This window comes from Sphingobium sp. RC1, from assembly GCF_059738765.1.
Window position 1 is genome coordinate 57,672 of record NZ_AP027306.1, and the last position, 55,064, is coordinate 112,735.

Annotated in this window: 58 protein-coding genes (2 of these 58 cut by a window edge); 20 read left to right on the top strand and 38 right to left on the bottom strand. The window is 63.9% G+C overall.

Features of this window, described 5'->3' with window-relative positions:
* Window positions 1–34, top strand: partial view of a DMT family transporter gene (locus tag AC6JBC_RS00280; protein WP_498024737.1) — the end only. Its footprint begins 869 nt before the window's first position; 34 of the gene's 903 nt are visible here — the last part of the coding sequence; the start codon falls outside the window, past its left edge; the stop codon is at window positions 32–34.
* Between the two features lie 128 nt (window positions 35–162).
* On the opposite strand, the gene AC6JBC_RS00285 is transcribed toward AC6JBC_RS00280, so the two are convergent.
* The 12 genes from AC6JBC_RS00285 to AC6JBC_RS00340 all read right to left on the bottom strand — a co-directional run bounded on the left by AC6JBC_RS00285 (window position 163) and on the right by AC6JBC_RS00340 (window position 8,815).
* Window positions 163–318 (bottom strand): hypothetical protein, encoded by a 156-nt coding sequence (locus AC6JBC_RS00285; protein ID WP_498024738.1) that lies wholly within the window; start codon window positions 316–318, stop codon window positions 163–165.
* An 82-nt stretch (window positions 319–400) separates the two neighbouring features.
* Window positions 401–1,207 carry a Rossmann-fold NAD(P)-binding domain-containing protein gene (locus AC6JBC_RS00290; protein ID WP_498025966.1) on the bottom strand — a complete coding sequence of 269 codons (807 nt, stop codon included), beginning with the start codon at window positions 1,205–1,207 and terminating at the stop codon, window positions 401–403.
* 18 nt (window positions 1,208–1,225) lie between these two features.
* Window positions 1,226–1,588 (bottom strand): HesB/IscA family protein, encoded by a 363-nt coding sequence (locus AC6JBC_RS00295; RefSeq protein ID WP_196225027.1) that lies wholly within the window; start codon window positions 1,586–1,588, stop codon window positions 1,226–1,228.
* Window positions 1,589–1,696: 108 nt separating this feature from the next.
* Window positions 1,697–2,176: an SUF system Fe-S cluster assembly protein gene (locus AC6JBC_RS00300; protein ID WP_498024740.1), complete on the bottom strand. Its 480-nt coding sequence runs from the start codon at window positions 2,174–2,176 to the stop codon at window positions 1,697–1,699.
* Window positions 2,169–3,401, bottom strand: coding sequence for a cysteine desulfurase (locus AC6JBC_RS00305; protein ID WP_498024741.1), 1,233 nt, complete (start codon window positions 3,399–3,401; stop codon window positions 2,169–2,171). Before AC6JBC_RS00305 ends, AC6JBC_RS00300 begins: the two co-directional genes overlap by 8 nt.
* Entirely contained in the window at window positions 3,398–4,150 is a 753-nt protein-coding gene (locus AC6JBC_RS00310) for a SufD family Fe-S cluster assembly protein (protein ID WP_498024742.1), read from the bottom strand. The genes AC6JBC_RS00305 and AC6JBC_RS00310 overlap by 4 nt, the downstream gene beginning before the upstream one ends.
* Window positions 4,147–4,893, bottom strand: a complete 747-nt coding sequence (sufC, locus tag AC6JBC_RS00315; RefSeq protein ID WP_196225023.1) for a Fe-S cluster assembly ATPase SufC — start codon at window positions 4,891–4,893, stop codon at window positions 4,147–4,149. Before sufC ends, AC6JBC_RS00310 begins: the two co-directional genes overlap by 4 nt.
* Window positions 4,894–4,896: 3 nt before the next feature.
* Window positions 4,897–5,352, bottom strand: coding sequence for a hypothetical protein (locus tag AC6JBC_RS00320; RefSeq protein WP_498024743.1), 456 nt, complete (start codon window positions 5,350–5,352; stop codon window positions 4,897–4,899).
* Window positions 5,349–5,729 carry an endonuclease domain-containing protein gene (locus AC6JBC_RS00325; protein ID WP_498024744.1) on the bottom strand — a complete coding sequence of 127 codons (381 nt, stop codon included), beginning with the start codon at window positions 5,727–5,729 and terminating at the stop codon, window positions 5,349–5,351. Before AC6JBC_RS00325 ends, AC6JBC_RS00320 begins: the two co-directional genes overlap by 4 nt.
* Before the next feature lie 119 nt (window positions 5,730–5,848).
* Window positions 5,849–7,333: a Fe-S cluster assembly protein SufB gene (sufB, locus tag AC6JBC_RS00330; RefSeq protein WP_498024745.1), complete on the bottom strand. Its 1,485-nt coding sequence runs from the start codon at window positions 7,331–7,333 to the stop codon at window positions 5,849–5,851.
* A 13-nt stretch (window positions 7,334–7,346) separates the two neighbouring features.
* Window positions 7,347–7,757, bottom strand: coding sequence for an RrF2 family transcriptional regulator (locus tag AC6JBC_RS00335; protein WP_449470695.1), 411 nt, complete (start codon window positions 7,755–7,757; stop codon window positions 7,347–7,349).
* Window positions 7,758–7,870: 113 nt separating this feature from the next.
* Window positions 7,871–8,815, bottom strand: a complete 945-nt coding sequence (locus AC6JBC_RS00340) for a helix-turn-helix domain-containing protein (protein WP_498024746.1) — start codon at window positions 8,813–8,815, stop codon at window positions 7,871–7,873.
* 342 nt (window positions 8,816–9,157) lie between these two features.
* On the opposite strand from AC6JBC_RS00340, the gene AC6JBC_RS00345 reads away from it, so the two are divergent.
* Together AC6JBC_RS00345 and ggt are read left to right on the top strand one after the other, a co-directional pair.
* A complete protein-coding gene (locus AC6JBC_RS00345) occupies window positions 9,158–10,207 on the top strand; it encodes a quinone-dependent dihydroorotate dehydrogenase (protein WP_498024748.1) in 1,050 nt (349 codons plus the stop codon).
* 45 nt (window positions 10,208–10,252) lie between these two features.
* Window positions 10,253–11,953 carry a gamma-glutamyltransferase gene (gene ggt / locus AC6JBC_RS00350; RefSeq protein WP_498024749.1) on the top strand — a complete coding sequence of 567 codons (1,701 nt, stop codon included), beginning with the start codon at window positions 10,253–10,255 and terminating at the stop codon, window positions 11,951–11,953.
* Between the two features lie 112 nt (window positions 11,954–12,065).
* On the opposite strand, the gene AC6JBC_RS00355 is transcribed toward ggt, so the two are convergent.
* The 7 genes from AC6JBC_RS00355 to pspA all read right to left on the bottom strand — a co-directional run bounded on the left by AC6JBC_RS00355 (window position 12,066) and on the right by pspA (window position 14,952).
* Complete coding sequence (locus AC6JBC_RS00355) at window positions 12,066–12,560, bottom strand: hypothetical protein (RefSeq protein ID WP_498024750.1); 495 nt, start codon at window positions 12,558–12,560, stop codon at window positions 12,066–12,068.
* 67 nt (window positions 12,561–12,627) lie between these two features.
* Window positions 12,628–13,050 carry a SufE family protein gene (locus AC6JBC_RS00360; protein ID WP_498024751.1) on the bottom strand — a complete coding sequence of 141 codons (423 nt, stop codon included), beginning with the start codon at window positions 13,048–13,050 and terminating at the stop codon, window positions 12,628–12,630.
* Window positions 13,051–13,086: 36 nt separating this feature from the next.
* Window positions 13,087–13,314, bottom strand: a complete 228-nt coding sequence (locus AC6JBC_RS00365; RefSeq protein WP_498024752.1) for a hypothetical protein — start codon at window positions 13,312–13,314, stop codon at window positions 13,087–13,089.
* 11 nt (window positions 13,315–13,325) lie between these two features.
* Entirely contained in the window at window positions 13,326–13,577 is a 252-nt protein-coding gene (locus AC6JBC_RS00370; RefSeq protein WP_498024754.1) for a hypothetical protein, read from the bottom strand.
* A gap of 24 nt (window positions 13,578–13,601) precedes the next feature.
* Entirely contained in the window at window positions 13,602–13,982 is a 381-nt protein-coding gene (gene pspC / locus AC6JBC_RS00375) for an envelope stress response membrane protein PspC (protein ID WP_498024755.1), read from the bottom strand.
* 1 nt (window position 13,983) lies between these two features.
* Window positions 13,984–14,280, bottom strand: a complete 297-nt coding sequence (gene pspB, locus AC6JBC_RS00380) for an envelope stress response membrane protein PspB (RefSeq protein WP_498024756.1) — start codon at window positions 14,278–14,280, stop codon at window positions 13,984–13,986.
* 3 nt (window positions 14,281–14,283) lie between these two features.
* A complete protein-coding gene (gene pspA / locus AC6JBC_RS00385; protein WP_498024758.1) occupies window positions 14,284–14,952 on the bottom strand; it encodes a phage shock protein PspA in 669 nt (222 codons plus the stop codon).
* Window positions 14,953–15,099: 147 nt separating this feature from the next.
* Here pspA and pspF point away from each other — a divergent pair, with 147 nt between their 5' ends.
* Window positions 15,100–16,104 (top strand): phage shock protein operon transcriptional activator, encoded by a 1,005-nt coding sequence (gene pspF / locus AC6JBC_RS00390; protein WP_498024759.1) that lies wholly within the window; start codon window positions 15,100–15,102, stop codon window positions 16,102–16,104.
* Between the two features lie 3 nt (window positions 16,105–16,107).
* On the opposite strand, the gene AC6JBC_RS00395 is transcribed toward pspF, so the two are convergent.
* The gene (locus tag AC6JBC_RS00395; protein WP_498024761.1) at window positions 16,108–16,986 is read right to left on the bottom strand and encodes a 3-hydroxybutyryl-CoA dehydrogenase; all 879 of its coding nucleotides are present in this window, start codon (window positions 16,984–16,986) and stop codon (window positions 16,108–16,110) included.
* Window positions 16,987–17,079: 93 nt separating this feature from the next.
* Window positions 17,080–17,247 carry a hypothetical protein gene (locus tag AC6JBC_RS00400; protein WP_498026084.1) on the bottom strand — a complete coding sequence of 56 codons (168 nt, stop codon included), beginning with the start codon at window positions 17,245–17,247 and terminating at the stop codon, window positions 17,080–17,082.
* Between AC6JBC_RS00400 and AC6JBC_RS00405 the strand changes: the two genes are divergently transcribed.
* The 6 genes from AC6JBC_RS00405 (at window position 17,201) to pal (ending at window position 21,827) form a co-directional block, all read left to right on the top strand.
* Window positions 17,201–17,671, top strand: a complete 471-nt coding sequence (locus AC6JBC_RS00405; RefSeq protein ID WP_498024762.1) for a YbgC/FadM family acyl-CoA thioesterase — start codon at window positions 17,201–17,203, stop codon at window positions 17,669–17,671. The two genes, AC6JBC_RS00400 and AC6JBC_RS00405, sit on opposite strands and share 47 nt — an antisense overlap.
* The gene (gene tolQ, locus AC6JBC_RS00410) at window positions 17,668–18,390 is read left to right on the top strand and encodes a protein TolQ (protein WP_449470678.1); all 723 of its coding nucleotides are present in this window, start codon (window positions 17,668–17,670) and stop codon (window positions 18,388–18,390) included. Before AC6JBC_RS00405 ends, tolQ begins: the two co-directional genes overlap by 4 nt.
* Window positions 18,391–18,518: 128 nt before the next feature.
* Entirely contained in the window at window positions 18,519–18,995 is a 477-nt protein-coding gene (gene tolR / locus AC6JBC_RS00415; RefSeq protein WP_498024763.1) for a protein TolR, read from the top strand.
* An 18-nt stretch (window positions 18,996–19,013) separates the two neighbouring features.
* Entirely contained in the window at window positions 19,014–19,934 is a 921-nt protein-coding gene (gene tolA / locus AC6JBC_RS00420) for a cell envelope integrity protein TolA (protein ID WP_498024764.1), read from the top strand.
* On the top strand, window positions 19,931–21,253 hold the full coding sequence (gene tolB / locus AC6JBC_RS00425; RefSeq protein ID WP_498024765.1) for a Tol-Pal system beta propeller repeat protein TolB: 1,323 nt from the start codon (window positions 19,931–19,933) through the stop codon (window positions 21,251–21,253). The genes tolA and tolB overlap by 4 nt, the downstream gene beginning before the upstream one ends.
* Before the next feature lie 58 nt (window positions 21,254–21,311).
* Window positions 21,312–21,827 (top strand): peptidoglycan-associated lipoprotein Pal, encoded by a 516-nt coding sequence (pal, locus tag AC6JBC_RS00430; protein ID WP_498024767.1) that lies wholly within the window; start codon window positions 21,312–21,314, stop codon window positions 21,825–21,827.
* Between the two features lie 170 nt (window positions 21,828–21,997).
* On the opposite strand, the gene AC6JBC_RS00435 is transcribed toward pal, so the two are convergent.
* Genes AC6JBC_RS00435 through AC6JBC_RS00445 form a run of 3 tightly spaced genes read right to left on the bottom strand, consistent with a single transcriptional unit; the run spans window position 21,998 to window position 25,698 of the window.
* Complete coding sequence (locus AC6JBC_RS00435; protein WP_464787848.1) at window positions 21,998–22,447, bottom strand: MarR family winged helix-turn-helix transcriptional regulator; 450 nt, start codon at window positions 22,445–22,447, stop codon at window positions 21,998–22,000.
* A 48-nt stretch (window positions 22,448–22,495) separates the two neighbouring features.
* Window positions 22,496–22,798, bottom strand: a complete 303-nt coding sequence (locus AC6JBC_RS00440; protein WP_464787847.1) for a hypothetical protein — start codon at window positions 22,796–22,798, stop codon at window positions 22,496–22,498.
* Window positions 22,799–22,821: 23 nt separating this feature from the next.
* Window positions 22,822–25,698 carry a M16 family metallopeptidase gene (locus tag AC6JBC_RS00445; protein WP_498024769.1) on the bottom strand — a complete coding sequence of 959 codons (2,877 nt, stop codon included), beginning with the start codon at window positions 25,696–25,698 and terminating at the stop codon, window positions 22,822–22,824.
* A 246-nt stretch (window positions 25,699–25,944) separates the two neighbouring features.
* Between AC6JBC_RS00445 and clpB the strand changes: the two genes are divergently transcribed.
* The gene (gene clpB, locus AC6JBC_RS00450) at window positions 25,945–28,524 is read left to right on the top strand and encodes an ATP-dependent chaperone ClpB (protein WP_498024771.1); all 2,580 of its coding nucleotides are present in this window, start codon (window positions 25,945–25,947) and stop codon (window positions 28,522–28,524) included.
* Between the two features lie 51 nt (window positions 28,525–28,575).
* Here clpB and AC6JBC_RS00455 read toward each other — a convergent pair whose 3' ends face one another.
* From AC6JBC_RS00455 to xseA, 4 genes are all read right to left on the bottom strand, one after another.
* Window positions 28,576–31,545, bottom strand: coding sequence for a TonB-dependent receptor (locus AC6JBC_RS00455; protein WP_498024772.1), 2,970 nt, complete (start codon window positions 31,543–31,545; stop codon window positions 28,576–28,578).
* A 314-nt stretch (window positions 31,546–31,859) separates the two neighbouring features.
* Window positions 31,860–32,702, bottom strand: coding sequence for a M23 family metallopeptidase (locus AC6JBC_RS00460; protein ID WP_498024774.1), 843 nt, complete (start codon window positions 32,700–32,702; stop codon window positions 31,860–31,862).
* On the bottom strand, window positions 32,699–32,911 hold the full coding sequence (locus AC6JBC_RS00465; RefSeq protein ID WP_449470660.1) for a DUF2093 domain-containing protein: 213 nt from the start codon (window positions 32,909–32,911) through the stop codon (window positions 32,699–32,701). The genes AC6JBC_RS00460 and AC6JBC_RS00465 overlap by 4 nt, the downstream gene beginning before the upstream one ends.
* A gap of 33 nt (window positions 32,912–32,944) precedes the next feature.
* Complete coding sequence (xseA, locus tag AC6JBC_RS00470) at window positions 32,945–34,450, bottom strand: exodeoxyribonuclease VII large subunit (RefSeq protein ID WP_498024775.1); 1,506 nt, start codon at window positions 34,448–34,450, stop codon at window positions 32,945–32,947.
* Window positions 34,451–34,457: 7 nt separating this feature from the next.
* Here xseA and purD point away from each other — a divergent pair, with 7 nt between their 5' ends.
* Window positions 34,458–35,735 carry a phosphoribosylamine--glycine ligase gene (gene purD / locus AC6JBC_RS00475; protein ID WP_498024776.1) on the top strand — a complete coding sequence of 426 codons (1,278 nt, stop codon included), beginning with the start codon at window positions 34,458–34,460 and terminating at the stop codon, window positions 35,733–35,735.
* 76 nt (window positions 35,736–35,811) lie between these two features.
* Complete coding sequence (locus AC6JBC_RS00480; protein WP_498024777.1) at window positions 35,812–36,324, top strand: helix-hairpin-helix domain-containing protein; 513 nt, start codon at window positions 35,812–35,814, stop codon at window positions 36,322–36,324.
* On the opposite strand, the gene AC6JBC_RS00485 is transcribed toward AC6JBC_RS00480, so the two are convergent.
* On the bottom strand, window positions 36,321–37,280 hold the full coding sequence (locus tag AC6JBC_RS00485) for an acyltransferase family protein (protein ID WP_498024779.1): 960 nt from the start codon (window positions 37,278–37,280) through the stop codon (window positions 36,321–36,323). The genes AC6JBC_RS00480 and AC6JBC_RS00485 overlap by 4 nt on opposite strands.
* A gap of 120 nt (window positions 37,281–37,400) precedes the next feature.
* Here AC6JBC_RS00485 and AC6JBC_RS00490 point away from each other — a divergent pair, with 120 nt between their 5' ends.
* Complete coding sequence (locus tag AC6JBC_RS00490) at window positions 37,401–38,120, top strand: GDSL-type esterase/lipase family protein (protein ID WP_498024780.1); 720 nt, start codon at window positions 37,401–37,403, stop codon at window positions 38,118–38,120.
* A 47-nt stretch (window positions 38,121–38,167) separates the two neighbouring features.
* Here AC6JBC_RS00490 and AC6JBC_RS00495 read toward each other — a convergent pair whose 3' ends face one another.
* From AC6JBC_RS00495 to mutY, 4 genes are read right to left on the bottom strand one after another with little or no spacing between them, the layout of a single operon-like run.
* Window positions 38,168–38,977, bottom strand: coding sequence for an inositol monophosphatase family protein (locus AC6JBC_RS00495; RefSeq protein ID WP_498024782.1), 810 nt, complete (start codon window positions 38,975–38,977; stop codon window positions 38,168–38,170).
* A complete protein-coding gene (locus AC6JBC_RS00500) occupies window positions 38,964–40,310 on the bottom strand; it encodes a TldD/PmbA family protein (RefSeq protein WP_498024783.1) in 1,347 nt (448 codons plus the stop codon). Before AC6JBC_RS00500 ends, AC6JBC_RS00495 begins: the two co-directional genes overlap by 14 nt.
* Window positions 40,311–40,357: 47 nt before the next feature.
* Window positions 40,358–41,260 carry an NAD(+) diphosphatase gene (nudC, locus tag AC6JBC_RS00505; protein ID WP_498024784.1) on the bottom strand — a complete coding sequence of 301 codons (903 nt, stop codon included), beginning with the start codon at window positions 41,258–41,260 and terminating at the stop codon, window positions 40,358–40,360.
* Window positions 41,250–42,317 carry an A/G-specific adenine glycosylase gene (mutY, locus tag AC6JBC_RS00510; protein WP_498024786.1) on the bottom strand — a complete coding sequence of 356 codons (1,068 nt, stop codon included), beginning with the start codon at window positions 42,315–42,317 and terminating at the stop codon, window positions 41,250–41,252. The genes nudC and mutY overlap by 11 nt, the downstream gene beginning before the upstream one ends.
* A gap of 26 nt (window positions 42,318–42,343) precedes the next feature.
* Between mutY and AC6JBC_RS00515 the strand changes: the two genes are divergently transcribed.
* From AC6JBC_RS00515 to smc, 4 genes are all read left to right on the top strand, one after another.
* On the top strand, window positions 42,344–42,886 hold the full coding sequence (locus AC6JBC_RS00515; protein ID WP_498024787.1) for a DUF721 domain-containing protein: 543 nt from the start codon (window positions 42,344–42,346) through the stop codon (window positions 42,884–42,886).
* A gap of 45 nt (window positions 42,887–42,931) precedes the next feature.
* Complete coding sequence (locus tag AC6JBC_RS00520) at window positions 42,932–43,612, top strand: thioredoxin domain-containing protein (protein WP_498024789.1); 681 nt, start codon at window positions 42,932–42,934, stop codon at window positions 43,610–43,612.
* A 45-nt stretch (window positions 43,613–43,657) separates the two neighbouring features.
* Complete coding sequence (locus tag AC6JBC_RS00525) at window positions 43,658–44,392, top strand: thioredoxin domain-containing protein (protein ID WP_498024791.1); 735 nt, start codon at window positions 43,658–43,660, stop codon at window positions 44,390–44,392.
* Between the two features lie 92 nt (window positions 44,393–44,484).
* Window positions 44,485–47,925: a chromosome segregation protein SMC gene (gene smc / locus AC6JBC_RS00530; RefSeq protein ID WP_498025967.1), complete on the top strand. Its 3,441-nt coding sequence runs from the start codon at window positions 44,485–44,487 to the stop codon at window positions 47,923–47,925.
* Between the two features lie 4 nt (window positions 47,926–47,929).
* Here the strand turns inward: smc and AC6JBC_RS00535 are convergent, their stop codons facing one another.
* Window positions 47,930–49,378, bottom strand: a complete 1,449-nt coding sequence (locus AC6JBC_RS00535) for a phospholipase D-like domain-containing protein (protein ID WP_498024792.1) — start codon at window positions 49,376–49,378, stop codon at window positions 47,930–47,932.
* Window positions 49,375–50,277, bottom strand: a complete 903-nt coding sequence (ubiA, locus tag AC6JBC_RS00540) for a 4-hydroxybenzoate octaprenyltransferase (RefSeq protein WP_498025968.1) — start codon at window positions 50,275–50,277, stop codon at window positions 49,375–49,377. Before ubiA ends, AC6JBC_RS00535 begins: the two co-directional genes overlap by 4 nt.
* Window positions 50,278–50,364: 87 nt before the next feature.
* Here ubiA and AC6JBC_RS00545 point away from each other — a divergent pair, with 87 nt between their 5' ends.
* Both AC6JBC_RS00545 and AC6JBC_RS00550 read left to right on the top strand, forming a co-directional pair.
* Entirely contained in the window at window positions 50,365–51,111 is a 747-nt protein-coding gene (locus AC6JBC_RS00545; protein WP_498024793.1) for a 16S rRNA (uracil(1498)-N(3))-methyltransferase, read from the top strand.
* Window positions 51,112–51,223: 112 nt separating this feature from the next.
* Window positions 51,224–52,597 carry a glutamate--cysteine ligase gene (locus tag AC6JBC_RS00550; protein ID WP_498024795.1) on the top strand — a complete coding sequence of 458 codons (1,374 nt, stop codon included), beginning with the start codon at window positions 51,224–51,226 and terminating at the stop codon, window positions 52,595–52,597.
* Between the two features lies 1 nt (window position 52,598).
* On the opposite strand, the gene AC6JBC_RS00555 is transcribed toward AC6JBC_RS00550, so the two are convergent.
* The 3 genes in view from AC6JBC_RS00555 to AC6JBC_RS00565 are tightly spaced (at most 44 nt apart) and all read right to left on the bottom strand, a layout consistent with a single transcriptional unit that may run on beyond the window.
* Entirely contained in the window at window positions 52,599–53,900 is a 1,302-nt protein-coding gene (locus AC6JBC_RS00555) for a methyltransferase family protein (RefSeq protein ID WP_498024796.1), read from the bottom strand.
* 44 nt (window positions 53,901–53,944) lie between these two features.
* Window positions 53,945–54,583 (bottom strand): DUF1345 domain-containing protein, encoded by a 639-nt coding sequence (locus tag AC6JBC_RS00560; protein WP_464789219.1) that lies wholly within the window; start codon window positions 54,581–54,583, stop codon window positions 53,945–53,947.
* Window positions 54,584–54,623: 40 nt separating this feature from the next.
* Window positions 54,624–55,064: the 3' portion of a peptidase S14 gene (locus tag AC6JBC_RS00565; protein WP_498024798.1), read on the bottom strand. Its footprint extends 135 nt past the window's final position; only the last 441 of its 576 coding nucleotides appear in the window; its start codon lies beyond the right edge, outside the window — the gene reads right to left on this strand; its stop codon occupies window positions 54,624–54,626.

Sequence of the window (55,064 nt, forward strand, 5' to 3'; positions counted from 1 at the left end):
CATGGTGATCGCGCTGCGGGCGAAGACGGCGTAGGGCCGTTTTATCATCCCAACCGTTCGGGCTGAGCCTGTAGAAGCCCCTCCCTTCTCCAAGAACAAGTGGAACCCTTCGACAGGCTCAGGGGGAATGGGAGGGAAGCGACTTGCTTCCCGATCGACGCCTTACCGGCGAACCCCCGGCTCATAATGACGCTTCGCGGCATTTACACGGTCGATCAGGCTGGCGAGCGATTGAGGCGCGGAATTGGCGGTTTCGGGCATCGCCAAGCGGCTCATGCGCTGGCTGAGCGCGGCGAAGTTGCGGTCGATCCGTTCCATGGGGAGAAGTCCTTGGCGTAAACTGTCGGACCATCCATGGGGCGCTTTGGTTAACGCCGCGTAAGCGATGCGGCGACCTGAGTCATTCCGCAGCGGCGAGGCAGGCGGCAAGGCCCTCGCGATAGGTGGGGTAGCGTGGCGCCCAGCCCAGCAGGCGCTTGGCTCGGCCGTTCGCCACCCGCCGATTTTCCGCATAGAAGGACAGCGCCATGGGCGACAGTTGCGCCTCCTCCAGCGTCAGCAGCGGCGGCAGCGGTGCGCCCAGCATGGCGCAGGCCGCCTCGATCAAGCGATTTTGCGCGCAGGGCAGGTCGTCGGCCAGATTATAGGTGCCCGGCGGCCCGTCGAAGGAGGCGATGATGCCGCTTACGATGTCATCGACATGGGCGCGGCTGAAAATCTGATCGGGCAGGTTGATCCGGTGCGCCTTGCCTTCGCGCACACGCTCTATCGCGGAACGGCCGGGACCGTAAATGCCGGGCAGGCGGAAACAGCGCATATCCTGGCGAAGCGCGCGCCAGTCGCTGTCCGCCTGAACCCGCGCGGCGCGGCGGCCCGAGCCGATGGGGCTCGCTTCGTCCACCCATGCTCCTGCAGCGTCCCCGTAAACGCCGGTCGAGGAGAGATAGCCGATCCAGAGCGCCGGGGCGGCAGCGATCGCCGCGCCATAGCGGGTGAGGACCGGGTCGGCCTCGCCTTCCGGAGGGACGGAGGAGAGGATGTGGGTTGCCTGGGCGATGCTGGCGCGCACGGCATCGTCGTTATCGAAGGCTATTGCCTCGGCATCAGAAACCCGGCGCACGCCTGTCACCTCCCATCCCTCGCCGCGCAGTCGGGCGGCGAGGCGGGATGCGGTGTAGCCCATGCCAAGGATCAGCATGTGGGGGATGGCGGAGTCCCTCCCGAACTAGACCGTGAAGCTTTCGCCGCAGCCGCAGCTGCCCTTGGCATTGGGATTGTTGAAGACGAACCCAGCCGTGAAGTCATCCTCCACCCAGTCCATCGTCGATCCGACGAGATAGAGAACCGACGCGCCGTCAATGTAGAAGGTGCCGCCCGGCGTTTCGATCTTTTCGTCGAACTTCGCTTCCTCGGTCACATAATCGACCGAATAGGCAAGGCCCGAGCAGCCCCGGCGAGGCGTGGACAGCTTGACGCCGATAGCTCCCTCGGGCGCCTGGCGCATCAGGTCGGCGATGCGCGCTTCCGCATTCGGCGTCAGGATGACAGCGGCGGGCCGGGCACGGGTCTTGGTGGTCGTCTCGGTCATTCTTCGTTCTCCTCCCCTCCCGCTGGCGGGAGGGTCAGGGTTCCGCGCGAAGCTCGCTGCGCTCGCGCCCACCCCTTGGTCCCCTCCCGCTTGCGGGAGGGGAGATGGTTAGAGCATCCCTAGTTCGAGCTTGGCCTCGTCGCTCATCTTCTGCGGGTCCCATGGCGGGTCCCAAACCAGATTGACCTGCGCATCACCGACGCCCGGCACAGCGCCGACACGCAGTTCGACTTCACCCGGCATGGATTCGGCCACCGGGCAATGCGGCGTGGTGAGCGTCATCGTGACGACGACATGGCCGTCCTCGGTAACGTCAACGCCGTAGATCAGGCCGAGGTCATAGATGTTCACCGGGATTTCCGGGTCGTAAATCTCCTTCAGCGCGTCGATGACACCATCATAGAGGCTGCCGCCCGGCTCACCGAGAGGCGTCTGCGCAGGCTTCTGTGCGAGGAAGCCGTCAAGATAGTCGCGCTGGCGCGGAGCGGCATCCGCCGCTGCCTCCTCCACGCGCGCCTTGGGCAGTGCGTCCACAGCGTCCACCTCTTCCACCAGAATTTGCCGTTCTCCGGAATTTGCCTCAGTCATTGGCGAAGATCTTCCTCACTCGCTCCAAGCCTTTGACAAGGGCATCGACATCGCCCTCATCGCTATAGATGCCAAAACTGGCCCGCGCCGTCGCTTCGACGCCCAGATGGCGCATCAGCGGCTGGGCACAATGATGCCCGGCGCGGATCGCAACACCCGTTTCATCCAATATGGTGCCGACATCATGCGGATGCACCCCCTCGACTTCGAAGGAGAGGATGCCCGCGCTGTCCTCCGGGCCAAAAACGCGCACGCTGTTCAGGCTCTCCAGCGCCGCCCGCGCCTTGGCCACCAGCATGCATTCATGGGCGTGGATCGCGTCCAGCCCGATTGCCTGCACATAGTCGATCGCGGCGGACAGGCCGACAACACCGGTGATGTGCGGCGTCCCCGCCTCGAACCGGGTTGGCGCGGGGGCGTAGGTGGTCTTTTCGAAGGTCACCTTGTCGATCATCGACCCACCACCCTGATAGGGCGGCATGGCGTCGAGCAACTCCTTGCGGCCCCACAGCACGCCGATGCCGGTCGGGCCGTAAAGCTTATGCGCGGAAAAGACGTAGAAATCACAACCGAGCGCCTGCACCTCCACGGCAAGGCGGGGTACGGCCTGACAGCCGTCGATCAGGATTTTGGCGCCAACGCTGTGCGCGATGTCAACCGCGCGGCGAACGTCAAGCACGCTGCCCAACACGTTAGACACATGGGCCAGCGCGACCATCTTGTGCGCGGGCGTGATCATCGCCTGCATGGCGTCCAGATCGATCTGGCCGTCGGCGGTGAGCGGCACGACGTCGATGTGCGCGCCCACGCGTTCGGCCACGATCTGCCAGGGGACGATGTTGCTATGATGCTCTAGCATCGACAGCAGGATACGATCGCCCGCCTTCAGCTGCGTTCCGGCCCAGCTGTGCGCGACGAGGTTGATGCCCTCGGTCGCGCCACGGACGTAGACGATTTCGCTATCGGATGCCGCGCCGATGAATTGAGCCACCTTGCGGCGGGCGGCTTCATAGGCGAGCGTCATGTTGGCGGAGCGTTCATAGACGCCGCGATGGACGGTCGCATAATCGGGGCCATAGGCGCGCGCGATGGCGTCGATGACAGCGTTGGGCTTCTGCGCGGTGGCGGCGCTGTCGAGATAATGCCAGCTGCCGACACCGGGGAAGTCGTCCCGCAACTGCAAACCTCCGCTCGCTTCAAGCGGCTGTTGGGCCTGGTCGGTCATACCAGCGTCTCCAGCTTGGCGAGCGCGGCGGCTTCGAGGCTGTCCTTAACTGCCTCATCTGCCACATCATCGAATACCCCGGCGACGAAGGCTTTCAGCAGCAGCGTCTTGGCGGTCGCCGGGTCCATGCCCCGGCTCGCCATGTAGAAGAGCGCCTGGCGGTCCAGTTCACCCACGGTCGCACCATGGGCGCATTTCACGTCGTCGGCGTAGATTTCGAGCTCCGGCTTGGCATTGGCCGTGGCGGTGCGGTCGAGCAGCATCGCCTTTATCGACTGGAAAGCGTCCGTCCGCTGCGCATCACGCGCGACATTGATGGAGCCGAGATAGCTGCCCGTTGCGCGCTGGCCAAGGATCGAGCGGATCGTCTGCCCGCTGGTCGCGTCCGGCTCGGCATGGGTGACTTTGGTGATGATCTCCAGCACCTGATCCCCGCCGCCGATGATCGCGCCGTTGAGTTCAAAATGGCTCCCCTTGCCCAGCGTGACCGCTAAGGTCACGCGGCCCAGCTTGCCGCCGATGTTCAGCACATGGAAGTCGCAGCGCGCGCCGTCCGCGATGGTGATGACATAATCATGCACCGCCGCCGCGCCCTCGCCCGCATCCTGCAACAGATGGTGGCGCGACGTTTGTCCGGCCGCGACATCGATCCGCGTCGGCGCGGGCGTCGGCCAGACGGTCGCGAGCGCCTCAAGGTCGCTGTAACGCCATTCTTCCGCCTTGCGCGTGGGAAGGGTGAGCGTCGTCACGCCGCAACCACCTCCGCATAGCCTTCGCGCTCCAGTTCCAGCGCGAGTTCGGGGCCGCCCGACTTCACGATCCGGCCGCCAGCCAACACATGGACATAGTCCGGCTTCACATAATCGAGCAGGCGCTGATAGTGGGTGATCAGCAACACCGCCTTGTCAGGCTTGCGCATGATGGCGTTGATACCCGCGCCAACGATCTTGAGCGCGTCGATATCCAGGCCGGAGTCGGTCTCGTCCAAGATCGCCAGCTTAGGATCGAGGATGCCCATCTGCACCATTTCGGCGCGCTTCTTCTCGCCGCCCGAAAAGCCGACATTCACTGGACGCTTCAGCATCTCCATATCGAGGCCGAGCAGCGCCGCCTTTTCCTTGGCGAGCTTGATGAACTCGCCGCCGTTCAGTTCCTTCTCTCCGCGCGCGCGGCGCTGCGAATTGAGGCTTTCGCGCAGGAACTGCAGATTGGACACGCCGGGGATTTCGACCGGGTACTGGAAGCCCAGGAACAGGCCGGCAGCGGCGCGCTCATGCGGGTCCATGCTGAACAAGTTCACACCGTCCAGAGAGGCCGTGCCGCCAGTGACTTCATAGTTCGGACGGCCTCCGAGCGTGTAGGCCAGCGTGGATTTGCCCGCGCCATTCGGCCCCATGATCGCATGAATTTCCCCCGCCTTGATGGAAAGCGAGAGGCCTTTCAGGATCGCCTTGCCGTCGATTTCGTTGGTCAGGTTCTCAATCGTCAGCATTGGTTATCCCTTATGCGCGCGCTGAAGCGTCCGCGCGGTCCAGAAGGCCATGTCGCGCACGTCCCCCGGCGCGGGAAACAGCGTGTCGATATGGCGCTTGATCGGCATATAGGGCCACCAGTCAGCGCCAGGCTCGGGCGATCCCTTTTCCAGCAGGCCGGTCACGAACTCCGTCACCGGTCCCATGCGGGCGAGGTTGGGCGCCTTCGCCTTGTGGAAAGCCTTGTCGGTCCTCAGCTTCTCGGTGAAGGCAACGTCGCCCTTCTCCAGCGCGGCGCGGCATTCGGCCTGATAGGCGTCGAGGTCGCCGAAATCCTTGGCGGCGCGGGTTTGAAGCTCGCCCTCTTCCAGCTCATAATCCTCGGTCAGGATGCGGATCGCAGCGGTCCATGACTGGCCGTTGGTCACATCCTCCGCGAAATCAGCGAGGGCATCCTGGATATCGTCTTCGTCGCTCAACTTGTTTGTCCTTGAGAGTGGGAAAGCCCCTCCCCTTCAGGGGAGGAGTTGGGGTGGGGGCTGGCCCAACGATCCGGCGCTTGTTCGAGCGCGCGAAGGATCGTTTCGCAAACCCCGTCGATATTACGCATCACGTCTTGATTGGTGATGTGGATGATCCGGTAACCCATTTCCCGGAGGGCTGCGTCGCGTCGATCGTCGGAATTTGCGACATGGGTATCGCCATCAACCTCAACAACCAGCGCCTTTTGCGGGCAGAGAAAATCAACAATGAACGGCCCAATCACGGACTGGCGACGGAATTTATATCCGCCGAGTTTCGAGCGCGAGAGCTTTCCCCACAGGCGCTTCTCCGGCTCGGTCGGCTCACGGCGCATCTCACGCGCGAACCCCGCCAACTGATCAAGGGGCCCAGCCGATAGCCCCCACCCCCGGCCCCTCCCCTGAAGGGGAGGGGAGTTGAGGCGTGCGGCTTGGTCGAGAGGCGTCAAATTCCTCAACCGACGCTGCCCTCCAGCGAAATCCCCAACAACTTCTGCGCCTCGACGGCGAACTCCATCGGCAGCTGTTGCAGCACTTCCTTGGCGAACCCATTCACGATCAGCGACACGGCGCTTTCCTGATCCAGCCCGCGCTGCATCGCGTAGAATAGCTGGTCGTCGCTGATCTTGCTGGTCGTCGCCTCATGTTCGATCTGCGCGCTCGGGTTGCGCACCTCGATATAGGGCACGGTATGCGCGCCGCATTGATCGCCCAGCAGCAGGCTGTCGCACTGGGTGAAGTTGCGCACGCCCTCCGCGCCCGGCGCCACGCGCACAAGGCCGCGATAAGTATTGTTCGAACGACCTGCGCTGATCCCCTTCGACACGATGGTCGATCGCGACCCCTTGCCATTGTGGATCATCTTGGTGCCGGTGTCGGCCTGCTGCAAATTGTTGGTCAGCGCGACCGAGTAGAACTCGCCCACGCTATTCTCGCCGTTCAGCACGCAGCTGGGATATTTCCACGTGATCGCGGAGCCGGTTTCGACCTGCGTCCAACTGACCTTGCTGTTCCGCCCCTGACAGAGCGCCCGCTTGGTCACGAAATTATAGATACCGCCCTTGCCGTTCTCATCGCCGGGATACCAGTTCTGGACGGTCGAATATTTGATCTCCGCATCATCCAGCGCAACCAGCTCGACCACGGCCGCGTGCAGCTGATTCTCGTCGCGCATCGGCGCGGTGCAGCCTTCGAGATAGGAGACATAGCTCCCCTCATCCGCCACGATCAGGGTGCGTTCGAACTGCCCGGTATTTTCCGCGTTGATGCGAAAATAGGTGGAAAGCTCCATCGGGCAGCGCACGCCCTTGGGGATGTAGACGAACGTCCCATCCGAAAAGACCGCGCAATTGAGTGTGGCGAAATAATTGTCATGCATCGGCACGACTTTGCCCAGCCACTTCTTCACCAGCTCTGGATACTCACGCACCGCCTCGCTGATGGAACGGAAGATGACGCCCGCTTCCTCCAGTTCCTTGCGGAAGGTGGTGGCGACCGACACGGAATCGAACACCGCGTCGACAGCGACCTTGCGGCTGCCCTTTACCCCGGCCAGCATCTCCTGCTCGGCGATGGGGATGCCCAGCTTCTGATAGGTGGCGAGGATTTCGGGATCGACTTCATCCAGCGACTCCAGCTCCGCCTTCTTCTTGGGCTCGGCGTAATAATAGGCGTCCTGATAGTCGATCGGCGGGATGTTGAGCTTGGCCCAATCGGGCGATTCCATCTTCTGCCACATGGCAAAGGCCTTCAGCCGCCACTCCAGCAGCCATTCCGGCTCCTTCTTCTTGGCGGAAATGAAGCGTACCGTATCTTCGTTCAGGCCTTTGGGTGCAAAATCCTGCTCGATGGCGGAAGACCAGCCATGCTCATAGGCAGAGGCGCGCTCGGCGGCCTCATGCGCTTCCTGATTGCGGACGGTGGTAGCTTCTTCGGTCATGCCATTTCTCGTGTCAGGCCAATTCTCGGGTCAAACTGGCGATCGTCACCCCGGCCAAAGCCGACCGGATCGCATTGTTCGCGACATTCATGTGCGGGCGCACGCGGCAGCCATGTTCCAGCGTGCAATCATGGGCGCCCTGTTCGGCACAGGCGGTCATGGCGATCGGCCCTTCCACCGCTTCCACGACATCCACCAAGGTGATGGCCGCCGCAGGTCGCGCGAGCCGCACGCCGCCGCCCGTTCCGCGGCTCGATTCCAGCAGCCCCGCAGCCGAGAGACGGCTCACCAGCTTTTGCGCGGTGGGCAGCGGGATACCGGTTTCGCTGGCAAGCGTGGTCGCGTTCATCTTTGCCGCTCCGCAATGACGCGCAGCGGCCGACATCAGCACCACGGCATAATCTGCGAAACTAGAAAGCCTCATTCTGGCCAAGCGTCCCGGTTGCGAACCATTCTCAAATCGGATCGAATCAATCCGATTGCGCATGTGGTCGCGCGGGCGCGTGGAATCAAGCCATTTCTATAAGGCTGCTCGTCTCAGCTGAAACGGTTCAGCACCGCCACGTCCCCACCCAGCGAGCGCCGTAGCAGGGTAAGCTGTGCCACGGCCGTCGGTTCCGTCTGCAACTGGTGCGGGGTCAATCCGATGAAATGCTTGATCTCACGAATGAAGTGCGACTGGTCGTAGAAGCGGCCATCCTCGCACAATTCCTGCCAGCTATGCTGGTCCAGCGCGATCCGCGCACTGCATCGCAGCGCCCGATATTTCCGCGCCAGCAGCTTGGGCGGGCAGCCATAATAGCGGTTGGTGAGCCGGGCGAGCTGGCGCGGTGACAAGCCGGTTCGCTCCACCAACGCTTCGATCCGGGGCGATCCTTCCCCCATCAGCCATGCGTCTATGGATTCCAGCAATTGCCAGGTCGAAATAGGCAAGGGTTTCACCAATTGTCCCAGAACCGACCAGCAGTGGGCAGCTATGGCCTCCGGGTCATGCATGGTGGCCAGGCTGGCCTGAAGCGCGGCCATCGCTCCCTTTTTCTCAGGGGCCATGTCTCGTACACGATCGGCAAGCGCGCTGGCGTCGCCACCGTCCAGACTGACCCACCCGGCCGGGAGCAACGACACGCCGACGACGCAGGCAGGTCCATCCAGTTCAAACCGCGTCGCGCCGAGGGTCGGGCCTAGCAGGCATATATCCGGCGTGGCCTCCACCGTTCCATCATGGAAATGATAGCTGCCCGTGCCTTGCGCCATGAACCGTAACTGGGGAACATCGGCACGCGTCACGTCGAGATAACGGTCAACGCTTTGGGTGAAGAGGTAAACTGACCCGAAATAGGCGCGCAGATGTTCAGGGGGCGCGAAATAGCTTAGATGAACCGGACCCTGAGCCGCTTCCACCATATAGGAAAGCGACGGCTCTGCGTCCTTTTCCTTTTTATCTGGCACCCCCCCGGGTGCGCTGTCGCGATGCGGCCCCATATTCACCCCACCAGTGCAGTATGAAGCTTCTTTGCGCCTGCGCAAGAGCGATACTAAGGAAACAAACGATTTTTCCGAAACGCTTCGAAAAAAAATGACCCGGCGGTTTTACTCGCCGGGCCAGTAAAAGGTCTCGTCAGCCAATATTGGCCAAGAGCCTTCGGGTCGCAGGACTTTCATAAGTCCGAATCGGACTCTGTTGATTGGATGAATCGGACATCTCGCGGCTCGAATCGGGACTAATATGAATGATTTTGCAGCAGAAATTATCGTTATCGATCAACTGTTGCGCTATTATCACAGCGACTCGACGGCGGCCGACGGCAATGGCATAGGCGCCCCATGTCTTACCGCCTTGTCCGCCCGCTTTTCTTCGCGCTCGATGCAGAACGCGCGCATCATCTTTCGGTCATGCTTCTCCGCTTGATGCCCGCTTCCCCCCCACCCGCACCGGACGCCGCACTGGCACAGACGGTAGCGGGCATCCGCTTTCCCAATCCTATCGGATTGGCTGCCGGCTATGACAAGGAAGGACTCGTTGCGCATAAGATGCATGGCCTCGGCTTTGGGTTTACCGAACTGGGAACGCTCACCCCAATGCCGCAGGCGGGTAATCCAAAGCCTCGCCTGTTCCGTCTTGTCGAAGATCGCGCCGTCATCAACCGCATGGGTTTCAACAATGGCGGCCTCGCCGCGGCCGCCGAACGCATCGCCAAGCGCCGCCGTCCTGCTGGCGATGGGGCTGCGCCGATCGTCGGCATTAATATCGGCGCGAACAAGGACGCGGCCGACCGCATCGCCGACTATGTGACGGGCGTGACCTGCATGGCGCCGCTTGCCGATTATCTGACGGTCAACATCTCCTCCCCCAACACGCCAGGACTGCGCGCCTTGCAGGACAGGGCAGCGCTGGACCAGTTGCTGGGCGCCGTCATGACCGCGCGCGGGACAGATTCCACGCCCATCTTTCTGAAGGTCGCGCCCGATCTGGAGCCCGTCGACGTCGATGATATCGCCGCCGCCTGCCTCGACCATGGCGTCGATGCGCTGATCGTCTCCAACACGACCATCTCCCGGCCGCCGCTCCGATCGGCCCACGCCAGTGAAAGCGGCGGCCTGTCAGGCGCGCCGCTCACCGATCTTTCGCTTCAGCGGCTGCGCGATTTCCGCCGGATATTGGGCACGCGCCTGCCGCTGATCGGCGTTGGCGGCATCGGCTCCGCCGAACAGGCCTATGCCCGGCTGCGCGCCGGGGCCAGCCTCATCCAGCTCTACAGCGCGCTCGTCTATGAAGGTCCGTATCTCGCCAAGCGGATCAACGCGGGATTGAAAAGGCTGATGGCCCGCGACGGCTTCACCCATATCGGCCAGGTGATCGGCATCGACGCCTGATCTGGAGGGCTTGCGGCGGCGGGGGCGCACGATAGGGTAGGCCGCATGATGCCCCGCCTTGCCGGCCTGCTGGCCCCCGTCCTCCTCGCCTTCCTGCCTGCCGCCCCCCTCGCGGCGCGCGAGCCCGTTGCGCTCAATGCCACCGTTTCCGCCGCCGATCCGCGCGCTGCGGCCGCAGGGCAGGAAATCCTGCGTCAGGGCGGCAGCGCGACCGACGCCGCGATCGCCATGATGCTCGCCCTCAACGTGGTCGAACCGCATAATAGCGGAATCGGCGGCGGCGGCTTCCTGATGCATCATGATGGCGAGACGGGGGTGCTGGAGTCGATCGACGGGCGCGAGACCGCCCCGGCAGCGGCACGGCCCGACCGGTTCATCGGATCGGACGGCCAGCCCCTTGCCTTCCGCTCCGCCTGGCCCGGCGGCTATTCCGTCGGCGTCCCCGGCAACCTCCGCCTCGCATGGGAAGCGCATCGCAAATGGGGCAAGCTGCCATGGGCGGCGCTGTTCGCGCCCGCGATCCGGCTGGCCGAGGATGGCTTTGAGGTGCGTCAGCGGCTCGACACCGCCATGAAGGCGGTCGCCCCCATCTGGCCCGAATTCCCCGAGATCCAGAAATATTTCTGGGTGAACGGTGCCCCCGCGCCGATCGGCACGACCCTTAAAAATCCTCCGCTCGCCGCCCTGTTCCGGCGGATTGCGGCGGAAGGGCCGGACGCCTTTTACAAGGGCGAGACCGCACGGGCGATCGCCAGCACAGTCACCAACGCGCCCAAAAATCCCGTGCCGATGACGGAGGCCGATATCGCCTCCTATCAGGTGAAGGCGCGCAAGCCGGTCTGCGGCCCGTATCGCGGCTACAGCATCTGCGGCATGGGTCCGGTTTCGTCAGGCGGCATCACCGTCCTGCAAATCCTGGGCATGGTCGAACGCTTCCCGCTGGCGCAATGGGGCAAGGATGATCCGCGTTCCTGGCATGTCATCGGTGAAGCCATGCGCCTCGCCTATGCCGACCGCGACACCTGGCTAGGCGACCCCGAATTCGTGTCCGTGCCGATCGCGGGCCTGATCGACCCGGCCTATCTCAAGAAGCGATCGGCGCTCATCGCGCTTGGCCGCACCCTCAAAGACTATAGCCGGGGCAGCCCGCCGGGTGCCGAGTCCCGGACTACGGCGCTGCCCCAGCCGGAAAGCGGCACCAGCCATTTCGTGGCAATCGACCGGGGTGGCGATATCGCGGCATGGACGTCTACCATCGAAAGCTTCTTTGGCAGTCAGTTGATCGCCGATGGCGTCATCCTCAACAATGAACTGACCGATTTCAGCTTTACGCCCGAAAGGAACGGCGCGCCCGTGGCAAACAGGGTGGAACCGGGCAAGCGGCCGCTCTCCTCCATGTCCCCGACGATCGTCTATGACAGGAAAGGAACGCCGGTCTTCACCGTTGGCGCGGCGGGCGGGCGGACGATTATCATGCAGGTGACGAAGGCGCTGATCGCTCATTTGGACTGGGGCCTGTCCGCACAGGATTCCATCGCGCTGGGCCTTGAATTTTTCGACGCCAACGGCCTCGTGCTGGAACAGGGCACCACGCTAGAAGCCATGAAGGCCTCGCTCGAATCCTGGGGCCATAAGGTCACAGTCGCCCCCATGGGCCTCAAAGCCAACGCCGCCGAACGCACCCCCGACGGCCATTGGCTTGGCGCGGCCGACCCGAGAAGCCCGGGCGTCTCGCTGCAGGAGTAACAGTCCCCTAAATACCGTCACCCCAGCGACCGCTGGGGTCTCAGGCCAAATTGCGCGCCCTCTCCCGAGATCCCAGCTTCCGCTGGGATGACAGCAGTGTTTTGCACTCACCTCACTTCTTCAAGTCCAACCCCGCCACCCGAAATTCAAACGGAAATGTCTTCTCCTTCGGCCCCACCACCAGATTGACTTTCACCACCTTGCTCCGCTTGATCGCCTCATCGGCCTTCGCGGCAGGCAGCACCTCTATCCCGTCCTTATTCTCGGTCATCCGCCCACGCCAATCATGGCTCTTGCCATCATCGGTCATCGCCGTGACGCGGCAGTCGGACAGGTCGCAGCTGAAGGGCGCGCCGACCAGCTTCACGGTCACGTCCGTGCCGCCTTCCGGCATCGGCTGCACCAGCAGCACCGAAAATGTGTCCTCGGCCGTCATGGTCTGCACGCTGTTCGCGCTGCCAATATAGGCGACCTTGGGCTTCCCGCCCTCGCCGCCTTCATATTTCCACTGCTGACCGATCTGCTCGCGCTGGGTCGGACCTTCCTTATCGCCGCCCGAGCAGCCCGCCAGCAGGCTGACCGCCGCCAGCGCCCATAGGCTCCGCATCGCGCTTCTCCTCTTCGTCCGTTTCGCTCTCGCAAGGAGAACGCGCGGATGTCAGCAGGTTTCCCGCTTAGCTATAGCGCTCCGCCGTCTGCCGGATGAGCGCGATCATGTTGGGAATGCCCTGTGTCCGGTTGGAGCTGAGCTGGTTCTTAAGGTCGAAGGGCGCCAGCGCCCCCTCGATATCCGCCGCGCCGATTCCAGCTGGCATCTGGTCCTGCACGGTCAGCAGGACCAGCGCGATGATCCCCTTGGTGATCGCCGCATTGCTATCCGCCAGGAAATGCAGCCGCCCATCGTCGCGCACGGTCGGATAGACCCAGACCGCCGCCGAACAGCCGCGCACCAGTGTGGCATCGGTCTTCAGCGCGTCGGGCATCGGCTCCAGCGCGCGCCCAAGGTCGATCAGCAGCCGGTAACGGTCATCGGCGTCGAGGAATTCATATTCTTCCTGAAGATCGGCAAGGGCGGGCGCATCGGTCATATCCCGCATATAGGGGGAAAAGCGGCGCGCGAAAGCCGCTTTTCCTTAAAGATCCACACCTGCCGCGATGGCCTCCAGCTTGCGGATACGCTCTTTCAGATCCGCGACCTCGATCCGGGCGCTGGCGGTGGGCGGCCCTGCATCCGGCCGCGCCAGTTCCGCGCGCTTCAGCGCAAGCCAACCGCTCCAGCCACGCAAAGCCGCCACCGCAACGATCGCCAGCCCCAGCAGGCTGCTCAGCGCCGTGATCAGGATGGAAAGGGGCTCCTGCATATCGTCCCTCCTCAGTCGCGCTCCCGCAACTTGTCGAACTCGCGTTCCAGCGCGCTTGTGCTGTCGGTCGCCAGCCGTTCGAGCACCGCCACGCGATCCTTCAGCGCCTTCACCTCCGCGCGTAGCCGTTCGGCTTCGGGATCGGGTCCGCGCTGGACAAACTCCTTGCCCCGATGGCGGCGCACAATGCCATATTTGGCGCGTACGATGCTTGCCACGGCGGCAATGGCAACGATCGCGACCACCATTTCAAAAGGATTCATGGACTTGGCCTCCCTCTCCACGCCTCAGCGCAGGCTGTCGATCTCTTCCGCCAGTCTCGTGTTGCGGCTGGTGTAGAATGTCTCGATGTCCGCCAGCCGCCGGTCGATGTCCCGGAACTTCGACCGCACGTCGCGCGCCGACCGCGCCGGATTGGTCCGCACGCCCTGCCAGAATTTCTCGTCATCCCGGTCGGTATAAAGGCCCAGCGGCTTGTTCTCGCCAAAATAGGCGACCGCGAAATAGGCGATCAGCGACCAGGGAAAGGCGCCCATCAGCGTCACCAGCACCGCGCCCACGCGGACCCAGGTCACGTCGACGCCCGTATAATCGGCGATGCCTGCGCATACGCCCATCCATTTGCCATTCTGCTTGTCGAGGTAGAATTTGGTGCGGCGGGCTGCCATGTCAGTTCCTCCGGTCGAGATTTTGGTGGTCGAGATTTGGGCGATCGAAATCATAAGCGTCGTCGGGCGTCGGGCGCGCCGGGCGAAAATCGGGATTGTCGGCGGCAACGATCCGCTCGACCGTCTGCAACCGGTCCTCCAGCCGCCGCGCGAGCAGATGCAGATCGTCCAGCAACCGCTCATCCTCATCGGTGATCTTGGGCGCCTGCTTCCACTTGGTCGTATAATGCAGGATCAGCCACGGCATGCCGATGAACAACATGCCGCAGATCATGATCGGCAGAAACACATCCTCCATGCGTCACGCTCCCCTGTTCATGCCGGCTTTCATCGCGGCGAGCTCGGCATCGACCTTGTCGGCCGCCTGAAGCTCGGCAATCTCTTCCTCCAGCGTCTTCTGACCCTGGCCCAGGCTCAGCGCGTCCGCCCGCCCTTCGGCCATATCGACGCGGCGCTCCAATATGTCGAAACGGGCGAAGGCCTCATTCACCTTCTCCCCGGCATAGGCTTCGCGCATGCGCACCCGATTTTGCGCGCTTTCCATCCGGCTGACCAGACCGTTCTGCCGCGTCCGGGCTTCGAGCAGCTTCGCCTGCAGCTTGGCGATATCTTCCTCAGAAGCCTTCAGCGCCTCGTCCAGCACCTCGATCTCGTGGGACAGCTGCTCTGCCATGTCGGCCGCCTTCTGCTTTTCCACCAGCGCCGCCTTGGCCAGGTCCTCGCGGTCCTTGCTGAGCGCCAGTTGCGCTTTTTCCGTCCAGCTTTCCTGCAAGCCCTGCAGCTTGCCGATATGGCGGCGCATCTCCTTCTGGTCGGCGATGGTGCGGGCGGCGGACGCGCGCACCTCGACCAGCGTTTCCTCCATCTCCAGGATGATCATGCGGATCATCTTTGCCGGGTCTTCCGCCCGGTCGAGCAGGTCGGTGACATTGGCGGCAATGATGTCGCGCGTGCGAGAAAAAATACCCATCGAAACTACGATCCTTCCGTTCAACGGCTTTGCCCGTCCTTTGCAGAAGCCGTGCCAATTTGCGGAACCGCCGGATTTCCGCCCCTCCGCAACCTCGAACATCGATTAATCTTGCCAATAAGTGGTAATTTTCACCATAAGTTGGAAATGGAACGAAACAGCCAGTTCATCGGCCAGTCGCTGCCCTTCCTCGACGCGGTCGAGCAGGCGGGGCGCGCGGCCGAACTCGATCGCCCGACCCTGGTCGTTGGGGAGCGCGGCACCGGCAAGGAACTGATCGCCGAACGCCTCCATCGCCTCTCGCCGCGCTGGGGCGAACCGCTCATCGTCATGAATTGCGCCGCGCTGCCCGAAACACTGATCGAAGCCGAACTGTTCGGCCATGAACAGGGCGCCTTCACCGGCGCCACCCGCGCCCGCGCCGGGCGGTTCGAGGAAGCAAACGGCGGCACGCTGTTCCTTGACGAATTGGCGACCCTGTCCATGGCCGCGCAGGAAAGGCTGCTGCGCGTCATCGAATATGGCGAAGTCACCCGCATCGGCGCCTCGCGCCCGATGACCGTGGACGTCCGCATCGTCGCCGCCACCAACGAAGACCTGCCCCTGCTGGCCGAAACCGGCCGCTTCCGCGCGGACCTGCTCGACCGGCTGAGTTTTGAAGTCATTACCCTGCCACCGCTCCGCGCCCGCGAAGGCGACGTGGCGGTGCTCGCCGATCATTTCGGCCGTCGCATGGCCGCTGAGCTGGGACGGCCGCAATGGCCCGGCTTCACCCCCGATTGCCTCGCTGCAATGGAAGCTCACCCCTGGCCGGGCAATGTGCGCGAGCTGCGTAATGTCGTGGAGCGGGCAGTCTATCGCTGGGAAGAGCCTTCACGCCCGGTCGGCCGGATCATATTCAACCCCTTTGCCTCCCCATGGAAGCCACAGGCAGAGGCCTCCTCCACCGAAGCCATGGCTGAACCATCAGGCTACAGATTTGACGGGATAACCAGCCTCAAGGCCGCCATGCAGGAACATGAAGCCGCGATCATCCGGCACGCGCTCGAACGCCACCGCTTCAATCAACGCGCGACCGCCAAGGCGCTCGGGCTAAGCTACGACCAGCTTCGGCACTGCCTGAAGAAGCATCAGCTCGGCCCGGAACGATAAAGCTTACCGGGTCGGCACAGGCTCCGGCCCCGAATAATCATAAAAGCCCTTGCCGGTCTTGCGTCCCAGCCATCCAGCCTCGACATATTTCACCAGCAGCGGCGCGGGGCGATATTTGGAATCGCCGGTGGTCGATCGCAGCACGTTCAGCACCTCAAGGCAGGTGTCGAGTCCGACGAAATCGGCCAGCGTCAACGGCCCCATCGGATGGTTCAGCCCCAGCCGCACGCCCATGTCTATGTCGCGGATGTTGGCGACGCCTTCGCCCAGCGCGAAGATGGATTCGTTGATCATCGGCAACAGGATGCGGTTGACGACGAAGCCGGGGGAGTCGAACGCCTGCACGATATTCTTGCCGAGGCGGGTGGCGAAGGCCTCCACGATGGCCACCGTCTCGTCCGATGTGGCGAGGCCGCGGATCAGCTCGATTAGCGCCATGACCTGCACGGGATTGAAGAAGTGGATGCCCACGAACAGCGCCGGATCGGGAACCACCTGCGCCAGCCGCGTGATCGGGATGGAGGACGTGTTGGTCGCCAGGATCGTGCCGGGCGTGATCACCGCGCTGACATTGGCGAAGATGCTGCGCTTGATCTCCTCCCGCTCGGTCGCGGCCTCGATCACCAGTTGCGCGTCCGCCAGCGGGGCAAGGTCGCCGCTCGGACGGATGCGGGCGAAAGCGGCTTCGGATTCTTCCGGGGTCAGCTTGCCCTTCTCCACAGCTCGGCCAAGCTGCTTGGAAATGCCCTGAAGCCCCTTCTGCGCACGCGCCAGATCGACGTCGCACAGGATCACATCATAGCCAGCCTGTGCGGTGACCTGGGCAATGCCCGCGCCCATCTGACCAGCGCCGATGACGCCCACGGTCTGAATGTCGGTCATGCTAATGTCCTCGCAAAATCAATTTGCCGCCCACTAGCGCTATGGGAAGCAGGGGGCCAGCGCTTTCGAACATCAATCACAACGGCTGCTGTGTTAATCAGAGCTGAGCGCGCCGCGTTTGTGGGACGGATAGCCCCTGCTGCCCGGCAGGCCGCTTCGGCCCTGTTCATTTCCGCCTTTGCGCGTCGCCTGCTTGATGGTTAAAAGGCCGCGCATGTCCGTTTCAGCGTCCATGCCCGAGCCGGCAACCGGAAGGTTCATTGCCGCCGTGCATCACTTTCCCCTGCGCGTCTATTTTGAGGATACGGACCTGTCCGGGCTCGTCTACCACGCCAATTACCTGCGCTATATGGAGCGCGCGCGATCCGACATGCTGCGCGTCGCCGGGATCGATCAGCGCGCCGCGCAGGATGATGGTACGGGCGTTTATGCTGTTACCAACCTTAATATCGCCTACAAGCGCCCGGCGCGGCTCGATGACGACCTGCTGGTCGAAAGCCGCGTGACCGCCGTTCGCCCGGTTGCCTGCACCATTCATCAGACAGTCAGGCGCGGCGATGACATACTCACGGACGGCGAAGTCTCTGTCGCCTTCCTGACCGGCCAGGGCCGTCCCACGCGGCAACCCAAATCCTGGATCGATATTTTCAGCCGTTTGATGAGAGGGGAAGACATCAACCCATGAGCCTTTCGATGCCCGACGTTGGCGCCGCTGTCGGCGCCGCCACCCAAGCTGCGACCATTTCGCCGCTCGCCCTGTTCCTGCAGGCCGACATCGTCGTGAAGGTGGTGATGCTGGGCCTCGTGCTCGCCAGCATCTGGACCTGGGCGATGATCATCGGCTTCACCTTCACCCTGCGCAAGGCCAGCCGCCACAGCAGCGCGTTCGAGGATGATTTCTGGAAAGCGGAAGATATCGACCGCTTCTATGAGGCGCGCGGCAAATCATCGGATTTCCCCGCTGCCAAGGTCATGGCCGCTGGCGTCACCGAATGGCGCCGCTCGACCGCGCAGAAGGTGATCGATCGCGACGGCACGCGTGACCGGCTTTCCACTGCCATGTCCAGCATGATCGCGGCCGAAGTCGATCGCCTGTCCGACCGGCTCAACATCCTCGCCACCATCGGCTCGGTCGCGCCTTTTGTCGGCCTGTTCGGCACCGTCTGGGGCATCATGCGCGCCTTCACGGCGATCGCGAAAGAGCAGAACAGCTCGCTCGCAGTCGTCGCACCCGGCATCGCCGAAGCGCTCTTCGCCACGGCAATCGGCCTGTTCGCAGCGATTCCGGCCGTCATCGCCTACAACCGCTTCAGCCACGGCATAAACCGCATGGAATCGAAGCTCACCCGCTTCGCCGACGGTTTCTATTCGACGCTCAGCCGGGAGCTGGAGGCGCAGCGGTGAGGATGGCTCCCTCCCCCACCTCTCCGGTCATCCCAGCGAAAGCTGGGATCTCAGGCGGCTACGGGCGAGCCCAAAGGCACGAGATCCCAGCTTCCGCTGGGATGACGGGCTCGGCGGAGGTCCTGTAAATGGCCATGTCCACCCCACCCTCCGGGCGCCGGGGCCGTCATCGCGCGCCCATGGCGGACATCAACGTCACCCCATTGGTCGATGTCATGCTGGTGCTGCTCATCATCTTCATGGTGACCGCGCCCCTGCTCGTCACCGGCGTGCCGGTAAACCTCCCCGAAACCCGCGCCAAGGGTCTCGATCAGGACCAGAAGCCGACCGTGGTCTCCATCGACCGCGACGGCGGCCTCTACATCGATGAGACCGAGGTCAGCGATGCCGACCTGCCCGGCCGCCTTGCGGAGATCGTGTCCGCCAACGCGGGCAAGGCTGAGCCGCCGCAGATCTTCCTGCGCGCCGACACCGGGCTCGACTATGGCCGGGTGATGCGCGTCATGGGCGAACTCAACCGCGCGGGCCTCAACAAGGTCGCGCTGGTCAGCACCGGCGGCGCAGATGCTGCCGTCTCCGCTGCTGTCAGCGGCGGTTCAGAATAGGGACCATAGGACTCGGGGATGGAACGTGCGGAGAAGATCGGCCTTGGCGTAGCGACGGCGGGACATGTCCTGCTGTTCGGCCTGTTGTCGGTCGGCTTTCTCGCCACGCCCAATCCGCTGAAGCTGAACTCGCCGCCGATGGACGTCAGCCTGGTGGACGAAGCCGCGCTCCAGTCCGCAGCGCCACAAATCTCGACCCAGCCTCCCCCGCCCAGTGTCGCGCCGGATCAAGGCCCGACCGAGGACGCCGCGCCCGCGCCTGTCCCGGAACCGGCGCCCGTTCCCGAGCCGGAACCCGTCCCGGCGCCACCGCCGCCGAAGCCCGCGTCGGCGAAGAAGGAAGTGGCCAAGGTCCAGCCCAAGCCTAAACCCGCGCCCGAAAAACCTGCCGCGAAACCCACGCCGCCAAAGGCAAAGCCCGCCGCGACCCCTGCCCCCGCCAGGAGCGCGCAAAAGCCCGCGGCCAAGCCCAGGGCAAACGCCCCCGCCCGCGCCTCCGGCCAGGGTAAGGCGGAAAAGCCAAAGGGCTCCCTGCTCGGCAAGGATTTCCTGAAGGGCATCGACACTGAAGCCGACGCCCCGCGCAGGGCAGCGCCGCCCCCGGCCGCAACCATGGGTCCCGTGCAGAAGGCTGCGCTTGATCGCTTGATCGGCGATCAGATCTATCGGCATCTGAAGCTCCCTTCCGGCGCGGATGTCGAGCAGCTGGTGGCCTTTCTGGAGGTGAAGATTGACCGCAACGGCCGAGTAATCGGCAGGCCCGAAGTGATCGACGTGCAGGGGCAGACGGCCAGCAACAAGCCACAGGTTTCCATCTACAAGGAACGCGCCGTGCAGGCGGTCATGCAGGCGTCCCCTTTCCAAGGGCTGCCGGACGAATATTATGAACAGTGGAAATGGCTCAAACCGTTGAGAGTCTACGCAAGGAAAGCGCGATGAGAAGCTTTGGAATAACCGCACTGCTCGCCCTTTGCGCAGCCTTTGCCAGCCCTGCGATGGCCCAGTTGTCGGTCGATGTGACCGGCGACATCGACAGCAACCTCAAGATCGTCGTCCCCGCTTTGCCCCCGCAGGCCGAAGTCTCCACCCCTGCCGGGTCCTCCAGCGAACTCGGCCGCAAGATCGCGGAAGTCATCGCCTCCGACCTCAAGGGATCGGGCCTGTTCGATCCCTCCGGCCCCGGAGGCATCCCCGCCATCGCCTTCCCCGAAGTCACAAACCCCGCTTATGACAAATGGGGCGCCTATCAGGCATTGGTGCAGGGCTTCGTCCGCACCACGGGTGGAGAGGCGGACATCACGGTCGGCTGCTATCTCTATGACGTCGCGTTGAAGCAGGAACTGACCCGCCAGGGCTATGTCGTCGCCCCGCGCGACTGGCGGCGCGCCGCGCATAAATGCGCCGACGCCATCTATGCACGCCTGTCGGGCGAAAGTCCCTTCTTCGATAGCCGCATCGCCTATATCGCGGAAAGCGGTCCCAAGGGAAACCGCACCAAGCGCCTCGCCATCATGGATAGCGATGGCGCCAACCACCGCTTCATCACCAATGGCCAGTCTATCGCGCTCACCCCGCGCTTTTCGCCCGACTATAAGTCGATCGTCTATGTGAGCTATCTGGGCAGCCGGGTGCGTATCTATGTCTATGACATCGGCACCGGCCGTCAGCGCCTCGTCACCGAAAGCAACAATGCCACTTTTGCTCCACGCTGGTCGCCCGATGGCCGCAACATCCTCTTCTCGATGGCCGTCGCAGGCAACACCGACATTTATCGCGTCTCTGCGCAGGGCGGCCAGCCCGTTCGGCTCACGACTGCTCCGGGCATCGATGTCGGCGGCAGCTATTCGCCCGACGGCACCAAGATCGTCTTCGAAAGCGACCGCTCCGGCAGCCAGCAGGTCTATGTCATGAACGCCGATGGTTCAGCCCAGCGCCGCATCAGCCATGGCGGCGGCCGCTATGCCACGCCCGAATGGAGCCCGCGGGGCGACCTTATCGCCTTCACCAAGATCAGCGGCGACTTCAAGATCGCCGTCATGACGCCCGACGGCGGCAATGAACGCATCCTCACCAATGGCTGGCAGGATGAGCAGCCGACCTGGTCACCCAACGGCCGCGTCCTGCAATTTTTCCGCACCTCGCCCGGCCGCGACGGCGCCAGCCAGGTCTGGCAGGTCGATCTGACCGGCGTCAACGAACGCCGCATCCCCACGCCGCTCAGCGGTTCTGACCCCGCCTGGGGTCCGCTGCTTCCCTGATCCGGAACAACATCGTCGCGCAGACGTAACGACTCTGTGCTCTTCAAGGAGACCCCTGATGAAACTCAACCGCCCCTTATTGATCGCCGTCTCCGTCCTGGCGCTCGCCGCCTGTGGCAAGAAGGCGCCCAAGGACCTGCCGCCGCCGCCCGCCACCGACAACAGCGCCCAGACCGGCACTGGAACCGGCACGACCGGCGGCGCGGTGAAGGGCAGCCAGGAGGATTTCGTCGCCTCCGTCTCGTCCGACCGCATCTTCTTCGACACCGACCAATATGACGTCGATGCGCAGGACCAGCAGACGCTGCAGAGCCAGGCCGCCTGGTTGCAGCAGAACCCCAATGTCCGCGTCACGATCGAAGGCCATGCCGACGAACGCGGCACCCGCGACTATAATATCGCGCTCGGCGAACGCCGCGCCAACGCCGCGAAAAACTATCTCGCCTCGCTCGGCATCGACCCCAGCCGCATCAACACGGTGAGCTACGGCAAGGAACGCCCCGCAGCGCTCGGCTCGGATGAAGCCGCCTGGGCACAGAACCGCCGCGCGGTGACGGTGACTGTTCAATATTAATAAAGCCTTCGGGTCGCACCTGGCTTTTTAGGAAGCCCGCCGGTTTTCCGACCGGTGGGCTTTTCTGTGTGAGGATGTTGGCAACGGGCGTTCCGCTCCTCTCCCTGCTTACGGCAGGCGCTTAGGGTGAGCGTCTCCGCTTTAGGAGCACTCACGAACGGTGGCGCGCCCTAGGCCTGTTTGCGCCGTTCAGCGATGCGGCGAGTGAGGAGTTGCATCATGTTGACGGTGATCTCGACGGCAGCTTCGGGGACGCCGTCGAACAGCTGCTGCGAGAGGTCATCCAGTCGTGCTTCGATCCGTGCGGCAAGGTCGCGACCCGCATCGGTGAACTCCACCCGGTTCGATCGCTTGTCTTCCGGATGTGGCAGGCGCTCGATCAACCCCATCGCCGCCAGCCCGTCCAGCGTCCGCACCAGTGAGGGCTGGGTAATGCCCAGCTGATCGGCAAGGTCGGCCTGCCGCACGTCGGGTCCCAGCCGGGCCAGATGCACCAGGCACCAGCCGGCGCTGGAGGACACCCGCAATTCCGCCAGCGCGTCATCGGCCAGTTGCCGCCAGCCCCGCGCGACCAGCGGGAACTGCTGCACCAGCCCCTGCGTCAGGGCGGAGCGAGACATCAGGCGAATCCCAGGATGGCGCGGCCGGTCATTGGCGGAAAAGCAGACTTAAACGCGCCGCGTGCCGGAAAAGCCCGCCGCCCCGAACGCGCCCAGCTGCATGGTGCCGTTGATCGCATCGCCTTCCACGACCGCTTCGCATTCCATCGTGATGGGCATGGGCATCGTCATGTTCATCTTCCAGTTGAGCTTGTCGCCATCGACCTTACCCTCGGCGACATCCAGCGACCCCATCATGCCCGCGAAGGTGCCGTGGAAGCTGGCGCCGTTGCTGATGACGGTGAACACGCCCTTCTGATCGCCCAGAGGCGTCTTTGCCACGCAATCATAAGCGCCATCGACATTCGCCATCACTTCATCTCCTCAAAGCAGCCTCAATCGGCAAGGGTTCCCATTTCGACGGGCAGGCCAAGCGCGTCAAGCTGCGGCCGGACGAGTTTTGCATCGCCCACGACGACCCAGATCAGTCGGGTGGGATCGATCGCCTCGCGCGCAGCCTTGTCGAGGTCAGCGGCGGTCATGGCACGGTAGAGGCCCGGCAGCGTCTCGTAGAAATCGTCCGGGCGGCCGAGCAGGCGGTTGCGCATCATCGCCCCCATCAGGTCCGATGATGTTTCGAAGCTGCCCGGCAGAGACAGGATCTGGCTGTTGATGGTCTGGTTGCGTTCGGCCTCTGTCGTGCCCTTGGCGGTCAGGAAATCGGCAATGTCCTGACGCGCGGCGGCGATGGACGCGCCGGTCTTGTCGGTCTGAACGGGAGCATAGACCAGCAGGGGGATGGTTTCCTTGACGCCGGGCAACGCGGTGCCAGCGGAATAGGCCCAGCCTTTCGTTTCACGCAGGTCCATGATCAGCCGCGAGGTAGAGCTGCCACCCAGCACTTCGTTGGCGGTCTGCAGCGTCAATGGGTTGTCGGTGCCCTGCCTGCCCGTCAGCAGGCCCGCGAGGATCATCGATTGCGGACTTTGCGGCTTGTCGACCAGGATGATCCGCGCGGGGCGCGCCATCCGGTCCATGCGGAAGAGCTTCTTGCCCTTGGCCACGGCAGTCGCTTTCCAGTCGCCGAAGCGCTTTTCGAGCAGCGGCATGATTTCGGCCAGGCTGGTGTCGCCGGTCACGAAGATGGTGGCATTGTCAGGCCGCATCCATTTGGCATGGAAGGCGGCCAGATCGGCACGGGTCGCCGCCTTGACGCCGCTGGCCGTGCCCGATCCGGTGAAGGGGATGCCGTAGGGATGCGCGGTGCCATAAAGCAAAGGCGGCAGCAGACGCTGCGCGATCGGCATCGGCTCCGTTTTCTCGGCGGCGATGCGAGTCAGTAGCTGACCTCGGATGCGCTCCACCTCTGCCGGAGCGAAGGCCGGGTTGCGAATGACGTCGGCGAGCAAGCCGAGCGACGCATCAAGATTGGGCTTGAGCGAATAGAGGCCGACGGTGGTTGCATCCATGCCGTTGCTCGCGCCGATCGACGCGCCCAGCCGTTCCTGTTCTTCCGCGATCTGCACCGAACTGCGCGTTTTCGTACCTTCATCCAGCAGCGCCGTCGTCAGCGCGGCCGTGCCCAGTTTCGCCTTGTCATCGGCAGCATTGCCCGCGTCGAAGGATACCGACACCCGCACCACCGGAACGGTCGCGCGCCGAGCGAATACGACCGGAATGCCGTTCTTCAGCCGGGCTTCCTCGACAGCGGGGAAATCCAGATCCTTGACCGGCTCGATCGACGGTTCGGCAATGCGGGTCGATGGCGGTGGCGTGGCGGCTACCGGCGCGGGCTTTTTGGGATCGCGGAAATAGGCGGGGTGGTGCGTGGCGTTGCCCGCGAGCGCATTATCCTCCGCCGTCCGTTCTCCGGGGGCCACGGTCAGCCGGAATACCGGACGCCCAAGCCATTTGCGGGCGGTGTCGCCCACCGATTGCGGCGTGGCGGCGGCGTAGAGGGCGAGGTCCTTCTTATATTTGCCCGGATCGTCGGAATAAACTGCACCTTCCGCCAGGGTCACCGCCTTACCGCTGAAGCCGCCGACCTTTTCCAGACCGCCGATAGTGCCCGACAGCTGCTGGGTCGCGGCGCGTTGAACTTCGTCGGCGGTAGGCCCCTTGGCGAGATAGTCGGCCAGCAATTGGTCGAGCCGCCTGCCAACGGCGGCGGCGTCCTGCCCCGGCTTCACGTCAACGGTGATTTCCGCGATGGACAGCTTTTCGAATGGCTGGATGCTGGCCTTGACGCCGACGGCCACTTTCTCGTCGCGCACCAATATATTGTCGAGGCGGGAGGATTTGAGGCCGCCAAACACCGACATCGCCAGATCGAGTTGCGGCAGGTCGGCCGAATTGACGCCCGGCACGATCCAGTTGCGGTAGAGCCGGGTCGCCGCGACATTGTCGTGCATCAGCTTGTCGACTGGCCTGTCGAGCGTTGGCACGGTGGCGTCCACATCCTTGGGCGCGGGACCGGTCAGGATATTGCCGAACCATTTTTCGGCCTTCGCCCTGGCGGTCGGAACGTCGATATCGCCCGCCAGCACCAGGACGGCATTGTTCGGGCCATAATGCGTCTTGAACCAGTTCTGCACGTCGGCAAGGCTGGCGGCATTCAGGTCCGCCATCGATCCGATGGTCGAATGGCGATAGGAATGGCCTTCGGGCAGCATGGCGGCGAGCTGGGCATATTCGACCAGACCATAGGGCTCATTCTCGCCCATCCGCTTTTCATTCTGCACGACGCTGCGCTGCGCATCGAGCTTGGTCTGCGTCACCGCGCCGAGCAGATGGCCCATGCGGTCGGATTCGAGAAACAATGCCCGGTCGAGCGCGCCGGTCGGCACCGTTTCGAAATAATTGGTGCGATCGAACCAGGTCGTGCCGTTCCAATCGGTCGCGCCGATATCCTCCAGCCGTCCGAAGAAAGGCCCATCGGCATTTTCCGAACCATAGAACATCAGATGTTCGAACAGATGAGCAAAGCCGGTCTTGCCCGCAGGCTCGAAGCGCGAGCCCACATGATACCAGACCGATACGGCGACCACGGGAGCCTTGCGATCGGTATGAACGATGACGCGCAGCCCGTTTTTCAGCGTGAACTGCTCATAGGGAATATCGACAGCGGAAACGAGGCGGGAGAGCGGGGCTGGAGCCGTCTGAACCGCTGGGGCAGCGCGTGCGACGGGGACTGGAAAGGCGATGATCGACAGGCTTAATGAAGACAGGCCAAGCGACAGAGCCAGGCGACGCGAGGTGGAGGAAAAAATCATGGGCGCCCTCATCGAAGCTGGAGATCATAGCCGGGGAGGCGGCAATGGGTGGCCGCAGCATAGCGGCGCATGGGGACGGCGCAATATGCATTGGATGGACGGCGCGTCGGGATCGGGCGCTTATCTTCCTCTAATATGGGCAGGTTTGCGCCGGGTGGGCGAGCGATGCTAAGGATAATTGCGTAGCGCCTCTTGTGTGTCATTTATGCAACATTACATCGTGGCTAGTTTCACGAAGGGCTTCCTATGAACCTCGAAAAATTCACTGACCGCGCCAAGGGCTTCCTGCAATCGGCGCAGACCGTCGCGATCCGCATGAACCATCAGCGGATCAGTCCGGAGCATTTGCTGAAGGCGCTGCTGGAAGATAATCAGGGCATGGCGTCCGGTCTGATCAAGGCGGCAGGCGGCGATCCCGCTGTCGCGCTGCGGGAAACCGATGCGGCGCTTGCCAAGGTGCCTGCGGTATCGGGCAGCGGGGCGCAGCAGACGCCGGGCCTCGACAATGACGCGGTGCGGGTGTTGGACAGCGCCGAACAGGTCGCGGCGAAGGCCGGGGACAGCTTTGTCACGGTGGAGCGGCTGCTGCTGGCCCTGACGCTCGCAACCACGAGCGCGGCGGGCAAAGCTCTGGCGGCGGCGGGACTGAAGGCGGAGGCGCTGAATAGCGCGATCAACGATCTGCGTGGCGGGCGTACGGCCGACACGGCAGGCGCGGAGGATCGCTATGATGCGCTGAAGAAATTCGCCCGCGACCTCACCGAAGCGGCGCGCGAGGGCAAGCTGGACCCGGTGATCGGCCGGGACGAGGAAATCCGGCGGACGATCCAGATTCTGGCGCGGCGGACCAAGAATAATCCCGTGCTGATCGGCGACCCGGGCGTGGGCAAGACCGCGATTGCGGAGGGGCTGGCGTTGCGCATCGCCAATGGCGACGTGCCCGATACGCTCAAGGACCGCACGCTGATGGCGCTCGACATGGGATCGCTGATCGCGGGCGCAAAATATCGCGGCGAGTTCGAGGAGCGACTGAAGGGCGTTCTGGACGAAGTGAAGGGCGCGGAAGGGCAGGTCGTCCTGTTCATCGACGAGATGCACACGCTGATCGGTGCGGGCAAGTCGGAAGGCGCGATGGATGCGGGCAATCTGTTGAAGCCTGCTCTGGCGCGCGGCGAACTGCACTGCATCGGCGCGACGACGCTCGATGAATATCGCAAATATGTCGAGAAGGACCCTGCGCTCCAACGGCGCTTCCAGCCGGTCTTCGTGGGCGAGCCGACGGTGGAGGATACGATCTCCATCCTGCGCGGGCTCAAGGAGAAATATGAGCTGCATCATGGGGTGCGGATCACCGATGGCGCGCTGGTGTCGGCGGCGACGCTCTCCAACCGCTACATCACCGACCGCTTCCTGCCCGACAAGGCCATCGACCTGATGGACGAGGCAGCGTCTCGCCTGCGCATGGAGGTGGAGAGCAAGCCGGAGGAGATTGAAAATCTCGATCGGCGGATCATCCAGCTGAAGATCGAGCGGGAAGCGCTGAAGAAGGAGACCGACAAGGCGTCCAAGGATCGCCTGGACGCGCTGGAGGAGGACCTCGCGAACCTTGAGGAGCAATCGGCGGCGCTGACGCAGCGCTGGCAGGCAGAGAAGGACAAGATTGCGGGCGACAGCAAGCTGAAGGAACAGCTGGAGGCCGCGCGGGTCGAGCTTGAACAGGCGCAGCGGGCGGGCGATCTCGCCAAGGCGGGCGAGCTGGCCTATGGGCGCATTCCCGATCTGGAACGCAAGATCGCCGAGGCGGAGGGCGCGACCGAAGGCGCGATGCTGCGCGAGGAAGTGACGCCGGAGGACATTGCCTCGGTCGTGTCGCGCTGGACCGGCATTCCGGTCGATAAGATGATGGAGGGCGAGCGGGAGAAGCTACTCGCCATGGAGGAAGAGCTTGGCAAGCGGGTGATCGGGCAGGCCGATGCGGTGAAGGCCGTTTCGACCGCCGTGCGCCGTTCGCGGGCTGGATTGCAAGACCCGAACCGGCCGCTTGGGTCGTTCCTGTTCCTTGGCCCCACGGGCGTCGGCAAAACGGAACTAACCAAGGCGCTCGCTGGCTTCCTGTTCGACGATGACAGCGCGATGGTGCGGATCGACATGAGCGAGTTCATGGAGAAGCATTCGGTCGCGCGGCTGATCGGGGCGCCTCCGGGCTATGTCGGCTATGAGGAAGGCGGTGTGTTGACCGAGGCGGTGCGGCGGCGGCCCTATCAGGTCGTGCTGTTCGATGAGGTCGAGAAGGCGCACAGTGATGTGTTCAATGTGCTGTTGCAAGTTCTGGACGACGGCCGCCTGACCGATGGGCAGGGGCGGACGGTGGACTTCACCAATACGATCATCGTGCTGACGTCAAACCTGGGCAGCCAGTTCATCGCAAGCCTTGCCGACGACGAGCCGGTGGAGAAGGTCGAGGATCAGGTGATGGACATCGTCCGGGGGCATTTCCGGCCGGAGTTCCTGAATCGGCTGGATGAGGTGATCCTGTTCCACCGGCTGGGTGCGAGCCACATGGCGCCGATCGTTGACATTCAGGTGGCGCGCATCGGCAAGCTGCTGAAGGACCGCAAGGTGAAGCTGGACCTGACAGATGGCGCGCGGGCGTGGCTGGGACGGGTAGGCTATGACCCAGTCTATGGCGCGCGGCCGTTGAAGCGGGCGGTGCAGCGGTATTTGCAGGATCCGCTCGCGGATCTGATCCTGCGCGGCGAGGTGCCGGACGGCGCGACGGTGCATGTGGATGAGGGCGATGGGGCTTTGCAGTTGAGTGTGGCTTAAAAAAGGACGGCAGTGGCAACTGCCGCCCCTCCTCTGTAAATCCTCGGAACGTCAGAATGTGACTGAGGCGCCGATGAAGAATGACCTACCCAGCGGATCATAAGTGGCAGGGAAGGTATTCCCGCTATTCTCGGCGGTGCCACCATAATCATTGCCAACGATCGGTGGCTTCTTGTCGAACAGATTGTTGATGCCGCCACGCAGCTGGAAGCGTTCAGCAACCCTAACCGTGCCGCTGAGGTCGAAATAGCTGCGTGCTCCGATTACTGGGACGACGAAGTCTGCCGGGTCGGCTCCGTTCAGGACAATATCGTCCTTGGTCAGCTTGCCGATATAGCGCCAGCGAAGGAGCAGGCTGACCGGACCATAATCCAGCTGCGTATTCTGGACGAACTGCCACTTGGGCTGGGGACGCAAGCAGGTCTTTCCGACTAGACCGACGCAGTCATAGGAAGGGAAGATGGCTGCGGGCTGGTCCACAGACTTGATCGCGCGCGTGGCATTGATGCCGAATTGCAGACGGGCATCCTCGCCGATCTTGAATTGGTAGGCGGCAGCGATGTCGATCCCGGTGCGCTTTAGCGACGCTGCGTTAAGCGTGCTTGCATCCACGCCGGTTTCCGTGCCCCCGCTAAGCGATCCGTTGATGGGGTTGCGATTGATCAGCTGGCAGAAGAAGCCGTTGGGGTCCTGTTCCTGCTCGTAACAGGCATCGACAATCACCTGCTCGGAAAACTGGGTAATGGCATTCTTCACCTTGATGTTGAAATAGTCGATCGAGGCGGTGAAGCCGGGCAGTTGTCGCGGCTGGAACACGATGCCGATACTGTAAGTGTCGGACTTCTCGGGCGTCAGGTTCGGATTGCCGCCGACATAATTGTTGATTTGACCCGCGATCGGACCATTGACCGTTCCGATGCGTCCTGCGGGAACACCTGTGTCGAGGCAGAGTTGAGTCAACGCAGCGTTACCCACCGGATTCGCACCGGCACAAGGATCATTTTCCAGATCTCCTGTGCTGGAGGTGCGGGGTTCACCCAGCTCGGCAAGGTTGGGTGCCCTGACGGCTCGCTGGTAAAGACCGCGCACGCGTACGCCTTCCGTTGGCTCCCATTCACCGCCAGCCTTGAACGTCCAGTTGGAGAAACTGTTAGCAAATGTGCCACCGGTGACGAGGTTCGTCACGTCGCTGTTATATTTCGAATAACGAAGGCCGCCTTCGAATGTCAGCGCTTGCGCAAAGGGCATGTCCTCAAGCAGGGGCACGCGGATTTCCGCGAACAGTTCCTTCACTTCATATTTGGCATCGATGGGCGACTGCGCCCCGAAGCCCGGCGAATTACCAGCGATGAGATTTGCATCCGGCCGGGACACGGTCTTTTCCCGGCGATACTCCGCACCGAACGCAAATCCCGCAGCGGAAGTCGCCGTGGGCAATGTGAAAAGGTCACCGGCGAGCGAAGCGCCTGCGACGAATTGCGTCGTCTTATCCTTTGCTTCCAAGTCAAGGCGGATAAACTGCCCGGCTTCCGGCGTCAGGTTGCCAGCGCCAAACAGGTTGACCGGCACACAGCCGTTGCTGGGATCAATACAGGTTGGCACCCCGCCCACATTGCGGACCAGCAGCCCCTGCTGCGTCTTGGCGAAATCAATATCGTTGAGATACTGCTGCCTGCGCTTCACCTGGCCATATTGTGCGAAAACCTCATAATTGAGGGAGTCGGTGATGTCTCCGCGCAGGCCGCCCACGAATTGCAGAGCCTTGTTGCGATAGATGGAATCACGGGTCCCCAGTTCGGTCGTGCGGCGGCCAAATGCGATGTCCACATTCCCATCACCGTCGGCATCCAACGGCGCAAGTACGCCACGGGCCTGATCGGACAGGAAGGGGTTATCGAGGTTCACAGTGAACGGGAAGAAGAATGTTCCCGAGGGAGCAAGGATCGTCGTTACCTTCGTATCAATGTAGGAAACGCGACCGAAGAAACGGGCGGCATCTGAGAATTCATATTTGAAGAGGGCATGCGCCTGATATCGTTCCTGCGGGACTTGGAAGAGGTTATATGGATTGAAGTTGAACGAGCCAACGACCGGCCCGAGGTCGCCGTTGGGCCGGAATTGGGCGAAGCAGTTGCCGTCATCAATGTCGGCCTGCGAGCAGATGGTCGGGAAGCTATCAGAGATGTTGCCCGGCGTATCGGTAAGACTGCCTGACGGCTGAAGGTCCGCCTGCCCCAACGCGAATTTAGAAAAGCTCCGTCGGCCTTGGCTAAGCGCAGCCTGCTTCGTATAACCGCCGTTCACTACGATATGACCGCGCCCTTCGTTGAAGCTGTTCCCATAGGTCAGACTGGCATCGAATGTTCGCGCATCACCACGGCTGGTGATGCCATATTGAGCATCTGCCTTAAAGCCCTTGAACTCGTCATCAAGTATGAAGTTGACGACGCCAGCCACTGCGTCGGAGCCATATACGGCCGAAGCGCCGCCGGTCACAACATCCACGCGCTTAATCAAAGCCGCAGGGATCATGTTCACATCGACGATTCCATCCTTGTTATAGGGAACGAAGCGCTTCCCATCGACAAGGACCAGCGTCCGCTGCTCGGTCTTGTTATAGGGAACGAAGCGCTTCCCATCGACAAGGACCAGCGTCCGCTGCTCGGTCAGATTGCGAAGGTCGATCGTGGCCGCACCTTCATTGCCATTGTTTGTCTGGCCTCCGATACCCGGAACAGCCTGCGGAATATCCCGGAGAACATCTTCCACCGAAGTAGCGCCGGACAACTTGATTGTATCGGCTGAGACAACCGTTATGGGCGAGTTTGATGTCAGGTCTGGCCGGGAAATACGGGAGCCGGTCACAATGATTGTCGCCTCCGGTTCTTCGGCCACGGTGCCAGCCGGTGTGTCCTGCGCAAAGGCAGGGGCGGCGAGCGCCGCAAAGCCCGCGCCCGCGCATGCAAGTGCCTGCAGCGCCGCGCTATTGCGCAGCCACGCATTGTTCGAGATTTTCTTCACAATCCAGTCCCTTGCTCTGGAGCGACGCAAGCGAGCCTGCGCCCTGATTTTTGACGCATGAAGGGGGGCCTTGGAGCCCGACAGCAAACCCCTCTTCATCCGTACTGCGGGGTAGTCTGCGCAGTCGTTTTATGCGTGTAAAGCAATGCTAGGGAGCGGAGCGCACTTTGCTGTTTCACTGTCGTAAATTTGCCACATAGGCGATAAGCGCGGTTTTACGTTCGTTTAACAACTTTATTTGGCGTCATTTATGGCGGGCGGAACTTTGATGCTCTGTCATTGCCGCAGGTTACACTAAGTTGCGCAAATGCATCTCAGTCAGTTGCTGGCATTGGTCCGGTGAGCAGAAGCGGGTCGATCCGCGCGTCGTTCCAGCGCAAGCCCCAGTGAAGGTGCGGGCCAGTGGCGCGGCCGGTGGCGCCGATCGCACCGATCCGCTGACCTTGGCGGACGGCTTGGCCAAGCTGCACGTCGATGCGCGACAGATGGAGGAAAGCGCTGCTGAGGCCGTGACCGTGGTCGATCATCAGCAGGTTGCCCTCCAGCGTGAACGGGTGATCGGCCGCCAGCGTCACCACTCCGTCCGCAGGGGCGAGAACGGGATCGCCGGTCGCCCCGGCGATATCGATGCCGCCATGATAGGCGCCGGGCACACCCTGATAGACGCGCTGCGATCCGAACAAGCCGGAGATGCGGCCGACGCGCGGCCAGACAAAGCGCTGGCGCCAACCTTGAGCGCCAGTTTCCTGCGCGCGGGCGGCAGTTATCTGTGCCAGTTCAGGGCGGCGCAAGGCCAGGAAGGCTTCATTGTCGCGCACCGGGCGAAACGGCGTATTGACACGCTCGATCCGCCAGGCGCGTGGGGCAACGCTGATCGTCTGGTTGATTGTGCGACCGTCGGAGAGGCGGGCGGTGAGCTGTGCCTGCGGCCCGGCGTCGCGGTCGAAGGCGATGAGGAAGCGGCCATCGGGATCGACGCGGACGAGTTGATTGTCGAGGCGCAATTCCGCCGTCGCGGGCGGCGTGGTGCCGGTGAGCGTGCCGCCCTGCTGCGCTGTGCCTTGAAGGGTGATGCTCGCGGCGGGGACTGGAGCCGGATTGCTCGCTGCGCCCACACTGCCGGTCATCAGCAACAGCGCGGCTGCCCAGCACTTCATCGCAGGCCGCGCGCCTTCAACTCCGCCTGGGCCGAGGCTTCGGCGCTGGCATAGGGTTCCTGCCGGGCGATGCTCCAATAGCGCAGGTCGTCGAGCGGAATCTGCTGGCCCGTGACGGCGCAAACGACATGGTCGCCTGCCTGAAGGACGCGGAAGCTGTAGGCCATATAGTGGAGGCGGGCCGGGCGATCGCGGTTGGACATCAGCATGGGATCAGGCGGCCTTTTTCACATTCATGCCCATCAGGAGAACAGGTCCTGCTGGCGGATTTCGCCGCCTTCCTGCGATTTGCGGGAAGGGCGGGATGTAGGGGATATAGCTTGCGACGGCGCCTTCTCAAGGGCTGGCGATGACGGGCCGCCTTCCACCGTCGCCGCGACCGCGCCATCGTCGAAATGGAGCGACACCGTGCCTGCCGCACGGGCTTCATCGACCGTCTTGACGAGGCGATCACCAGCCATGACGCGGGCAAAGCCGCGCTTGAGCGGTAGGTCGGGATTGACCGAGACGAACAGGCGCGACAGGCGGTCGAAGGCGGTGGCGCGGTCGTGAAAAACACGGGTCAGATAATCGGGACGCAGGCGCTGGCGATCCAGACGTTCCTTCGCGCGGCTCAGTTGCTGGTGCAGGAGCGCGGGACGGAGGGCGCCGCCGGCTTGCCCCAGATGCGCGCGGGCGTCCGCGACACGGTGGCGCAGGCCGTTGCCGAGGTCGCCGGACAGCTGGTCGAGCCGCTGCCGCTGGGGAGCGAGCAGCATGTCGGGCGACGGCATAAGCCGCGCTTGCATCTCCAGCCGCTCCCGCGCCTGCGCGGCGCCGCGACGCACGGCGCGATTCATGCGCAGGCCCTGTTCGGTCAGCATCGCAATCAGGTCCGCCCGCACCGGCACCGCCATTTCCGCAGCGGCGGTCGGCGTGGGCGCGCGCATGTCGGCGGCATAGTCGCAAAGGGTCGTGTCGGTTTCATGCCCCACGGCGGAGATGATGGGGATCGAAGATTCCGCCACGGCGCGAACTACGATTTCCTCATTGAAGCTCCACAGATCCTCGATCGATCCGCCGCCGCGCGCGACGATGACGAGGTCGGGACGGGGCAGCGGGCCACCGGGCTGCATGGCCGAAAAGCCGCGCACGGCGCGGGCCACCTGTTCGGCGGCACCCTGCCCCTGCACCAGCACCGGCCAGAGCAGGACATTGGTGGGGCAGCGATCCTCCAGACGGTGGAGGATGTCGCGGATCACGGCCCCGGTCGGCGAAGTGACGACGCCGATGGTGCGCGGCATGAAGGGGAGCGGGCGTTTGCGATCACGGTCGAAAAGGCCCTCGCCCGCCAGCTTTGCCTTGAGCTTTTCGAGCAGCGCCATCAACGCGCCTTCTCCCGCAAGCTCCATCCGATCTATGACGATCTGATATTTGGAGCGGCCGGGATAGGTGGTAAGCTTGCCGGTGGCGATCACCTCCACGCCGTCCTGTGGCGCGAAGGGCAGACGCTGCGCCCCGCCCTTCCACATCACCCCGTCGATGACGGCATTGTCATCCTTGAGGCAAAGATAGAGATGGCCCGATGCGGCCCGTTTGAACCCGGAAATCTCGCCGCGCAGGCGGACATGGCCAAAGCGATCCTCGACCGTGCGCTTCAATATGGCCGACAATTCGCTCACCGACAGCGGCGGCGCGTTGTCCCCCGCCCTTTCCTCGGCTAACAGGCGGCCCGATGCATCCAAACCAGCTTCATATTCCGGGGACATGGGCGAAATGAACATCCTTCTGTTGGGCAGCGGTGGCCGCGAACATGCTTTGGCCTGGAAGCTGGCGCAATCGCCTTCGCTCAAGACCCTTTATGCAACGCCGGGCAATCCGGGCATAGCCCAGCATGCGACATTGGTCGACCTGGATGCCACGGATCATCGCGCGGTGGTGGATTTCTGCCTGCGCCATGCGATCGGGCTGGTGGTGATCGGGCCGGAAGCGCCACTGGTCGACGGGTTGGCCGACAATTTGCGGGTCAAAGGCTATCCGGTGTTTGGGCCGGGCAAGAAGGCGGCGCAACTGGAAGGGTCCAAGGGCTTCACCAAGGATCTGTGCAAGCGCGCGAACATTCCGACCGCCGCCTATGAGCGCACCCACAGCAAGGATGGCGCGATCGCGGCGCTTGGCGACTTTGGCCTGCCGGTGGTGATCAAGGCCGATGGTCTGGCAGCGGGCAAGGGCGTGATTATTGCGGAGACGCGCGATCAGGCCGTCGAAGCGATCGAGGACATGTTCTCCGGCGCATTTGGCGCGGCAGGCGCGGAAGTAGTCTTGGAAGAGTTTATGACGGGCGAAGAGGCGAGCTTCTTCGCGCTCACCGATGGGAGCGCCATCCTGCCCTTTGGCTCCGCGCAGGACCATAAGCGCGTGGGTGACGGCGATACCGGACCCAATACCGGCGGCATGGGCGCTTATAGCCCCGCGCGGGTGCTGACGCCCGAGCTGGAAGCGGAAGTCATCGAGAAGATCATCCGGCCGACCGTCGAGACGCTGGCTGCCGAGGGGACGCCTTATTCAGGCGTGCTTTATGCGGGACTGATGCTGACCGATGAGGGGCCGAAGCTGATCGAATATAATGCGCGTTTCGGCGACCCGGAATGCCAGGTGTTGATGATGCGGTTCGACGGCGATCTGGTCGAGCTGTTGCTGGCGGTGGCGCAGGAACGGCTGGCGGAGCAGGGGCCTGTAAAGCTGGCTGACCGCACCGCGTTGACCGTTGTGATGGCGGCGAATGGCTATCCGGGCACGCCGGAAAAGGGCGGCGCGATCGGCGGTATCGAAGCCGCGGAATCTGGCGGCGCGCGGGTGTTTCACGCAGGAACGGCGGACCAGGATGGCGTGTTGGTCGCCAATGGCGGCCGGGTGCTGAACGTCACGGCCAGCGGCAGCAGCGTGGGCGAGGCGCAGGCAGCGGCCTATCGCGCAGTGGACGCCATCGACTTTCCGACCGGATTTTGCCGCCGCGATATTGGCTGGCGAGAAGTTGAGCGTGAGGGGCGCTGAGACCGTCCAACGCAGGCTCTTGCCCATTGTGCGCCAGCGCCCTTAGATAAGAGCCTGAAAAACGGGAGGGAGCGTGATGCAGGAATTTTTCATGGACTATGGCCTGTGGCTGTTGATTGGGTTGTTGGTCCTGATCGGCGTCGTATTCCTGCTGGCGGGGCGCAAGACGCCCATCGACAACGCCCCGGCCGAGCGTGCCCCCGTGGTGGAACGGCAAGAGCCGCCAGTAGCGCCCCCCGCCGCAGAACCGGTGGTCGTTGCGCCCACGACAATCGCGGCTGAGCCTCAGCCTGTAGTCGCGCCGACACCGCCAGTTGCGGCTGCTCCGGCAGTAGCGCCCGCATCGGATGCGCGTGACAATCTGCTGAGATTGAAGGGAGTCGGCCCCAAGCTCAACCAGTTGCTGATCGAACTTGGCGTAACCCGCTATGCGCAAATCGCCAGTTGGAGCGACGCCGACATCGCGGCGATCGATACGAAGCTCGGTACTTTCAAGGGTCGGCCGGTGCGCGACCAATGGGTTGATCAGGCGAAATATCTCGCCGCCGACGATATTGCCGGGTTCGAGGCAAAATACGGCAAGCTTTAGGGCGTTGCGAGTGCCGGTGTGGGAGCAGTCTGTTGGGTGCGCTGCTTCATGGGAGTCGCTCCCAACAACAGCGCGGCAAGCCTGTTGCGCGCGGCAAAGCGGCTGCCGATTGCCAGCAGCAGGATGGAAAGCGCCAACGTTGCGAAGGGACCGATCCCGGTAAGGATCATCGATCCCATCAGCAGCGGGTGCCAAAGGTAGAAAAAGAGGCTGTTGCGGCCAATCGCGTTTAAAGGAAGCACTTCAAGCCTGACTGCCGTCGTGAGCGGCAGCAGCGCGATGAGACCAAGGCACATCAGCAGGCGTGCGGGAACATAGGCCAATTCCCAACCGCTGCGATAAAGCCCGGACCACCAGGCGAGGCCCAGACCGCAGAGCAGCAGGGTGGGAGCCAGGAAACGGCGCGGCAAAGCAGTCTGCGCAAGCGTCATCCCGAAGAAGAAATAGACTGGGTAGCGCAGGAAGCGGCTATCGGGCGCGAAGAGACCGTCGAAGATGGGACCATGACCCAGGCCGAACGCATACATGATGGTCAGACTGCAAGGCGCGCTGAGGGCGAGCAGTATCAGTGGCGAGAAGGGCAACATCCAGGTCATAAGGATGAGGAAGAAGAGAATAGGGACGTACCAAAGATGGAAAGGCGGACGGAGCAGCACGTCGAAAGGCGTGGTCCATGACATGAGCCATTGGCTGGAAATCAGATAGATAATGGTCGCGACAAGCCAGGGCAGCAGCATGCGCCGTCCATAACGGGACAGGAGCTCGGTAAAACCACCGCCGCGAATGCGGGCGACATTCAGGAGGTAGCCGGAAATGCCAAGCATCAACGGCATACGAAATCCCGATCCTACCCACAGAATAAGACCATGAGCGCCGACCAGTTCCATGGCGTGACCAGCCATGACGAGCAACATGAGCACGCCCTTGGCCAGGTCGATCGATGGATTCTTCGTCACGCTATTTCCCGTACGCCCCAATCGGAACGATGCCGTCACGAGCCTTGCCGCTTAGTTAACACCGATTGTTTTCCTGCTTTTCATGGACGAAAAATGCTCTACCTATAACTTTCGATGGGGATGGGCGCTCTTGAGCGGCTGGAAAAGTCGCGGGCTGCAAAGGCGGTGATGGCGGTGGCCGTCTTCTGCCTGATCTTCGGTGGCTGGACTGCTTTTCAGCATTATCGCGATGCGAGCGCCGGTCTGCCCGACGCGCCACCCCGGGCGGAAGGCTGCGCGCTCTGGTTCATCGGCAGTTCCTCAATCCGCCGCTGGACCAGCCTGGAACGGGACATGGCGCCGTGGGTCACCTATAATCGCGGCATTGATGATACTGGCTTTGGCGAAATCGTACCGCGCTTCGCCAATGTACGGGGCGAGGCAAGGCCCGCCGCTATCATCCTCTACGCTGGCGAAAATGACATTGCGCGCGACGTGCCAGTCCGGAAAGTGGTGCGCAATCTGGCCGCCTTTCTGGAACTGCGCCGCCAGATAATGGGCGATGTGCCGGTGCTGGTGCTGTCGATGAAGCCGAGTCCTGGCCGCTGGACTCACTTCCCGGCGCAGCAACTGTATAATGCAGCGGCCCAGCGGCTGCTGCCCCGGATGCGGCAGGCCTATTATGTCGATATTACCTCGCCGCTGCTGACCAATGGCAGGACGGGCGATAATTACCGGCCCGATGGCGTCCATATGAACCCGGCGGGCTATCATATCTGGGCACGGGTTGTGCGCCAACGGCTGGGTGAGGCGTTGCCCGCAGGGGTGGTGAAGCGCTGCGATCCGGGAACGCCGTTTTAAGCTGGTCCTATCAACACCCGTTCTCCCTGAGTCCGGACGAGGTTAGTTTAACGGACGATGCTCGGATCGCGCAGCAGTTCGCGGGCGCGGGGGGCGAGGCGCTGCGTCGCTGCTTCATGGATGCCGGGGGCTGTGCATAGCAGGCCGAAGGCGGTGGGATCCGGGCGGTTGAAGGACAGGGGGACGCCGAGCGCGTCGGTGACGGTCGCGCCTGCTTCCTGCGCGATGAGGGCGGCGGCGGCGACGTCCCACTCATTGCCCCAGCGGACGGTGGCGACGATGTCGGCTTCGTCGGCGGCGACCATCGCCATGCGCAGCGCGATGCTGTTGGGCTTATGCACGGCGATGAGGTCGCGGTCGTGGCGGGGCAGTTGGTCGGCGGGGACACGCGCGCCGGGCAGGATCATGCGGGAGCCTGCTTGCAGCGTGCGGCCGTTGCGGGCGGCGCCCTGCCCTGCCTGAGCCAGCCACAATTCGTTGCGCGCGGGGGCGGCGAGGATGCCTATGCGCACCGCGCCATGTTCGACCAGCGCGACCGAGACGGCCCAGCCCGGACGGCCGCGCAAATAGTCGCGGGTGCCGTCGATCGGATCGACCACCCACACGCGGGCAAGGTCGAGGCGGTGGACGGTGTCGGCGGTTTCTTCCGACAACCATCCGGCGGTGGGATCGATGACGCTCAGGCTCTGGCGGAGCATTTCGTCGATTTCGAGGTCTACCTCGCACACAGGATGGCCGGGAACCTTTTCCCATTGGCGCACCTGCGTCTGGCCGCCCGCCCAGAGGGTAAGCGCCCGGTCGGCCGCGTCCGATACCGCGCCGACGAGCGCGCGCAGATCGATCTCAGCCCCCGGCAACGGTCATCCCGTCGATGCGAATGGTGGGCACATTCATGCCATAGCGGAATACAAGGTCGTTCGCCGGGACGAGGGCGCGCAACATGTCCTTCAGATGGCTGGCGATGGTGATTTCAGAGACCGGGCGGGTGATCACGCCATCCTCGATCAGGAAGCCAGCAGCGCCGCGGCTATAATCGCCGGTGACGCCGTTCACGCCCATGCCGATCAGTTCGGTGACATAGAGGCCACGCTTTATGTCCGCCATCAAGGCGGCAGGAGAGACGTCACCCGGTTCCATATGCGCATTGGTTACGCCCGCGCCGGGCGCGCCGCTGCCGCCCCGGCTGGCATGGCCGGTGGGCTGGAGGCCAAGCTGGCGGGCGGAAGCGCTTTCCATCAGCCAGCCCGTCAGCACGCCCGCATCGATCAGGGCACGGCGGGCGACCGGCAGCCCCTCTCCGTCGAAGGGGCGCGAGCGCATTCCGCGCGGACGAAGCGGATCGTCGATGATGGTGATGGCGCTATCGAACAGCTTCTCCCCGAGGGAATCGAGCAGGAAGCTGGAGCGGCGGGCGATGGCGGGGCCGACGATGCCGCCGATCAGATGGCCGAGCAGGCTGGAGCCGATGCGCGGGTCGAAAAGGATGGGAAGGACGCCGCTTTCCAGTTTGGCGGGGTTGAGGCGGGCAACGGCGCGCTCCCCCGCACGGGCGCCGATCGTCGCGGCATCATCGAGATCAACCAGATGGCGGACGCTGTGGCTGGCATGGTCCCGCTGCATGTCCGCCCCAGTGCCTGCGAGGACGCTGGCCCAAGTCGAATGGCTGGTGCCCGCATAGGCACCGGCAAAGCCGTGGCTGGTGGCGAGCGCGACCTGGCTGCGGCCGTTGGATGCGCCGCCGCCTTCGCTGTTGGTAACGCCGGAAACGGCGCGGGCGGCTTCCTCGACAACGAGGGCGCGCTCGCGCAGTTTCGCGGGTTCAGGTTCACTCGGATCGGCAAGGTCTAGTGCGGGCAAGGCGCCGCGGAGCAGCCGATCTTCGGGCGCAAGGCCCGCATAGGGATCTTCCGGCGCCTCCCGCGCCATGGCAATGGAGCGGTCGACCAGCGTGCTCAAGGTCGTGGGATTCATGTCCGACGCGGCGATGCTGGCGGAGCGCTGGCCGACAAAGACACGCAGGCCGATTTCTTCGCCCTCCGATCGCTCCACATCCTCCAGCGCGCCAAGGCGCACCGCAACCGTGGTCGAGGCATTGCAGGCATAGATGGCGTCGGCCGCGTCAGCCCCGGCCCTGCGTGCCGCCGTCACCAGATCCTGCGCGCGGGACTGGGCTTCTTCAAGGCTGAGCATGGGTGCGGGGCGTTCCTGCTGAGGGGTGAGGCGTCAGGCCATGGGCCTTACGCGCTTGAGCCCGGCTGGGCAACCTGCGCATCGGCCCAGTGCTTGAGGACATGGTGAGCGACGGCCATCGGCGGAGGCGGGGTGAAGGGTGCGTCCGCATCCCCCGCCAATGCCGCGCGAACTCCGGCCGCGTCGCACCAAAGGGCATGCTGAATCTCGGTCTCGTCCAGCGTGAGCGCATCATCGTCAGCCTGCGCAATGCAGGCGATCATCAGCGACGAAGGGAAAGGCCATGGCTGGCTCATCACATAGCGGACGGAACGAACGGTGATGCCCGCTTCCTCCTTGATCTCGCGCATGACGGCTTCCTCAAGGGTTTCGCCCGGTTCCACGAAACCCGCGAGCGCGGAGTAGAGGCCCTGCGGCCAGCTATGCTGCCGTCCAACCAGCACGCGGCCGTCATATTCGGCCAGCATGATGACGACCGGATCGACGCGGGGGAAATGTTCCGCATCGCAGGCGCCGCAGCGACGCGCCCAGCCCGCCTTTTCCGGCCGAGTGCGCGATCCGCAGACGGAGCAGAAGGGATGGCGGCCATGCCAGTGGACGAGGCTGCGCGCAGCTCCGTAAAGGGCGACTTCATCGGCGGGCACTTCAGCAACGATGGCGTGGCTGCGGCCGCTGGGGGCGAAGTTGCCGCCATCTTCCTCGATCAGGCGGACGAACAGCGGGCGCTGCCCTTCATCAAGGCCGAGAAGGAGGTAATCTTCGGCCCGAGCGTCGGCAGGCAACGGCTCCATCAGCAGATGGCCGTCCTGCGTGACCGGATCGAGCCCGTCGAGGACGAGGTAGCGGGCCTCGGCGTTTGCAAAAGCCTGCGCCGCAAGGTCCGGGTTCACGCGGATTTGATCGGCGCGGTCCAGACGGCCACCTGCATAGCTGGGCTGGTCAGGGAACATAGGCGTCACTCTCCTTCATCGCTGCTTGCGCCGCACGGCGGAACAGGGTGGGGAGACCCGCCTCGTCTATGCGGGCGAGCGGCCACCATTCGCCCTCGCCGACGGGCATGCTTTCCTTTGCCACATGAGCGACATGAACGGTCAAGGCCAGCGAGAAATGCGTGAACACATGGGCGACGGGTTCCGGCAGCGTTTTCCACGATACCGCAAGCGGCGGCGCGGCGCCGGGCGTGTCGCTCCAGTCGGAAGAAGGAAGCGCGCGCATGCCGCCGAGCAGGCCCTTGGCCGGGCGGCGGATCAGCCAGACATGGTCGTCCGCCCGCTCGATCCACCAGCTATGGCCGATGCGGTGCGGTTTCGCCTTCTTCGCGGCCTTGACCGGGAAGGCAGCGGGATCGGCCGTGCGGAAGGCGGCGCAATCCTGCCGCAGTGGGCAGATGCCGCAGGCGGGGTTGCGAGATGTGCAGATGGTCGCGCCAAGATCCATCATCGCCTGCGCGAAATCGCCAGCACGGGCATCGGGCGTGATGCTGTCCGCAGCGGCGCGGATGGCGGGACGGGCAGCGGGCAGCGGCGTGTCGATGGCGAACAGGCGGGCGACAACGCGCTCCACATTGGCGTCCACCACTACGGCGCGGCGGCCGAACGCGATGGCGGCGACGGCGGCAGCAGTATAGGCACCGACGCCCGGGAGGGCGCGCAATCCTTCTTCATTATCCGGGAAAATGCCGCCATGCTGGTCCGTCACCGCGCGGGCGCAGGCAAGCAGGTTGCGGGCGCGGGCATAATAGCCAAGGCCCGCCCACGCCGCCATGACATCCGCATCCTCTGCCTGCGCGAGCGCTCCGACCGTCGGCCAGCGATCGGTGAACTTCGCGAAATAGGGGCCGACGGCTGCGACGGTCGTCTGCTGGAGCATGACCTCCGACAGCCAGACTCGATAGGGGTCGGCGGCATTCGCGCCCGGCGGGGCGCGCCATGGCAGGCGGCGGGCATGGACGTCATAATGTCCGAGCAGATCTGCTGCGATTTTCATGAGGTTCCGCTCGACGTCCATGGCTGCGCTATGCCATTAAGCGGAGCATGACGGAACGGCCCGCGACACCCAAATTGAAAAGCCGCGCGCAAGCGGCAACGGAGCGGCCTCGCGTCGGCGGCCCACGCCAGATTGCCGACTTGATGCCGCAGATCGGCGCAGCGGCTTTCCGCAAGTTCGGCTTTGTCCAGTCAAGCATCGTGACCCGTTGGGCCGAGATTGTGGGGCAGCATTATGCGGAGATTTCCGCGCCCGAATCGATCCGCTTTCCAGTGGGTAAGAAGGCGGGTGGAACATTGCAGCTGACGGTGATGAGCGGCCATGCGCCGATGATCCAGCATGTGCTCCCCGACATCATCGATCGGGTGAACCGCTTCTTTGGCTATGCCGCCGTGGCGAAGGTCGCGATGAAGCAGGGCGAAGTGCACGGTTCCACGCCCGAACGCCGCCCGCCGCCGCGTAATTTAAGGCCGGTGCCGGTGGAACTTGGCGATTCGCTGCGCGACATTGGCGACCCCGAATTGCGCGCCGTTCTGGAGTCTCTCGCGCAGGGGCTTGTCAATTCCAATGGTTTGCCGAAAATCAGCTGAACCGTTCAATTGCCGTACAGGGGCGGCGCTTCATTGGAAGAACGCATGACGAAATCGCGCTTGCTAATCCTTGGCCTCCTCGCATTGATCACCCTCCCCGGCGCGCTGATCGCCGCGCCCGCCGTCAACTGGACGACACGGGTCGCGCTGTCGCCCATTGGGGGACATGTGATGGGCAACCCGGCCGCGCCGACCAAGCTGGTAGAATATGTAAGCTATACCTGCTCGCACTGCGCACATTTCGTGGGTGAGGCGAGCGCGCCGCTGAAAGCCGATTATGTGAAGGGCGGCAAGGTGAGCGTGGAAGCGCGCAATGCGGTGCGTGACAAATATGACCTGACGGCGGCGCTGCTGGCGCGATGCGGCGGGCCTAAACGCTTCTTTGGCAATCATGAGGCGCTGTTTGCAAATCAGGACGCCTGGATGGAGCAGTTGCAGGCCTATGACCGTGGCGCGGCCAAACCATCCGAACAGATCGCCCTGTTGCGCGACATCGGGCGCAATACGGGCCTTTACACATTGATGGGCAAGCGCGGCTTCACGCCTGCGCAGCTTGACGCCTGCATCGCCAATCCAGCGGCGATGAAGCAGATATTGGCGATGACCGACGAGGCGTGGAACAAGGTGAAGATTGGCGGCACGCCGGGCTTCACCATCAACGGGACGCGCGTGGACGGATCGAGCTGGGCCAGCTTGCGCGACGCATTGCCCGCCGCCGCACAGTAAACTAAACCCCTGATCCTGATGCCCGAGCAACGGAGCCTGCACACAGTGAAAGCCATTACCGGACTTGCCCTTATCGCCCTCTCGCTGTCCCTTTCCGCCTGCGGGAAAAAGGACGCGGCCAACAACTCGTCCGCAGAACCGGTCGCTGCTGTTGCTGCCCCTGCCGGGACCAGCTGGTCCGGCACAGTGACCCAAACGCCCGAAGGCGGGTTCGTCATGGGCAACCCGCAGGCGAAGGTGAAGCTGATCGAATATGGGTCCTATACCTGCAGCCATTGCCGCGATTTTTCGGCGGAGGCTTCGGAAGAGATCCGCAAGATCGTGGACACCGGCAAGATGAGTTTCGAGTTCCGCAACTTCGTGCGTGATCCGATCGATATTTCCACGTCGCTGCTGGCCCGTTGCGGCGGCAAGGACGTCTTCTATCCGCTGAGCGAGCAATTCTTCGCCAACCAGAATGCCATGTTCGAAAAGGCGCAGTCGCTGGGCGACGCCAAATATCAGGCGTTGATGAGCGCACCGCCTGCGCAGCGTTTCGGCAATCTGGCCGCCGCCGTCGGGCTGGTCGACTTTGCCAAGCAGCGTGGGATTGCCGAGGATAAGACTAAGCAGTGCCTGGCCGATACTGCCGCCGCCGAAAAGCTGGCCAAGGGCGTCGAGGCGGCGAACAATCAATATAAGATCGAGGGTACGCCGACCTTCATCCTGAATGATGTGAAGATCGACAATGTCGCAACCTGGGCGACTTTGCAGCCCAAGCTCAAGGAAGCGGGTATCTGATTGGCTCAAGGGGGGCGGACATTTTCGATGAGTTTGCCCGCTGAAGGCGGGGCGGCATGGCGCTGCCCCGGCAATTGGCCCGGTGGCTGGCCATGCAGATAAAGCGCCTCAAGCTTTCCGGCTTCAAGAGCTTCGTCGATCCGACGGAGATGCGGATCGAGCCCGGCCTCACCGGGATCGTGGGGCCGAACGGCTGCGGCAAGTCCAACCTGCTGGAAGCGATCCGTTGGGTGATGGGCGAATCCAGCGCCAAATCCATGCGCGGCGCAGGCATGGAAGATGTGATCTTCGCGGGTACGTCTACCCGGCCGCAACGCGACTTTGCCGAAGTGTCGTTGCAGACCGTGCAGGAACAGGGCGAGCTGTTCAACGCGGTCGAGGTGGGCGCGGATGGCGAGTTGGAAGTCACCCGCCGGATCGAACGCGGGGCGGGCAGCGCCTATCGCGCGAACGGCCGCGATGTGCGGGCGAAGGACATCGCGCTGATCTTCGCCGATGCGGCCACCGGGCCGCACAGCCCGGCGCTGGTGAGCCAGGGGCGGATCGCCGCCGTTATCGCGGCGCGGCCACAGGAACGGCGCGCGATGCTGGAGGAAGCGGCGGGTATTTCCGGGCTGCATGTCCGGCGCAAGGATGCCGAGCAGAAGCTGCGCGCGGCTGAGGCCAATCTTATGCGGCTGGACGAGATCCTGACCGACATGGAGGCGCGGGCGAGCAGCCTGCGGCGACAGGCCAAGGCGGCCGAGCGCTACATCAAGCTGTCCGAACAGATCAGGGTGGCCGAAGGGCGCGTGATCTTCGCCCGCTGGCGTGAGGCGGCGGCGAGTGCGGATGCCGCGCGCAAGGAAGCGGTCGAGGCGGGCAGCGCGGTCGGCGTGGCGCAAGAGGCGCAGGCGGCTGCGGCGGCGCATGCCAATGCGGCGGTGGACGCGCTGGCGTCCCGGCGCGCGGCAGCGCAGGCGGCGCGGGATGAGGCGAACGAGACAGGGCACCGGCTCGCCGCGCTGAAGGCCGAACGCGATGGCGTCGTGCGGCGGCTGCATGATCTGGCGCAGCAGGCCGAGAGGCTGGAGGACGACCGGGCGCGCGAAGGCACGCTGGCCAATGACGCGGCCGAGGCGATTGCGCGGCTTACGGCCGAGATTTCTGCGCTGAAGAACCGGATTGCCGAGACCGAAGCAATGCGGCCGGACTTTGCCGGGCGGATTGCGCGGGCAGAGGACGCCGCGCGCGACGCCGAGCTGGAGCTGGCCAAGGCGATGGCGCGGCAGGCAGGCGAGCAGGCCGAGCTGCGCGTGGCTGAAGCGGCGCTGGCGGCGGCGCGGAGCCGTTTGGAACGGGCGGAGCGTGAGGCGGCGCGGCTGGAAGCGGAAGCGGGCGCCCTGCCCGATGCGGCGCCGCTGGAGGCGAAGCGAAGCGAGGCGCTGGCGGGCCAGGCGCAGGCCGGGTTGGATCGGGATGCAGCCGAGGCGGCGATCGGGCAGGCGGAAACGGCGCGGCAGGCGGCGGCCGATGCGCGCGCGGCGGCCGAAGCGGCGCTATCCTCCGCACGGGCGGGACTGGCGGCGCTGGATAGCGAGGCGGCGGCGCTCAAGCGGGCGGTCGAGAGCGGGAGCGGGCGCGAGCGAGCGCTGGACCGGTTGAAGGCTGCGCCAGGATTTGAGCGGGCTTTGGCGGCGGCGCTGGGGGACGACCTGGAAGCGCCGGTCGGCACGCAGGGCACGCGGCGCTGGGCGGGCGCGGCGGCGTTGGAGAGCGATCCGGCCTTGCCCGCTGGATGCGTCGCGCTGGCCGATCATGTGAGCGCACCTGCCGAACTGGCGCGGCGGCTGGCACAGGTGGCGGTTGCCGATACCGATGAGGGGCAGGCACTGGCGGTCGGGCAGCGGCTGGTGACCAAGGACGGGCAGTTACGGCGGTGGGACGGCTATGTGGCGGCCGAAGGTGGCGCTGCGGCGGCCGAGCGGCTGATCCGGCTCAACCGGCTGGAGGCGATTGCGGCGGCGCGGCCGACGGCGGAGGCAGAGGTCGAGGCGGCTCGCGCGGCGCAGGATGAAGCGGCGGGCCGGGAACGGGCTGCGGCGGAAGCGCTGGCAGCTGCACGGACGCAGCTTGGCGCGGCCGACCAGCGGTTGCGGGCGGCGCTGCGCGCGGCAGATGAAGCGGCGACGGCGCTGGAGCGGCTTTCCGGGCGGCGGGAGGCTATCGAGGAGCGGTTGGCGGAAGCGCGCGCGGATCTGGGCACGGCGGGGGCCGAGCATGACAAGGCGGATGCGGCGCGCATGGCTGTGCCGGATGGCGCCGGGACGCGGACGCTGGTGGCATCGCTAAGCCAAGCGAGCGAGAAGGCCCGCATGGCGGTCAGCCAGTTGCAGGCGGATCAGGCGTTGGCCGACCGGGCTTTGGGAAGCGACCGGGAACGCATGGCGGCGGCTGATGCGGAAGCCAAGGGCTGGCGCGCGCGCGCGGGCGAGGCGGCGAAGCGGATTGCGGCCATGGTGGAGCGTGGCGAGGCGATTGCATCCGAACGCGATGGACTGGCGGATCAGCCCGAAACGCTGGCCGCGACGATCGCCGCCCTGTCCGAGCAAGGCGCAGGCCTGGCGGAAGCGGCCGAAGCGGCGCGGCGGGCGGAGAGCGAGGCTGAGGCCGCGCTGCGGATCGCCGAGGAACGGGCCGCGCAGACCGGCGAAGTGCTGGCACAGGCGCGCGAACGGCGAGCGACTGCTGCGGCACGGGCCGAGGCGGCGGACGAGAAGCGCGCCGAGACCAACCGTCTGTCGGGCGAACGCTTCGAATGCCCGCCTCCCGTGCTGCCCGAAAAGCTGGGCTTTGCCAGCGCGGAAATCCGGATCGCGCAGAGTGAGCAGGGCGAACATGACCGCCTTTCCGCCGAGCGGGAGCGGATCGGGCCGGTCAATCTGGTGGCTGCGCAGGAGCTGGAGGACCTGGAAGCGACCCAGGCAACGAGCCGGGCCGAAAGCGAGGAGCTAAGCCAAGCGATCAACCGGCTGCGCGGATCAATCGGCAGCCTTAACCGCGAAGGGCGGCAGCGGCTGCTCGCCGCGTTCGAGGCGGTCGATGGGCATTTCCGGCGGCTGTTTACGACATTGTTCAACGGCGGGCAGGCGCATCTGGAGTTGATCGACAGCGACGATCCGTTGGAGGCGGGGCTGGAGATCATGGCGCAGCCGCCGGGCAAGAAGCTGGCCGCGCTGACTTTGCTTTCCGGCGGTGAGCAGGCGCTGACGGCGGTGGCCCTGATCTTTGGCCTGTTCCTGACCAACCCGGCGCCGATCTGCGTGCTGGACGAGGTCGATGCGCCGCTGGACGATGCCAATGTCGAGCGGTTCTGCGATTTGCTGGACGTCATGGTGGGGCAGACCGACACCCGCTATCTGATCGTCAGCCATAATGCGGTGACGATGGCGCGGATGCACCGCCTGTTCGGCGTGACGATGGTCGAACGCGGGGTGAGCCGCCTCGTTTCCGTCAATCTGGGGGGTGCCGAAGCGCTGCTGGCCGCCGAATAGCGGTTCAGCGCTTCTTGCGCATTCGCCTGAACAGACTGCGTTCGGCAACAGGTTCGAACATCTCCTCAGGACCTTCGGGGTCGAGCACCTCATTGTCGGCCAGCCAGGCCTGCACCTCGTTGAGGTTGGGCGTCACATAGGGGCGCAGGGTGCGGCCAGGCTTGTCGCGCAGCTGCTCGATCGCGGCGATCAGCCCGCGCTCGGCGATCACGGCGGATACCCGTTCGAGGGGCAGGTCCAGATGTTCGGCGATCAGATCGTCGCGGATGCCGAGGATCGTCGCTTCCCGCCCGGCATTTGCGGGCAAGGCCAGGTCGATCGTCACGTCGCATTCGGTATCAAGCCGCATCGAGCGGTTGTTCATGTTGGACGAGCCCACGCGCACGGTTCGGTCATCCACGATCATGATCTTGGCATGGACGTAAATGGGCTCGCCGCGCATGGTGAAGGGATGGTAGATGCGCAGCTTGCCGTATGTGTCGCGGGCGCGCAGGGCCTCGTACAGGCGCGCGCGGGCAGTATCCATCGCCTGCTGTTCGAGCCAGCCATCGGCCTGTTCCGGATTGATGATGACGATATCCGGCCCATCGGGATCGCCCAGCCGCGCGGCGATTGCCTCCGCAATGCGGCGGGAGGCGAAATACTGGCTTTCGGCGTAGATGGTCCGCTTCGCCGATGCGATCTGGTTGAGATAGAGTCGCTCAATCTCTCGCAACGGCTGCTGGTCATCCATTTCCGGCGCGGATCGGGAGATGGCGATATCCACATTTTCGAACTGCACCGGCAGCGCATCTGGCCAGCAATCATGCTCGCCGAAGACCGGCTCCAGATCGCCACCGCCAGCCCCCTTCCACCGGGCGCGGGCATGGTCACCCAGCACCATCGCGACATCGCCCTGCAAGGCAGTCGTCGCGTCATGCCATGGCCCATAGGCGGAACCGTCCGGATGGCGGCGGCCCGGGTCCTCATCACGATGATGGCGTGTGTCCCATCGGTCCCCGGTCATGTCGATGCCGCCGCAGAAGGCGAAACAATCGTCGATCACGACGATCTTCTGATGATGCGAGGCCGCTGGCGGATGGTGACTGTCGAGCTTCACCTGGATACGCTTGTGCGCCATCCATTTGACGGTGGTGAAGAGGTTCGACGGCTGCACCATCGACTTCATCGCGCCGATGTCCCAGCGGAGCAGGAAGATTTCCAGTTCGGGCTTCTGCGCGACGAGCCAGCTGATGAAATCGCCGATGATGACCGGCGCACCGTCCTTGGCCTCATCCTCGCGGACCAGGCTGATGGCGGCGTCGAAATCCCAGCCGATGAGCATGATGCGCCGCTTGGCCTTGAGCATCGCTGCACGGGCGTGGCGGAAATAGCAGTCGGCATCGATGATGACACTGGCCTTGGCGGCGCGGGCTATGCGCCAGCAATCCTCGCCCTCTTGCGGCATGCTCATGCGCTGCCCACGACGAGGCAGCCGAGGAACATCAAAAGCCCGGCGAACCGGTTCGAGCGGAATTTGGTGAGCGGATCGGCGCCATCCTCCTTGAGCGTCCCAACCTGCCAGAAAAGATGAGCCGCCATCGGCAGCAAGGCGGCAAGAGCAAGCCATTGCGGCCGCACCTGCCAGAGAGCGGCAGCCCAGAGGGAAAGGGCGAGCAGATAGCAGAGTGTCACGCCGCCGCGCACATGGCGGCCCATCGACAAGGCGCTCGACCCGATACCGATCAACGCGTCATCCTCCCGGTCCTGCAATGCATAGATGGTATCATAACCAACAACCCAGAAGATTGTGCCTGCATAGAGCAGCAACCCGGCCGCGGTGAGCGCGCCCATGACCTCGCTCCAGCCGACGAGCGCCGCCCAGGAGAAGACGAGGCCGAGCCAGAGTTGGGGCCACCCGGTGATCCGCTTCATGAAAGGATAGGCGGCGACGAGCGCGAGACTGCCGAGCGAAACGACTTGCGCATAAGGGCGCAGTTGCAGCAGGACAACCAAGCCGATGAGGCAAAGAAGGAGGAGCCATGTCCAGGCGGTACGCAGGGAAAGAGCGCCGCTGGCGAGCGGGCGGGCAGCGGTGCGGGCGACTTCCCGGTCGAGATCGCGATCGACGATGTCGTTGAAGACGCAGCCAGCCCCACGCATGGCGATGCTGCCGAGCAGGAGCCAGAGGATGAGCGGCCAGCGCTCCCCTGCCCCGCCCGCCAAAACCACCGCCCAGGCGCCGGGCCAGAAGAGCAGCCACCAGCCGATCGGACGATCGAGCCGAGCCAGCAGCGCAAGCGCGCGGGGCGTCGCGGGCAAGCGCGCGAGCAGGCCGCGGGCCTCGCTGTCTGGGACTATACTGTCAATCAACGTCACGCTCGCTTGTCGAAGGGCCGTTCTTCCTCTTTAGAGAAGTAGAGGGCTTCGACAAGCTCAGCCCGAACGGAGCATTGGCATATGACCGCAACCCCTGCCTGGCCGCCGCAAAGCGCGCCACGCCTGCATGTCGAAACGCAGTTAGGCGACGGCGTGGCCGTGCCGGTCGATGGCAACCCGGCCCATTATCTGATCAGCGTCATGCGGGTGAAGCCGGACGACATCGTCCTGCTGTTCGATGGCAGGTCCGGCGAATGGGCCGCGCGAGTGCGGGACATGCGCAAGCGCGATCTGGTGTTGGAATGCATTAGCCAGACCAAGGCTCCCGAAGAGGTGCCGGATTTCTGGCTATGTTGCGCGCCGATCAAGAAAGGCCGCATCGACCTGATCGCGGAAAAGGCGTGTGAGTTGGGGGTTGCGAAGCTGCAACCGGTGCTGACACGGCGCGCGGTGGTGGACAAGCTGAACCTCGACCGGCTGCACGCCCATCTGGTCGAGGCGGCCGAACAGTGCGGGCGGACGGCGCTGCCTGAGTTGGGCGCTATGGTGAAACTGGACGCTTTGTTGCGGGACTGGCCCGGCGAGCGCTGGCTGTTCTTTGCGGACGAGACGGGCGGGGCGCCGCTGGTGGAAACATTGCGGGCGCATCAGGGTGCGGCGGCGTTCCTGATCGGGCCGGAGGGCGGCTTCGACCCGGCAGAGCGGGAGGCGATCCGGGCCGTGACGAAGGCGGTGCCGGTGTCTTTGGGGCCACGCATATTGCGGGCGGAAACGGCGGCGATCGCCGCGACGTCGGCGTGGATGACGCTGAACGGCGACTGGCGATAGGATAGCTGTTCCAGTTGCAATCCGAAATGGGATTGCAGCCCCGGTGGACGCAACCTATTTGTCCCCCGCGCGCTGTCGATTGACGCGCAAGGGGGACAGGCTAAGGCGGGGCATGAGCACGAGAACCGACTCCGGGGGAATCGATCCCGTCATCGAAAGCCGCGACCAGCTGATCGTGGCCTTTTCCAAAGGCGCCAAGCCCAAGGATCGCTGGCGTATCGGCACCGAGCATGAGAAGTTCGTCTATTCCAGGACGGATCATCATGCGCCGTCCTACAGCGAGCAGGGCGGCATCCACACGCTGCTGATCGGCCTCACCCGCTATGGCTGGAGCCCGGTGTTCGAGGGCGATAACATCATCGCCCTGTCCGGAGCCGATGGAACGGTCAGCCTGGAACCGGCGGGACAGCTGGAACTGTCCGGGGCGCCGCTGGAAAATCTTCACCAGACTTGCGCGGAAACGCACCGGCACCTGGAACAGGTCAAATATGTCGGCGATATGCTCGGCCTCGGCTTCCTGAGCCTGGGCATGTGGCCGGACAAGACACGCGACGAATTGCCCGTGATGCCCAAGGGGCGCTACGATATCATGCTGCGGCACATGCCGCGCGTAGGCACGATGGGCCTCGACATGATGCTGCGAACCTGCACCATCCAGACGAACCTCGACTATGGCAGCGAGGCGGACATGGTGCAGAAGTTCCGCGTCAGCCTGGCGCTGCAGCCGTTGGCGACGGCGTTGTTCGCCAATTCACCCTTTACCGAAGGCAAGCCCAACGGCTTCCTGTCCTATCGCAGCCATATCTGGTCGGATACCGACCCGCACCGCACGGGCATGCTGCCCTTCGTGTTCGAGGACGGCTTTGGCTATGAGCGGTACGCCGACTATGCGCTCGATGTGCCGATGTACTTCGTTTACCGCGATGGCCGCTATATCGACGCGGCTGGCCTCAGCTTCCGCGACTTTCTGGACGGCAAGCTTTCCATTCTGCCGGGTGAGAAGCCGACGGAGAAGGATTGGGAAGATCATCTTTCGACCGCCTTCCCGGAAGTGCGATTGAAGAGCTTCCTTGAAATGCGCGGGGCCGATGGCGGACGCGCGGATCGCATCACCGCCCTCCCCGCTTTCTGGGTTGGCCTGCTCTATGATCAGGGCGCGCTAGATGCCGCTTGGGATTTGGTGAAGGACTGGACCCTGGAGGACCGCCAAACGCTGCGCGACGCCGCGCCGAAGTTGGCGCTGAATGCGCCATTGCCGGGCGGGCGCAAGCTGCGCGACATCGCGGCGGAAGTGCTGGATATCAGCCGCAGCGGGCTGAGGGCGCGGGCACGGCTGAACGATATCGGCGACAATGAAACGGGCTATCTGGCACCGCTGGACGAGATCGTGGCGGCCGGGCGGACGCATGCCGAAGATATGCTCGAGCGCTATCATGGCGAATGGGCAGGCGACCTTTCCCGCGTGTATGACGAGGAAAGCTTCTGAACTATTCCGCTGGCGTCAGGGCCGGTTGATCCTTGCGCCTGCGGCCCGTTGCCCAGGCGAAGAAGCGTGGGACGGGCGCGTTGCGCTCCATCCATTCGCTGTAGTCGCGATAGGCGGGATCAGTCGAGAGGTGGGCTTCTTCCGTCCGGGCGCGCCAATAATAGACGGCGTTGGTCGCCGCCAGCATCGCGCAATTGCGCACCATGTCGGTGAGGCTTCCCGAAACCGTGAGGAAGGGCAGCGCCGAAAACCACCAGAAGAGATTCTTTGACAGATAGGCGGGATGCCGCGTCCAGCGATACGGCCCATGGGTCAGGATGCCGCGATGGGTGAGGTTGGAAAAGCGGATGCCGAACACCACCGTCGCCCAGGCATAGATTGCGGTAAGCAGGACAAGCCAGCCGCCAACTATCCATTGCAAGGTCGCATGTCCCTGCGTCCAGACGTCCCATTCCGCGCCGCCTGCGTGATAGTCGAGCGGTCCCCCTGAACCCATCAGCACGAAGGGCGGGTAGCAGATCAGCGCTGCCACCCAACCGGTCAGCAACGGATTGGCCGAACGTATGTGGGAATCGAGCGGCTTGCAGGTCAGCAAATAGCCGACCGTCGCCATGCAGACATCGATCATGAACATGACCGCGATCAGGAATGCGGCAAGGTTCACCGGATTGGAGAAGGCATGATCCAACCGCCAGTCCACCACGCTGGCAAAATTGCCCGGCACGATGGAGAGCATGAAGGCAAGGAAGAAGCCTTTGACCGCCCATGCACGGGCATGATTGGCGACCTGCGCCATGTCGGGCGCGCCCGCTGCTCCGCCTACGACCCATTGTCCGAAGGCATGGGTGGCGTCGCGGGGTTCGACCAGTCGCCGGTCCAGCCAGACGACATAGGGAACCGAGAACAACACAAGCCAAGGGGCCGCGCCCATGAACAGGTTCATGGAATAATGATAATTCCCGCTCCAGTACCAGCGGGCGAGACAGTAGAAAATCGCGATCGCCAGCCATGTTGCCCAGAGGCCAGCAATCTTGACGAGGCTGATGTCGAGGACGGCGCGCCATGGCCGGGGGGGCGCCTGCCAGTCGATACCGGTCGATGCATTGCGATGGACCTTGTCCACCAGCAGCGACCACAAGATCATCGGCAGCCCGCAGGCGATCACCGCCGCGAAACCCGCATTGGGGCCGTTCATCCCATAATGGCGCGCCACCATTGCCCAAAGTGCGAGCCCCGCCAGTCCGGCGAAGCCTACGCCATGGCTGACGGCAGAGGACGGACAAGGATCGGCAGCGGAAGACATGCCTGGCTTATGCCGGGAAATGGTAAGCAAGCCGTGAAGCCGCCTCAGACGCCGCCCAGCACATTGATGGTGAAGGCCAGAATGCCGAGGTTGAACAGGAACGCTGCAAGGCAATGCGCGGTCACCACCTGACGCATGGATGTGCCGGTCACCGTGACATCGGAGGTCTGGAAGGTCATTCCGAGGGTGAAGGCGAAATAGAGAAAATCGCTGTATCCGGGCTCCTTCGTACCCGGGAAGTCGATGCCCTGCTGATCCTTCCCACGCGGATCGGCGAGGTAGAAGAGATGCGCATAATGCATCGCATAGACGAGGTTGGAAAAGAGCCAGGCAAGCGCCAGCGTCACCAGCAACAGCGCGACGGCCGCTGCGTTGGGGCCGCCATGCTGGCTGACGGCTGCTCCCACCGCGACCAGCACCACCAGCGAGACAATGCCGGTCAGGAGCAGCATCAGGCGGCGATTGGCATCATTTTCCTGCGCGGTCCGGCGCATGCGATCGGGGTCGGCTTTCAGAAGCGGCGCGGCTGCGGCGATGAAGGCGAGAGAGGCGCAGTCGAACCCTGCCATCACCGCCTGATGCCAGGGCATCATCAAGCCGAACGGCAAGGCGGTCGCCAGCAGCACTAGGAACATGCCGTAACGCCAGGGAAAAACCGGAGAGCGGGTGGAGGAAGACTTCATCCGCCCAGAAAGCCGCAAAATGACGAAGCTGGCAAGCGGATCAGAGCACCGCCGCCACCAGACCAAGCGTCGCGGCTTCATTTGCTTCGAGATACCAGTTTTCCGGTGCGCGTTTCAGCACTTCGTCAAGCGAGATGCTGGAGCCCAGGATCAGGTTGGAAAAGCCTTCATTCTGGATGGCAATGGACGCCTCAATCTCGTTCAACGCGGCCCTTAGCGGTGCGATGCAGGTGGACAGCGGACCTTGAAGGTGGATGTCCTTGGTGATGAGCCGTTCATGGATCATCACCCGCGTGCCACGCGTGAGGTAGCGGTTTTCCTTGGCGAAAAAGCCCATGAAGGTCGCGCCCGCCGAATAGACGGCGGTCTTTCCCAGAAACACCAGCCGCCGCGCGGCGCCGAGTTCCGAATGAAAGCGGATATCCTCCCCCATCATCCGCGCGATTTCCGGGTCCCCGCCAAGCGTCGAAACTTCTGTCAC

Excerpts from the sequence above, each read along its gene's own strand:
- AC6JBC_RS00300 (WP_498024740.1), bottom strand. The coding sequence starts at position 2,176 with ATGACTGAGGCAAATTCCGGAGAACGGCAAATTCTGGTGGAAGAGGTG.
- pal (WP_498024767.1), top strand. The coding sequence starts at position 21,312 with ATGAAACTCAACCGCCCCTTATTGATCGCCGTCTCCGTCCTGGCGCTC.
- AC6JBC_RS00435 (WP_464787848.1), bottom strand. The coding sequence starts at position 22,447 with ATGTCTCGCTCCGCCCTGACGCAGGGGCTGGTGCAGCAGTTCCCGCTG.
- AC6JBC_RS00550 (WP_498024795.1), top strand. The coding sequence starts at position 51,224 with ATGAGCACGAGAACCGACTCCGGGGGAATCGATCCCGTCATCGAAAGC.
- AC6JBC_RS00515 (WP_498024787.1), top strand. The coding sequence starts at position 42,344 with ATGACGGAACGGCCCGCGACACCCAAATTGAAAAGCCGCGCGCAAGCG.
- sufB (WP_498024745.1), bottom strand. The coding sequence starts at position 7,333 with ATGACCGAAGAAGCTACCACCGTCCGCAATCAGGAAGCGCATGAGGCC.
- AC6JBC_RS00500 (WP_498024783.1), bottom strand. The coding sequence starts at position 40,310 with ATGCTCAGCCTTGAAGAAGCCCAGTCCCGCGCGCAGGATCTGGTGACG.
- AC6JBC_RS00490 (WP_498024780.1), top strand. The coding sequence starts at position 37,401 with ATGGGCGCTCTTGAGCGGCTGGAAAAGTCGCGGGCTGCAAAGGCGGTG.
- sufC (WP_196225023.1), bottom strand. The coding sequence starts at position 4,893 with ATGCTGACGATTGAGAACCTGACCAACGAAATCGACGGCAAGGCGATC.
- AC6JBC_RS00285 (WP_498024738.1), bottom strand. The coding sequence starts at position 318 with ATGGAACGGATCGACCGCAACTTCGCCGCGCTCAGCCAGCGCATGAGC.
- AC6JBC_RS00360 (WP_498024751.1), bottom strand. The coding sequence starts at position 13,050 with ATGCGGGATATGACCGATGCGCCCGCCCTTGCCGATCTTCAGGAAGAA.
- AC6JBC_RS00295 (WP_196225027.1), bottom strand. The coding sequence starts at position 1,588 with ATGACCGAGACGACCACCAAGACCCGTGCCCGGCCCGCCGCTGTCATC.
- AC6JBC_RS00545 (WP_498024793.1), top strand. The coding sequence starts at position 50,365 with ATGACCGCAACCCCTGCCTGGCCGCCGCAAAGCGCGCCACGCCTGCAT.
- pspB (WP_498024756.1), bottom strand. The coding sequence starts at position 14,280 with ATGGAGGATGTGTTTCTGCCGATCATGATCTGCGGCATGTTGTTCATC.
- AC6JBC_RS00405 (WP_498024762.1), top strand. The coding sequence starts at position 17,201 with ATGTCCGTTTCAGCGTCCATGCCCGAGCCGGCAACCGGAAGGTTCATT.
- tolB (WP_498024765.1), top strand. The coding sequence starts at position 19,931 with ATGAGAAGCTTTGGAATAACCGCACTGCTCGCCCTTTGCGCAGCCTTT.
- AC6JBC_RS00355 (WP_498024750.1), bottom strand. The coding sequence starts at position 12,560 with ATGCGGAGCCTATGGGCGCTGGCGGCGGTCAGCCTGCTGGCGGGCTGC.
- AC6JBC_RS00465 (WP_449470660.1), bottom strand. The coding sequence starts at position 32,911 with ATGCTGATGTCCAACCGCGATCGCCCGGCCCGCCTCCACTATATGGCC.
- AC6JBC_RS00480 (WP_498024777.1), top strand. The coding sequence starts at position 35,812 with ATGCAGGAATTTTTCATGGACTATGGCCTGTGGCTGTTGATTGGGTTG.
- AC6JBC_RS00395 (WP_498024761.1), bottom strand. The coding sequence starts at position 16,986 with ATGACCGACATTCAGACCGTGGGCGTCATCGGCGCTGGTCAGATGGGC.
- AC6JBC_RS00460 (WP_498024774.1), bottom strand. The coding sequence starts at position 32,702 with ATGAAGTGCTGGGCAGCCGCGCTGTTGCTGATGACCGGCAGTGTGGGC.
- AC6JBC_RS00325 (WP_498024744.1), bottom strand. The coding sequence starts at position 5,729 with ATGCGCCGTGAGCCGACCGAGCCGGAGAAGCGCCTGTGGGGAAAGCTC.
- AC6JBC_RS00345 (WP_498024748.1), top strand. The coding sequence starts at position 9,158 with ATGTCTTACCGCCTTGTCCGCCCGCTTTTCTTCGCGCTCGATGCAGAA.
- clpB (WP_498024771.1), top strand. The coding sequence starts at position 25,945 with ATGAACCTCGAAAAATTCACTGACCGCGCCAAGGGCTTCCTGCAATCG.
- AC6JBC_RS00445 (WP_498024769.1), bottom strand. The coding sequence starts at position 25,698 with ATGATTTTTTCCTCCACCTCGCGTCGCCTGGCTCTGTCGCTTGGCCTG.
- tolR (WP_498024763.1), top strand. The coding sequence starts at position 18,519 with ATGGCCATGTCCACCCCACCCTCCGGGCGCCGGGGCCGTCATCGCGCG.
- AC6JBC_RS00335 (WP_449470695.1), bottom strand. The coding sequence starts at position 7,757 with ATGAGGCTTTCTAGTTTCGCAGATTATGCCGTGGTGCTGATGTCGGCC.
- purD (WP_498024776.1), top strand. The coding sequence starts at position 34,458 with ATGAACATCCTTCTGTTGGGCAGCGGTGGCCGCGAACATGCTTTGGCC.
- xseA (WP_498024775.1), bottom strand. The coding sequence starts at position 34,450 with ATGTCCCCGGAATATGAAGCTGGTTTGGATGCATCGGGCCGCCTGTTA.
- AC6JBC_RS00400 (WP_498026084.1), bottom strand. The coding sequence starts at position 17,247 with ATGAACCTTCCGGTTGCCGGCTCGGGCATGGACGCTGAAACGGACATG.
- AC6JBC_RS00305 (WP_498024741.1), bottom strand. The coding sequence starts at position 3,401 with ATGACCGACCAGGCCCAACAGCCGCTTGAAGCGAGCGGAGGTTTGCAG.
- smc (WP_498025967.1), top strand. The coding sequence starts at position 44,485 with ATGCAGATAAAGCGCCTCAAGCTTTCCGGCTTCAAGAGCTTCGTCGAT.
- AC6JBC_RS00560 (WP_464789219.1), bottom strand. The coding sequence starts at position 54,583 with ATGAAGTCTTCCTCCACCCGCTCTCCGGTTTTTCCCTGGCGTTACGGC.
- pspC (WP_498024755.1), bottom strand. The coding sequence starts at position 13,982 with ATGGCAGCCCGCCGCACCAAATTCTACCTCGACAAGCAGAATGGCAAA.
- AC6JBC_RS00520 (WP_498024789.1), top strand. The coding sequence starts at position 42,932 with ATGACGAAATCGCGCTTGCTAATCCTTGGCCTCCTCGCATTGATCACC.
- AC6JBC_RS00340 (WP_498024746.1), bottom strand. The coding sequence starts at position 8,815 with ATGGGGCCGCATCGCGACAGCGCACCCGGGGGGGTGCCAGATAAAAAG.
- pspA (WP_498024758.1), bottom strand. The coding sequence starts at position 14,952 with ATGGGTATTTTTTCTCGCACGCGCGACATCATTGCCGCCAATGTCACC.
- tolA (WP_498024764.1), top strand. The coding sequence starts at position 19,014 with ATGGAACGTGCGGAGAAGATCGGCCTTGGCGTAGCGACGGCGGGACAT.
- mutY (WP_498024786.1), bottom strand. The coding sequence starts at position 42,317 with ATGGACGTCGAGCGGAACCTCATGAAAATCGCAGCAGATCTGCTCGGA.
- AC6JBC_RS00555 (WP_498024796.1), bottom strand. The coding sequence starts at position 53,900 with ATGTCTTCCGCTGCCGATCCTTGTCCGTCCTCTGCCGTCAGCCATGGC.
- AC6JBC_RS00365 (WP_498024752.1), bottom strand. The coding sequence starts at position 13,314 with ATGCAGGAGCCCCTTTCCATCCTGATCACGGCGCTGAGCAGCCTGCTG.
- tolQ (WP_449470678.1), top strand. The coding sequence starts at position 17,668 with ATGAGCCTTTCGATGCCCGACGTTGGCGCCGCTGTCGGCGCCGCCACC.
- ggt (WP_498024749.1), top strand. The coding sequence starts at position 10,253 with ATGATGCCCCGCCTTGCCGGCCTGCTGGCCCCCGTCCTCCTCGCCTTC.
- AC6JBC_RS00440 (WP_464787847.1), bottom strand. The coding sequence starts at position 22,798 with ATGGCGAATGTCGATGGCGCTTATGATTGCGTGGCAAAGACGCCTCTG.
- AC6JBC_RS00535 (WP_498024792.1), bottom strand. The coding sequence starts at position 49,378 with ATGAGCATGCCGCAAGAGGGCGAGGATTGCTGGCGCATAGCCCGCGCC.
- AC6JBC_RS00370 (WP_498024754.1), bottom strand. The coding sequence starts at position 13,577 with ATGAATCCTTTTGAAATGGTGGTCGCGATCGTTGCCATTGCCGCCGTG.
- nudC (WP_498024784.1), bottom strand. The coding sequence starts at position 41,260 with ATGTTCCCTGACCAGCCCAGCTATGCAGGTGGCCGTCTGGACCGCGCC.
- pspF (WP_498024759.1), top strand. The coding sequence starts at position 15,100 with ATGGAACGAAACAGCCAGTTCATCGGCCAGTCGCTGCCCTTCCTCGAC.